Consider the following 53754-nt stretch of genomic DNA (forward strand, 5'->3'; position numbering starts at 1 on the left):
GCCCTGTAGCGCAGTTGGTTAGCGCGCCGCCCTGTCACGGCGGAGGTCGCGGGTTCAAGTCCCGTCAGGGTCGCTCTGGTTGTCGGAAGAAATTTCGGCGGTCATGGTGATGTGTCACCTAGGCTCTGTAGCTCAGTTGGTAGAGCGTTCGACTGAAAATCGAAAGGTCACCGGATCGACGCCGGTCGGAGCCACCACTGGGAAGCACCAGTTCTGCGGAACTGGTGCTTTTCTTCTTTAATCACACTTTTGGTAGTGGACTTCTGGAGTTCCGGGAGTCAGTCCCGGAATTGTTCGCGCATCCGAGCTTTCAACGGCCCGATTGGCGAACAAGCGCCAGACGTATGACCGCCTGAGCGTGTAATTGCCCCGCACATGGCTGCTCCCCGGCTGCCGATCCTGATGATGGGTCCGGCTGCCGGGGAGCAGTTCATATGCTCAGTGTGACTGGCTTCCTGCGTCTGTCAGAGGAAATATCCCGAGACGTCTGCGATCAGATGCGTGGTGCCCGTTGAGCTGTTGGTGAGGTTGACCTTGCCATCCGGTCCCAAGGGAACAGTGACGCTGTTCGGGACAATCTGCCCGGCGGCGTAGTTCACGTTGGAGGCATTCGGCAGTGACGATCCGGACGGGTAGGCCGTGACGAATCCGTTCCTGGTCGGATTGGCCACGGTCAGGTTGAAGATGGTGGCAGAGGCCGTTGCCGGAACCCCGCTGACCGTGCCGATCTGGACCGAGATGGTGCCGTTGGCGGCCACCGGGCTGCCGGACCTGGTGTCCAGGAAACGGGTGGGCGCAATCGGCTGGAACATGCCGGGAAGGGTTACCGGACCTGACATGTAGTAACCGGAAACGTCGGCGATCAGGTGCGCGGTACCGGTGGACTCGTTGTACAGCGACACCTTTCCGTCCGCTCCCACCGGAACCGTGACCCTGTTGGGGACAATCTGGCCCCTGTCGTAGTTAAGGTTGGATGCCGTGGGAATGGACGTCCCGGAGGCGTAAGCGGTGACAAATCCGTTGGAGGTGGAGTTGGCAACAGTGAGGTTGAAGGTCACTGCCGAAACGCCTGCCGGGATGCCGCTGTTGCCGCCCACCTGGAACGACACGCTGCCCTTTGGTGCCACGGGGGTTCCCGTGTTCCGGGTGTCCAGGAACCTCGCCGGTGCTACTGGGCGGAAAGCTCCACCTGCAACAGCTGTTCCTGCCGCGTAGTAGCCGGAAACGTCCGCAATCAGGTTGGCGGTGCCAGTCGACTCGCTGTAAAGCGTGACCTTGCCATCGGCGCCCACCGGAACCGTGACGCTGTTGGGGACTGTTTGCCCAGTGTCATAGTTCAGGTTGGAAGCATTGGGCCGTGTGGTGCCCGACGCGTAGGCCGTGACGAAGCCGTTGGACGTTGGATTCGTAACGGTCAGGTTGAAGGTTACGGCTGCAACGTTCGCGGGGATGCCGCTGTTACCACCAACCTGGAACGACACCGTTCCCTTTGGACCGACGGGGCCGCCGCTGGACCGGGTGTCGAGCAGGCGCACCGGCGCCATGGATTGGAAGGCCCCCGGGTCGGGGACATACTTGGTCAAGCTGTAGTCGTCGGTCACGAGTGTTCCGGCGCTGAACATCGTCAGCGACAGCGTCATGGCGGTGGCTCCTGCCGGGACCGGCGGCGAAGTCCACGTGGCTTGGGTAAACGTTGACGCTGGCCCGAAGTAGGGGCTCGATGTCCAATAATGCCAGCTACCTGTGCCGGTCCTGTAGTAGATCTCGAACTGGGTGTTGGCCGTCGACGTGTACCAGGCAGACATCGAGTACCGCTGCCCCGGTGTCACGGTGGGGGTGCACTGACCCGTATCCTGCGGGGGCAGGATCTTGGCGTTCCCGCTCTGGTAGGAGGACACCACCACCTGCTGGGCGGCGGTGCCCGTGTGGGCTGCCGTCACCGTGCTGTAGGTGTAGGTGTTCGTCCCAAATCCACCAGGAACCCAGCAGTATGGGGCATCCCCGGCAATGGGGCCCGCTGTTTCGAAGCCCGGGTTCCGGATGAGGTTGCCTGACGTCAGTGGCGCCGGCGGCTGCGGCCCCGCGGTGTTGTTCTTGACCGCGCCGCCGATCACCTGGTCCACCGTCTTGACGATGACCCGCCCGGCGCTTTGCTCAGCCGCCAGGAAATCGATAAGGGCCCGGAAGTTTGCGGTGGTCACGGAAAGAGGTTCTGTGTCCACGCCGATGTGGTGGAACGTGTACTGCATCCAGCCGCCGCCCGGCTGGGCCTTGAGGGTCAGGTCCTCCAGGTTCTGGAGGGTCCACGTGTTGTCGATCTGGTCCGGCGCCTTCGTAAGGAACGGGTCCGCAGGAGGCATGGTCTCGGCCAGCGGGAACGTTTCGGTTCCAGCGATGTGGCTGGCAATGTCGCCCAGGCCCCGGGCGCTGTTGTAGCCGCAGGTGTTGGCGATGCCTTCGATGGCCGGAGTCGACGAGGCGTACGGATAGGCGAAACTGGTAATGCGGAAGCCCAGGTCCCTCAGGCTGATCCGATCATTGCAGATCTGCCGGGTGACCTCAGCGGTATCGGCGAACGCAAGGTCGGCGTGGGTGACGCTGTGGCCGCCGATCTCGTTGCCGGCTGACTGCAGGGCAAGGGCCTGGGCCGTTGACATGTAGGCGGCATCAGCATTGAGGAAGCCGGAGGGAACATAGAACGTGCCCTTCAGGCCCTTGGCATTCATATACGCCGCGGCACCGAGCTGGTCCGCATGCGCGTCATCGAAGGTCAGGGTGACCACCACGGGGTCGGCCGCATGGGCGGCCGGGGCGAGGGCTACAGTGCTGACAAAAGTCGAAAGGACCAGCAAAGCTGTTCCCGCCGCGGTGGCAGCGGTCCGGCCGGTTTTGAATGTTTCCCGGAGCCGGCGCCCGGAAAACGTGGGCATACTCCAGCGGCCTTTGGCCGGTGGAGGGGCTTTTTGCAGAGCCTGGCCTTTCGGGGCGCGCTGCATTAATCGTTCCATGCGAATAACTCGATTCAGAACAGCGGCTTGCCGGCCCACCCCCTACCCGGAATGGCCCGATCGAAACCGGAACGGGCATTTGTTGTCTGCCATCCCAGCCTCTGGCTGGCCGACTGCTCCCAAAATATATTCGCTGGGTTAATGCGGCATGAGTGCCCGCTACCTGTCTTTGGCGCCGAACCACTCTATCCACCCTCGTGCTGCCCCCGCGGGCCGGGGCTGCCGTGTCCGCCGTGACAGGGGTACCGCACAAGGATTTGTCAGACATCTGAAACATTTGACTGTGAAAAATCGTTGTGGCACGCGCGCGCCTTGAATTGCGTAAGCGCTTGCATAAATGAGTCGAACTAGGTTTTCGAGCGCCGACACACGTTTTGTCATGTGCTCCAGGCCCTGCCTAGCGTTGACACCGGCCCGGACATCGCCCCGATGTCGCCAGGGCCCGCTTCGGGACTCCACCCAGGTCCCGCCCCCGTTACAAAGGCGTCCCTGACGACGCCTGCCGTGTCGCCGGGGGATCCGCCGGAGTGCGGGGAACCAGGGCATCCGCCCGTCTTCCACGAACAGTTTGAACTCCGCGAGAAGAGCAAAAATGCACAAGCACCCCCAATCACCCCGGAAGCTGCGGTGGCGGACCGCCGCCGCAGCCCTGGCGGCCTCTGTTGCTGCCTCGGCCTTCCTGGCCGTCCCCTCGGCGCAGGCCAACGAACCCGCTGACCCGCCGGCCGCCCAGCAGCTCCCGTCGCCTACGCCCGGCTTCCCCCTCCCCACCAAGCACACCCAGCAGGCTGTTGACCCGGCGTCGGACTTCACCTCGAAGTGGACCCGTGCGGACGCCAAGCAGATCATGGCGCAGAGCAACCCTTCCGTTGCGCCGGGCCAGAACTCCATGAGCCCGGACGTCACCATGCCGGAAATCCCTGAGGATTTCCCCGACATGAACGACGACGTCTGGGTCTGGGACACCTGGTCCCTGACGGATGAAAACGCCAACCAGATCAGCTACAAGGGCTACGACGTCATCTTCTCCCTGGTGGCCGACCGCCACGCAGGCTACGGCTTCGATCAGCGCCACTGGAACGCCCGCATCGGATACTTCTTCCGCAAGACCAACGCCGATCCGGCCAAGGACAAGTGGAACTACGGCGGACACCTGTTCCTGGACAACACGTCCATCGGCAACACCGAATGGTCCGGCTCCACGCGCCTCATGCAGGGCAACCAGGTCAACGTCTTCTACACCGCCACCACGTTCCACGATGTGGCAGAGCGCAACGCCGGAGGCGGCGGAATCGCTCCCGACGCGGCAATCGCCAAGGCACTGGGCAAGATCCATGCCGACAAGAACGGCGTGACGTTCGACGGCTTCCAGCACACCAAGCTGCTGGAGCCGGACGGCAAGCTGTACCAGAACAAGGCCCAGAACCCGGGCTTTGCCTTCCGCGACCCGTACACCTTTGCTGACCCGGCCCACCCGGGCAAGACCTACATGGTCTTTGAAGGCAACACCGCAGGTAACCGCGGCGACTACCAGTGCAAGGGCGAAGACCTGGGCTACCAGCCGGGTGATCCGCACGCTGAGAGCCTGACCGATGTCCAGAACACCGGCGCGCACTACCAGACCGCCAACGTGGGCCTGGCCGTCGCCGACAACAAGGACCTCACCAAGTGGTCCTTCCTGCCGCCGATCCTGTCCGCCAACTGCGTCAACGACCAGACTGAGCGCCCGCAGATCTTCATCCAGAATGAGAACGGCAAGAACAAGTACTACCTGTACACAATCAGCCACCAGTTCACCTACGCGGACGGCATGCGTGGTCCCGACGGTGTCTACGGCTTCGTTGGCGACGGCATCCGCTCCGACTACCAGCCGGTCAACAACAGCGGCCTGGCGCTCGGCTCACCCACTGACCTGAACCTTCCGGCCAACAACCCGAGCGGAACCATCTCGGGCCAGCAGAACGGCCGGCAGTTCCAGGCCTACTCGCACTACGTCCAGCCCAACGGCCTGGTGCAGTCGTTCATCGACAACGTCAACGGCGTCCGCGGCGGCTCCCTGTCCCCGACCGTCAAGATCAACTTCAAGAACGGCGTGACCCAGGTGGACCGCAGCTTCGGCCAGAACGGCCTTGGCCCGCTCGGCTACCTGCCCACCAACAAGCGCGTTGGCGGCGAAGGCCACTACAAGTAAAAGACCGCGGCACCTGCCGCTCCGCCGCCTGCTTCAGGCGGCACCGCTCAGGCGGGGATGTCCTTGGGGGCCTCCCCGCCTGGGCCTTTTAACTGCCCCGCTTGACTGTTTTCCGGTCTGGCACCGATATCCGGGGCGATTCCGGTGCAACCTGCTGCGGAGCGATTCCAGCACATCACCGCAGGCTGGGGATAGGGTTGGAAACAAAAGAAGGGGGAGTGCCTGATGGAATACCAGAACCCACAACCCACCCCGGGTGTCCACAGAGGGGCCGTGCCGGTTCCCGCCGCGGTGCCCGGGCCGGGCCGCACCGTCATTTCCGAGACCGCCGTGGCCAAGGTTGCCGGTATCGCCGCGAGGGCGGTACCCGGCGTGTACTCCCTTGGCTCGGGCCCGTCCCGGGCGCTGGGTGCCATCCGGGACGCCGTGGGCAGCACCGACCATGCCACGGGAGTCCGGGCGGAAGTCGGCGAAACGCAGGTGGCTGTCGACATCAGCCTGGTTGCCAGTTATGGCACGCCCCTGCATTCGTTGGCCAACCAGGTCCGCGCAGCGGTCTACCGGGCCGTGGAGGAACTCGTAGGGCTGCAGGTCATTGAGGTGAACGTGGAGGTCACCGACGTCTACGTGCCGCCGCCCGTCAAACCGGCAGTCTCCGGCTCTCCGGAAAGGGAGGCATTGCTGTGAACCTCACTGTGGCAGGCATCGCGATGGGTGCCTTTGTTGCTTTCATGTCCCTGCAGTTCGGCCTCTGGGGCTTCCTCGTCTCCTTGCTCTTCATGGCCATCGGAGCGCTCCTGGGCCGTGCCGCGGAAGGAAAGCTGGACCTGCGCGGCGTCCTTGACGCCATCACAGGCCGGCGTTCATCGTCATGAGCGCGCCGGCGCCGGCAGTGCCGGGGCAGGCGCTCAACGGCCATAACCGGATCAGCACGCAGGCGCTGACCAGCCTCGCTAAAGCCGCGGCGGCCCGCGAGTTCGGCGTTGACGCCCAGGACGTCCGTGCCGATTGGGCGGACGACGACGGGCTGCTGGCTTTGTCGCTTGTCACGCCTATCAGGGTCCCCCCGCTGCATGCGGCGATGGAGCAGGGGCGGATTGACTTGGTGGGCGGTTCCATCTGGCAGCGTACGGTGCAGGCCAAGGCCCGCATCCTGGCCACGGTGACCGAGCTCAGCGGAGCAAGCCTGAGCCGGGTGGACATCAGGATCAGCGGGGCAAGGATCAGCGAGGGAGGTCGGGTTCAGTGAGCAGCAGCGTGGAAACGCGGGGCAGCGACGCCCGCGGCGGCAGGGGCGGTCGCCACAATGGCCGGAGCCCGGACATGGCCAGGATCGTGCGCCGGGAAACACGTTCGACGCGTGCTGGCGTCGCCATCGTTGCCGCTGTGGTGGTCATGGCGCTGGCCGGGTACGGACTGCTGGAGGCTGCGGTGCACGCCATTGGCCAGCCGCCCTGGCTGATCGAACCTCAAGTCGCCGCAGAGCGGCTGACGACGCTTCCCGCCGGAATTTCACCCCTTCTGTTGGGTGCCATCGGCGCCGTGCTTGCCATGGTGGGACTGGTCTTCTTCCTCAACGGCGTGGCGCCGGGACGCCGCGCCCGGCACACTCTCGCCGGGGGCTGGCTCGAATCCGGCCGTCCCGCCGTCGTCATTGACGATGAAGTGATTGCTTCGTCGCTGGCCCGCCGGGCTCGGCTGGCCGCAAACGTCACGCCGGAGCAGGTAATGGTGGTGGTCTCGCAGCGCCAGGTCATGGTGAATGTCCGGCCCACGTCGGGGGTGCCCGTCGATGGAGACGCGGTCCTGGCCGCCGTCCGGGAGGAAGTGGAGCAGATGGCGCTCGATCCCTCACCTGAAGTCCGTATTAACGTGGCACCGTCCGGGGTGGTGGGAGCATGAACAGCACACCAACCGCCCTGAACCGGATCCTCCTGACGCTGCTCGGCCTGAAACTGTTGGTTGTTGGCCTCCTGCTGGTCCTGCTGGCCACCGTTCCCGCCGTCGCAGTGTGGTGGCATTCCTGGTCCGCGGCAGCCTGGAGCACCGCCAACGACGCCTTCAACGCCACCCGGTTCCCTGGCCGGACGGAAAGCTGGCTCTGGATGGTGGTGGCATTGGTCCTGCTGGTCCTGATCGGACTGATGGTTGCCTGGGTGGCCCAGCAGGGTAAGGGCCGGTCGAACCTCCTGGCATCCGAATATGATCCCGGGGAAGTCCCCGGCGATGTCCGGATCGGCGCGGGAGTGGCCGAACAGGCGCTCAAGCAGGCGCTCGCCGGCCGCCCGGATCTCGCCTCGTCCAGCGTGACCACCTACGACGTCAAGGGCACCCCGACGCTGAGGATCCGGCTGCTGCCCCGCCAGGGGGTGGCGCCGCATCTCCTGGCCGCCGAAGTCTCCGGGCTGGTTGATGCCCTGGACGCTGTGGTGGGCAGGAAGACTCCTGTCCTCATCCATATCGGCGCCGGGGCCCGGACCCGCTTCGGCAGGGCCGAGCGGGTCCGCTGACGCACTGTTCCCGGGTGGGCGTAGCTGGGCCTGGCAGGGCCTAGCCCTGCCGGCCCTGGGCATTCCCCGGATTGAGTGTGGTTGTCTTCTGCAGGTACATGGCGCAGTCCACGGGAATCTCCTGCATGCCTGCCCACTCGGCCCGCGGTTCCGGCCCGCTGGACACCGCCACGGCGTAGCCGCCAGGCACCGGGGCGCTGGCGAACCCCATGTTCGCAACCACCAGCACGTCCCCGTTGGTGAAGGCCAGCAGGCCGCTCTCCGGTGAATGGGCTTCTGCCCATTCGACGCTGCCCGTACCCAGTTTCTTCGCCGCCCGGAAAGCCAAGGCGGCGCGGTACAGCTCCAGCGTGGACCCTTCCACGGCGTCCTGCAGGTCCGCTGCGTGCGGGCCGAAGCTGTCCGGCTGCGGCAGCCAGGGTTCCGCGGCGTCCTCAGCAGGGTCCGAGAATCCGAAGCCCGGAGCCCCTGCGGTCCATGGCAACGGAACCCGGCAGCCGTCCCGGCCGATTTCCGCGCCGCTGGTGCGGAAGAACGTGGGATCCTGCCGTGCCCCGGCGGGAAGCATGGTGTGCTCCGGCAGGCCAAGTTCTTCGCCCTGGTACAGGTAGGCCGAGCCGGGAAGGGCCAGTGACACCAGGGTGGCGGCCCGCGCCCGCGCCAGTCCCAGGGAGGCGTCCGGCTGTTCGTCGTCCGGGCCAATGCCTTTAGGGAAGGATGTGGGATCGGACAGGCCAAAGCGGGTGGTGTGCCGGACGGTGTCGTGGTTGGAGAGCACCCAGGTGCACGGCGCGCCTACGGTGGCCGCAGCGGCCAGGGAGGTATCGATGGCTGCCGCCATCCGCTCCGCATCCCACCCGGCCAGCAGGAAGTCGAAGTTGAATGCCTGCTGCATCTCGTCCTGGCGGACGTAGCGGGCCAGCCGTTCCGCCGGTTCAACCCAGGCTTCGGCCACGAGCATGCGGTCGGGTCCGTACCCGGACAGCACCTTGTGCCAGTCGCGGTAGATCGCGTGGACACCTTCCTGGTCAAAGAAGGGCGACGGCGGATATACCGGCGATACTGCACGGTGCGGTTCTTCGGCGTCGGTATGGGCGCCGGGGGCATCGCCCGGGAGCAGAGGGTCCCGGTGCGGGGCAGTGCCCTCCACCATGGCAGCCACGCCGTCCCAGTCGGGCAAGCCGGCCTCCTTGACGAGACCGTGGGCGACGTCCACCCGGAAGCCATCCACACCCCGGTCCAGCCAGAACCGCAGGACGGAGCGCATCTCTTCCTGGACCTCGGCGTTGTCCCAGTTCAGGTCCGGCTGCTTGGTGTCGAAGAGATGGAGGTACCACTCGCCGTCCTGGCCGCCCGTGTCGGTGACCCGGGTCCAGGCCGGGCCGCCAAAGATCGACTTCCAGTTGTTGGGCGGCCTGTTGCCATCCCCGGACCCCGGCTCGGAGTCCTTGCCCGGCCGGAAGATGTACCTGTCCCTCTCGTTGGACCCCGGCGCCGCTGCCAGCGCTTCCCGGAACCACAGGTGCTCGTCCGAGGTGTGGTTGGGAACCAGGTCAACGATCACCTTCAGGCCCAGCCCGTGAGCATCCTGCAACATGCTGTCGAAGTCGGCCAGCGATCCGAACAGAGGGTCCACCTGGCGGTAGTCGGCCACGTCGTAGCCGCCGTCAGCCTGGGGTGACTTATAGAAAGGGGAGAGCCAGACAGCGTCCACTCCCAACCGCTCCAGGTACGGCAAGTGGGCGGTAACGCCGCGGAGATCGCCCATTCCGTCGCCGTTGGCGTCCGCGAAGGAGCGGGGATAGACCTGGTAGACCACAGCATCGGCCCACCATTCGCGGCTGCTGCTCCGGGGGCCTGGAACGGACGGGTTGGACATTTGGTTCCCCTTAGATAACTTTTTGATGTAAACGCTTGCATCAACGGCAGCAACCTTACTAGTGTGACAGGCACCACATCAACCTCACCAACAACCGCACTGTCGACTTACTTGTCTCTCAGCGAGGAGCTTCAAGCTAATGAAAACCCCTAGATTCCTTCTGCCGGTTGCCACGGCCGGCGTTCTGGCCCTTACCCTGTCCGCCTGTGCCGGCGGAGGAGGTGGCGGAACCTCGGGCGGCGGCAGCGACGCTGAAGCCAACCTCGACAGCCGGGGCCCCATCACGTACGTGCAGGGCAAGGACAACAGCAACGTTGTCCGTCCGCTGATCGAAAAGTGGAACGCCGCGCACCCGGACGAAAAGGTCACCTTCAAGGAGCAGACCGACAACGCCGACCAGCAGCACGATGACCTGGTGCAGAACTTCCAGGCAAAGAACGCGGACTACGACGTAGCCAGCGTGGACGTCGTCTGGACGGCTGAGTTCGCTGCCAAGGGCTGGCTGCAGCCGCTCAAGGACAAGATGGCCATCGACACCAAGGGCATGCTGGAGCCCACCATCGAGGCAGGTTCCTACAAGGGCACCCTCTACGCAGCTCCGGTCTCCTCCGATGGCGGCATCCTCTACTACCGCAAGGATTTGGTCCCCACACCGCCCAAGACCTGGGACGAGATGATGGGCATGTGTTCCATCGCCAAGCAGAACAACATGGGCTGCTACGCCGGTCAGTTCAAGCAGTATGAGGGCCTCACCGTCAACGCCTCGGAAGCCATCAACTCCGCCGGTGGATCCGTTCTCGACAAGGACGGCAAGCCGAACCTGAACACCCCTGAGGCCGAAGCAGGGCTGAACAACCTCGTAAAGGCGTTCAAGGACGGCAACATCCCGGCTGAAGCCATCACCTACCAGGAAGAGGAAAGCCGCCGGGCCTTCCAGGACGGCAAGCTCCTGTTCCTCCGCAACTGGCCGTACGTCTACAACCTGGCAACCACTGAAGGTTCCTCCAAGGTCAAGGACGTCCTCGGCATGGCAGCACTCCCCGGCAAGGACGGTCCCGGTGCTTCCTCCCTCGGTGGCCACAGCGCAGCCGTCAGCGTCTACTCCGACCACAAGGCCACGTCCCTGGACTTCGTGAAGTTCCTGGTTGAAGAAGAGCAGCAGAAGTTCTTCGCAACCCAGGGTTCGCTGGCCCCGGTGCTCGGTGACCTGTACCAGGACCAGGAACTGGTTGCCAAGCTGCCGTACCTGCCGGTGCTCAAGACCTCCATCGAGAATGCTGTGCCCCGGCCGGTAACGCCTTTCTACCCTGCAGTCACCAAGGCCATCCAGGACAACGCCTACGCGGCGCTGAAGGGTGAAAAGCCCGCCAAGGATGCGCTCTCCGACATGCAGAAGTCCATCGAGACCGCCGGCGCAGGATCGTAAAAAGCCATGGCTACCGAATTGGGCCCGACGCCGGTCAAGCAGCCGGCGTCGGGCGCCGCCCCGGTCCATCACGGACCAAAAGGGGTAGGCGAAGACAACAGGATTGCCAGCCAGGGCCGGTGGGCTTCCTGGCTGCTGGCTCCGACAATCGTCGCGCTGGCCATCGTGATCGTGTACCCGATCATCAGCGCTATCGTGATGTCCTTCCAAAAGGATGCCGGACTCGATCCCGTCACCGGTCTTTTCACGGACGGCGGCGCGGCCGGCATCCAGAACTACGTGAACTGGCTGGGGCAGCAGTGTGCTGCCCAAGGCGGTGGAACCGTGGCTTGTCCTCCGGGTACCCTCGGCGGGCAGTTCTGGTCCGCAACAGCCACCACCTTCTTCTTCACCGTGGTGACAGTCGGGTTTGAAACCGTCCTGGGCTTCTGGATGGCCATGATCATGGCTCGGACCTTCAAGGGTCGCAGCCTGGTCCGCGCTGCCGTCCTGGTGCCGTGGGCTATTCCCACCGCCGTCACCGCGCAGTTGTGGCTGTTCATGTTCGACTTCAACGGCATCATCAACAAGCTCTTCAATGTCTCCATCCTGTGGACCGGCAGTGAGTGGCCTGCCAAGTGGGCGGTCATCATCGCGGACACGTGGAAGACCACGCCCTTCATGGCCCTGCTGATTCTGGCCGGCCTGCAGATGATTCCGGCCGAGGTCTACGAGGCATCAAAGGTGGACGGGGCCAGTGCCTGGCAGCGCTTCCGACTGATCACGCTTCCGCTGGTCAAGCCCGCCCTGATGGTCGCCATTCTGTTCCGTACCCTTGACGCACTGAGGATGTTCGATCTGCCGTATATCCTCACCGGCGGTGCCAACAACACCACCACACTGTCCATCCTGGTGATCAATCAAATCAGGCAGGGATTCAACTCGGCGGCGGCGCTGTCAACCATCACATTCATCATCATTTTCCTGGTCGCCTTCATTTTCGTCAGGTTCCTTGGAGCGAACGTGGTGGAGCAGAGCGGCGCCAGCGGTAAGGGGAAGAAATGACCGCGGCAACTGCCCCAGCGTCTCTCCGGGCGCAGCAGGACAAGGGACGCAAGGCAGCCCAGAACAAGGAGAAATGGGCCAGCGCCAGGACGTACATCAGCGCCGCGGTCATCCTGATCTGGTGCCTGGCGCCCGCCTACTGGATGGTGGTGACGGCGTTCCGCGAGGTGGGCTTCACCTATGACACCACTCCGTGGCCAACCCACGTCACGCTGGACAACTTCCTTACTGCCTTCGACACATCGTTTGGCAACAAGTTCGGCCAGGCGCTGCTGAACAGCATCATCATCGGCGTCACTGTCACTGTGGTGTCGCTCGTCATCGGCGTTTTTGCCGCGTACGCGCTTGCCAGGCTCAACTTCCGGTTCAAGTACCTGGTGCTGGGCTTCATCCTGGGCGCTTCGATGTTCCCGGGTGTTGCCCTGATCACCCCGCTGTTCCAGCTCTTCACGAACATCGGCTGGATGGGTACCTACCAGGCGCTGATCATTCCGAACATCTCGTTCGTCCTGCCGCTGACCGTCTACACACTGACGTCCTTCTTCCGGGAAATGCCTTGGGAGTTGGAGGAGTCAGCCCGCGTGGACGGGTGCACGCAGGGACAGGCGTTCCGCAAGGTGATCATGCCGCTGGCGGCTCCGGCCATCTTCACCACGGCGATCCTGGCGTTCATCTCCTCATGGAATGAATTCCTGATTGCCAGCCAGCTGTCGAACGAACGGACCCAGCCGGTTACCGTTGCCATCGCCAGTTTCGCGGGTGCGCAGCCGAACCAGATTCCCTACACGGCCATCATGGCCGCAGGCACCATCGTCACCATTCCGCTGGTGATCCTGGTGCTGGTCTTCCAGCGCAAGATTGTTGCCGGCCTGACGGCAGGTGCAGTCAAGTGATGGGCGACGCTTCCCGCTCCCGGGCTCCGGGAGCGGGAAGCACCCGCCGCCGCGTCCGTTCGGGTGAGGACTTCGACATCATCATCGGGTTCCTCGGCTTCTGGGCCCTGGTCCTGCTGGTGGTCACTGTCTGGATGGAAGTGACGGCGCAACCCGCCCTGGGCTGGGCCTTGGGGTTGCTGGCAACCCTCCTGGCGCTCTACGGCATGATCCGCCTCCGCAGGAAACTTCCGGACCGGAGGTAGCCGTCACAGAACGGGTTACGTCCTGCGCGGTTAACACCGCATCCACGCAGAATGCGAAAATACGAATTCTTGGGGGTAACGCAGGGCGGACAGCCTTACGCTGCAAGGAGTAATTGAGGGGACACCGTGGCACGCACAACAGAGAGATCCCAGCGGGGCGGCCATAACGGAGTCAGTATCGAAGACGTTGCCGCCGCCGCCGGTGTATCAACCGCCACGGTGTCCCGGGCCGTACGGGGCCTGCCCAGGGTTTCGCCGGCCACCCGCGAGAAGATCCTGGAGGTCGCAGGAAACCTCGGTTACGTGGCATCCTCTTCAGCCTCGGGGCTGGCCACGGGGAGAACCAAAACCATAGGCGTGCTGGCCCCGTTCGTGAGCCGCTGGTTCTTCTCCAAGGCCATCGAGGGTGCCGACCGGGAACTCCATGCCCGGCAGTACAACCTCTCGCTGTTCAATCTGGGCGGCCACGGCAGCAACCGGGAACGGCTCTTCAGCAAGACCATGGTCTACAAGCAGATCGACGCCCTGCTGGTCCTTTGTATGGCACTGACCCCGGAAGAGCTGGACCACCTGCAAAAAATCGACATCCCCCTGGTGGTGGTGGGCGGCCATGTCGAGGAGTGCGCCTACATCGGCATCGATGATTACGCGGCCGCTTCCACAGCTGTCCGGCACCTGATCGACCTCGGCCATCGGGACATCGCCCTCCTCCATGGCGACGACGAAACGGACCTGAATTTCGATGTTCCACGGGTCCGCATCCTTGCCTTCAGGGACGTGATGACGGCCGCCGGCCTGAAGATCCGCCCGGAATGGGACGAATGGGGAGACTTCACGGTCCGCAGCGGGCAGGAAGCATTCCGGCGGCTGTGGTCCGGGTCCGAGGCCAAACCCACAGCAATCTTCTGTGCCTCGGACGAGATGGCCATGGGCGTCATCTTCGAGGCCGCCCGCCTCGGCGTCAACGTACCGGCGGACCTGTCAGTGGTGGGCATCGACAACCACGACTTCGCCGAGGCCATGGGCCTGACAACGGTGGGCCAGCGGCCGGACGAGCAAGCCGAGCTGGCCACCAAGATGCTTCTCGACGAACTGGACGGACAGGAAGGCGCGGTGCAGTCCGCCGTCGCGCCGCACGAACTGATGGTCCGGAGGACCACGGCGCCGCCCCAGCGTTGACCGGTCCCCAGCCGGAAATGCCAGGACGGGTAAAGGCGCCGGAACTCAGGAGGCGCGGGCCAACTGCCGGATGGGGATCCAGCGCGAGGCCAGCCGCCGGTAGGCCGCAGCCGCACCGGTCATATCGCCCTCAGCAAGGCATTCGATGCCGAGCCTGATGTCCGTGGGGGAGTCGTCCGGGTAGACCTTGTCCGCCACGGATCCGTAGTCCAGTTCAATCATCGATTCCACATGGAACTGCTCCAGCCATTCGGTCAGCTGGGCAAGATCGTCCAGCATGTCGAGGTCCGGGGCGGCCAGCGCAAGGTTGGCCACGGCGTAGCGGGCACGTTCCAGCGCATCGGTAATTGATGCCCACACGCGGACGGTGACGATCCGGCCGGCGGCCTCCACAACGTCCTTGTGGTCCGACTCCATGAACAGCGAAAACCAGCTGAAAGGGATGCCCCACGTGGACGCCCTGGTGTGCACCCGCGTGGAACCGTCCCGCGCCTTGACCAGGTCGATGCGTTCCTGGTGCCTGTCCCGCTGCTCTTCGGGGATCAGCAGTTCGGCGAGCGGTCCGTGGATCCCCTCCATCAGCGCATTGGCGGCCAGCCCGGCACGGAGCACCAGTTGGCTGGGGCAGTACAGGAGTTCCGGCTCGGCCTCCGCGCCGCCGTCGCCCTTAGGTGTCCCGCCGGGCTGGGCGGCCGGGGCGGCGGTGACCCGTACCAGGTCGGTGCGGCCGGTGGGGAACGGATCACCGCCGGGGCGGGTGATGCGTCCCAGCGAGGCGAGGAGTTCGGCGTTCTCGACGGCGGCACGTGAGGCAGTGCGCGCCCCGGCCGCCCGGATGGCTTTCCGCTGTTCCTGCGGGAACGCGTCCAGGGGTTCGTAAACGCGGAGGGTGGAGGAGAACGGCAGGCCTGCCTGGCCCCGGTAGAGGTTGCCCGTCACTGCGGTCTCCTTGGCTGGGTCCACGGCGATGACATCAGTCTGCCAGTTCCACCAGGACGGGGGCGTGGTCCGATGCGCCCTTGCCCTTGCGCTCTTCCCGGTCAATGGAGGCGCCGGTGACCCGGGCGGCCAAAGCCTTCGAGGCCAGGACGAAGTCGATGCGCATGCCTTCCTTCTTGGGGAAGCGCAGCTGGGTGTAGTCCCAGTAGGTATAGACGCCGGGGCCGGGGGTGTAGGGGCGCACCACATCGGTGAAGCCGGCCGACTCGAAGGCGTGGAACGCTTCCCGCTCCGGTGGGCTGACGTGGGTGTACCGGTTGTTGACGAAGAGGTCGATGTCCCAGACGTCGTCGTCGAAGGGGGCGATGTTCCAGTCACCCATCAGTGCCACCTGGGCCTCGGGATTATCCGTCACCAAGCCCTGTGCATGGGTCTTCAGGCTCTCGAGCCACTTGAGCTTGTAGGGCATGTGTTCGTCATCCAGGGAGCGGCCGTTGGGAATGTACAGGCTCCAGATCCGGACGCCACCGCAGGTGGCGGCCATGGCGCGGGCTTCCTGCACCGGGTCCTTGCCCGCCTTGCCGAAGGCCGGCTGGTCCAGGAACGTGCGCTCCACGTCCTCCAGCCCCACCCGGGAGGCGATGGCCACGCCGTTCCACTGGTTCACGCCGAAGTGGGCCACCTCGTAGCCCATGCGTTCGAAGAGCTCCCAGGGAAAGTTGTCGTCCTTGCACTTCGTTTCCTGGATGGCCAGGACGTCGCAGTCGCTGCGCTGGAGCCAGGCTTCAACACGGTCGGCGCGGGCACGGAGCGAGTTCACATTCCAGGTAGCTATCTTCACGCCTCCTAACTTACCGTGGCTGCCGCACCGCAGGTAAAGCCCCCGGTAAAGGCCGCGCCGCGGTCAGCCCGGCACAGCGGAGCACAGCGACGGGGCCGCCGCAGGCGCGATGGAATTTAGTAGGAAGTCCGAGTATATTCGCAACCAGAATGACCTGGGTCACTAAAAGCCGGAACACATGCGAAGGGGCATCCAGCCATGGTGCGCGAGCTTTCCCACTACATCGGCGGCCGCCACACGGGCGGAACCTCCGGACGGTTTGGTGACGTTTTTGACCCGTGCACCGGCGACGTGCAGGCACGCCTGCCGCTCGCAGGCCGGGACGAAGTGCAGTCCGCGGTGGCTGCCGCCGCGGAGGCGCAGCCCGAATGGGCGGCATTGAACCCCCAGCGGCGGGGCCGGATCCTGCTGAAGTTCGTGGACCTGGTGAACCGGAACATGGACGAACTGGCCAGGTTGCTGTCGTCCGAACACGGCAAGACCCTGGCCGACTCCATCGGTGACATCCAGCGCGGCCTGGAGGTGGTGGAGTTCGCCGCCGGAGCGCCGCACCTGCTCAAGGGGGAGTTCTCCAGCGACGCCGGCCAGGGCATCGACATCCACTCACTGCGGCAACCGCTGGGCGTCGTCGCCGGCATCACGCCCTTCAACTTTCCGGCGATGATCCCGCTCTGGAAGTCCGGCCCCGCCCTCGCCGCCGGCAACGCCTTTGTGCTTAAACCTTCGGAACGGGACCCCTCGGTGCCGCTGCGGCTCGCGGAACTGTTCAGCGAAGCAGGTGTCCCCGATGGTGTCTTCAGCGTGGTGAACGGGGACAAGGAAGCCGTGGACGCCGTCCTTGAGGATCCCCGCGTGAAAGCAGTCGGTTTCGTGGGCTCCACACCCATCGCCCAGTACATTTACGCCACGGCGGCGGCCCATGGAAAGCGGGCCCAGTGCTTCGGCGGGGCCAAGAACCACATGGTGGTGATGCCGGATGCCGACCTGGACCAGGCGGCGGATGCCCTCATCGGTTCAGGCTACGGCTCGGCAGGAGAGCGCTGCATGGCCATTTCCGTGGCCGTGCCGGTAGGGGAAGACACCGCCGACCGGCTGGTGGCCCGGCTGGAAGAACGCGTCCGGAAGCTTACGGTAGGCCACAGCCTCCAGAGCGACTCGGACTTCGGGCCAGTGGTGTCCGCAGCCGCGAGGGACCGCATCGAGGGACTCATCAGTTCGGGCGTGGACGACGGCGCCACCCTCCTCGCCGACGGACGCGGCCTCACGGTCAACGGCTACCCCGGCGGCTTCTGGGTGGGGCCGACGCTCTTCGACCACGTCACCCCGGACATGGCCATCTACCGCAACGAAATCTTCGGGCCGGTACTCAGCGTGGTCCGCGCCGCCACCTACGACGACGCACTCCGGCTCTGTACCGATAACCCGTTCGGCAACGGCGTGGCCATCTTCACCCGTGACGGCGGCTCCGCCCGGGACTTCGCCACCAGGGTGGATGTGGGCATGGTGGGGGTCAATGTTCCCATTCCGGTGCCCTTGGCCTATTTCACGTTCGGCGGCTGGAAGGCCTCCGGATTCGGGGACCTCAACCAGCACGGCGCGGACGCCTTCCGCTTCTATACCAAGACCAAAACGGTCACCACACGGTGGCCCTCGGGAATACGCCACGGAGCCAGCTTCGTGATGCCGGAAGGAAGCTGATGACGGAAACGGCCGCCGCCCCTGAAGCGGAAGTGCTCTTCACCCGGCGCGGCCGGCTGGCGGTGGCCACGCTCAACCGGCCCAAGGCGGTCAACGCACTCACCACCGGGATGGTGGAGGCACTGCTGCGGCAGCTCACCGAATGGGCGGAGGACGGCAGCGTCAGCACGGTCCTGGTGCAGGGCGCAGGCGGCCGGGGTTTGTGCGCCGGGGGAGACATCGTGGCGATCTACCGCGACATTCTCCGCGGCGGAGACGATACCGCGGACTTCTGGCAGGCCGAGTACCGGCTGAATCACCTGATCTCCCGGTACCCGAAGCCCTACGTCGCGCTGATGGACGGGCTGGTGCTGGGCGGCGGCGTGGGAATCTCGGCCCACGGCTCGGTCCGCGTGGTCACCGAGCGGACCAGGACCGGCATGCCGGAGACAACCATTGGATTTGCGCCCGACGTCGGCGGGACGCTTTTGCTGGCCGGCGCACCAGGGGAGGCGGGAACCCACGCAGCCCTCACCGGCGCCCACCTCGACGGTGCGGACGCACTGTTCCTCGGCCTGGCGGACCACTACGTTCCGTCCGGCAAGCTCGGCGAACTCACGGCAGCGCTGGAAAACGAAACCCCGGAAGACGCCGTCGGACGCTTTGCCGTGGACCCGCCGCCCTCCGGACTTGCCGGGCAGCGGCAGTGGATTGACAGCTGCTACGACTCTGCAGACGCGGAAGAGATCGTGGGGCGGCTGCGCGCCTGGACCGGAGACGGCAGCGCCGAAGCGTCCCATGCCGCCGACACCATCGAGGCGAAGTCCCCAACCTCCGTCAAGGTCACCCTGGCGTCGCTGCGGCGGGTGGCGGGGATGCCGCTGGACCGGGCGCTGGAGCAGGAGTACCGGGTGGGCCTGCGGTTCCTGGCGGCACCCGATTTCCGCGAAGGCATCCGGGCGCAGGTGGTGGACAAGGACCGCACCCCGCACTGGAAGCCGCCAACCCTGGCCGAGGTATCGATGGAGCACGTAGAACGCTTTTTCAGGCCGCTCGGCAGCAGGGAACTGGACCTCGGAACAGGTCCGGAGCCTGAACCGGAGCCGGCACAACAAGAGGAGGCGGACTATGCCTGACACCTACACCGTGGCGTTCCTGGGGCTCGGCCACATGGGCGGACCGATGGCGGTAAACCTGGTCAGGGCCGGGCACCGGGTGGCCGGGTACGACGTGGTGCCGGCGGCCCTGTACGCGGCCCGCTCCGCCGGCGTGCCCGTGGTTGGAAGTATTGCCGAGGCCGTGCCGGATGCGGACGTGGTGCTCACCATGTTTCCCAGCGGCCGGCATGTCCTGGACGCCTACCGCGGCACCGGGGGCCAGCCGGGACTGCTGGCACTGGCCGCACCCGGAACCATGTTCCTGGACTGTTCCACCATCAACGTCGACGAAGCCAGGGAAGCGGCGCAGCTGGCGCTGGGCGCAGGGCACCGGTCCGTGGATGCTCCCGTGTCCGGCGGGGTGGTGGGCGCGGAGGCCGGGACGCTCACCTTCATGGTGGGCGGTGAAGAGGAGGACTTCGACGCCGTCGGGCCGCTCCTCGACGTCATGGGCAAGCGCATCGTCCACTGCGGAGCCCACGGGGCCGGCCAGGCGGCGAAGGTCTGCAACAACCTGATCCTGGGCGTCTCGATGATCGCCGTCAGCGAGGCCTTTGTCCTTGGCGAGAAGCTGGGGCTGAGCCACCAGGCACTGTTCGACGTTGCCTCCGCCGCGTCCGGGCAATGCTGGGCCCTGACCACCAACTGCCCGGTGCCCGGCCCGGTTCCCACCAGTCCGGCCAACCGCGATTACCAGCCGGGATTCGCCGGCGCGCTGATGGCCAAGGACCTCAACCTTGCCCTCAACGCCCTGCACAGCACCGGGGTGGCCGGCCGGATGGGTCCGCTTGCCGCAGAAATCTACGATACGTTTGCCGCGGAAGGCGGTGCCGGCCAGGACTTTTCCGCGATCATCAACGACATCCGCGAAAAGTCCGGCACCGCGCCGCACAAGACCGCAACAGCGCACGACGACGGGAGTCCTGAATGACGGAATACGCCAACATCCTGGTGGAACAGCGCGGCAGGGTGGGGCTGGTGACGCTTAACCGGCCCCAGGCCCTGAATGCACTGAATAAAGCCACCATGGAGGAACTGGTGCACGCCGTCAGCACCATGGACGCTGACCCCGGAACCGGCGCCGTGGTGATCACCGGCTCCGGAAAGGCCTTCGCGGCCGGCGCCGACATTAAGGAAATGGCCTCCCAGGGCTACATGGACATGTACGCCGCGGACTGGTTCCGCGGCTGGGAGGACTTCACCCGGCTCCGTATCCCCACCATTGCTGCTGTGTCCGGGTTTGCCCTGGGCGGCGGCTGCGAACTGGCCATGATGTGCGATCTCCTCATCGCCGGGGACAACGCCAAGTTCGGCCAGCCCGAAATCAACCTCGGCGTCCTTCCCGGCATGGGTGGCTCGCAGCGGCTCACCCGCGCAGTGGGCAAGGCCAAGGCCATGGACCTGATCCTCACCGGACGGTTCATCGGGGCCGAGGAAGCCGAGCGGTCCGGCCTGGTGTCCCGCGTGGTACCCGCCGAGGACGTGGTGGCCGAGGCACTCAAGGCCGCAGAGGTCATTGCTGGCAAATCAAAGCCGGTGGCGATGGCTGCCAAGGAAGCCGTGAACGCCGCCTTCGAAACCGGGCTGGCCCAGGGTGTCGTGTTCGAGCGCCGGCTCTTCCACTCCCTGTTCGCCACCGAGGACCAGAAGGAAGGCATGGCGGCGTTCACGGAAAAGCGCGAACCGGAATTCAAGCACCGGTAACGGCCAGCGACTCCCGGTAGGCGGCGAGATCGCGGTCCATCTCCTCGGCCATCAGGGAGTTGTTGATCATCACGGCGGTCCACGACGCTGCGGCCGCGGACGCCAGGACCTGCGCCCTCATGTCCGTGACGTTGCCGGCGGCCCAGACGCCGGGCACTGACGTGGCGCCTTCGGCATCAGTTTCCAGGTAGTCCCCGATGCCCATTGGATGCGGAACCGGCGCCAGGCCAAGGCCGGCGAACGCGTCAAGGCGGGCGTGCACCCGCGTACCCACCACCACGGCGTCCACGGCCACCTCCGGGCCGCCCGCCAGCACCACGGCCTTGAGGGCATCACCGTGGACCCGTACGGTCTCGACGGCGCCGGGAACCACCTTGACGCCACGGGCGGCCAATTGCTCGAGTTCGTCGCCGGTGGGCTCCACCACGTCACTGAGGAACAGGGTGATGTCGCTGCTCCATTGCCGGAACAGCAGGGCTTGGTGTACAGACCACGGGCCGGTGCCCAGTACGCCGATGGCCTGGTCCCGGACCTCCCACCCATGGCAGAACGGACAGTGCAGCACGTCCCGGCCCCAGCGCTCGCGCAGGCCCGGGATGTCCGGCAGTTCGTCCACCAGGCCCGTGGCAATCAGTAGCCGGCGCCCGCGGAGCCGCCGGCCGTCGTCGAGCGTTAGCTCGAAGCCCTGCTCCACGCCGCCTGCGGCAGCCACTACCGTGCCGTTGATGATGTCCGCGCCATAGTGCCGCGCCTGGTCGCGGCCAGTGGCGAGGAGTTCTGCCGGACTGATTCCGTCGCGTGACAGGAAGCCGTGCACGCCGTGCGCCGGGGCATTCCGGGGCTCACCGCTGTCCACCACCGCCACCCGGCGCCGGGTCCGGCCCAGCATCAGCGCGGCGCTCAGGCCGGCGGCCCCGCCACCAACAACCAGCACATCGTAAGTCGAGTTTTGTTCAGTCATGCGTCCATCGTCTTTCCCGCCCCGACGTTCTGGCAAAGCATTTTGCCGGTATGGCAAAATGCTTCGATGGATGAAAACCTCGACGACGTCCTCGCCGCCGTTGGCCCGCGGCTGAAGGCCCTGCGCTTGCGCAGGGATGTCACGCTGACGGCGCTCGCAGCCGCCACGGGCATTTCCGTCAGCACGCTTTCCAGGCTCGAATCGGGCCAGCGGCGGCCCAACCTGGAACTCCTGCTTCCTCTCGCGCAGGCCCACCAGGTACCCCTCGACGAGCTGGTCGGCGCTCCGGCTACGGGGGACCCCCGCGTCCATCTGCGGCCCATCACCGCCTACGGCATGACCATCATTCCTCTCACCCGCAAGCCCGGTGGCATCCAGGCCTACAAGCACATCGTTCCAGCCGGGCCGGTGGAGGAACCCAACCCGCAGGTCCACGAGGGCTACGAATGGCTCTACGTGCTGAACGGCAAACTGCGGATGGTCCTGGGCGCCCGGGACCTTGTCCTGGGGGCGGGCGAAGCCGTGGAATTCGATACCCGCGTGCCGCACTGGTTCGGCCGGGCCGACGGCCAGGCCGTGGAGTTCCTCAGCCTGTTCGGCTCCCAGGGTGAGCGGATGCACATCCGGGCCCGCCCGGCGGCCGGAAAATCTCCGGGGACGTAACCGGGCCCGTCGCTGCCAGCGGACGTTCAGGTCCGTACGGTAGACAGGACCTGCAGGGATTTGGTCGCGGAACGCAGTTGAAATCGGGGGAACGGCCTATGTGGGCAACAGCGTCAGGGGAAACGGGTGCAGCGGAGGGCTTGGGCGGGCTGGTGGGTGCAGCGGCCCAGGCAATCGAAAACCTCGGTGAATGGGGCGTGGGTGCCTTCACCCTCGCCGAAACCGTGGTCCCGCCCATTCCCAGCGAAGTGATCCTGCCGCTGGCCGGATATCTCGCCAAACAGGGCTCCCTGAACCTGGGGCTCATCCTGGTCACCAGTACGCTGGGCGCCTACCTCGGAGCCCTCCTCCTGTACTGGCTCGGTGCCAAGCTGGGGCTGGAGCGGTCCATCCGAGGCCTGTCCAAGCTGCCGCTGGTGGACCGCGAGGACTTCGAAAAGGCTGCAGGCTGGTTCACCAGGCACGGCAAGTCCTCGATCTTTTTTGGCCGGCTCCTGCCCGGCGTCCGCAGCCTGATCTCGCTCCCGGCCGGTGCCGCGGCGATGCCGCTCCTCACCTTTTCCGTCTTCACCCTGGCCGGCAGCGCACTGTGGAACGGAGCCCTGATCGGTTTCGGGTACCTGCTGGGAACGCAGTACCACCTGATTGAGGGCTACTCGAAGTACCTGAACTACGCCGTCTACGCCGCACTCGCCATCGCGCTGGCGTGGCTGGTGGTCCGCCGAGTGAAGCGCGTGAAGGTAAACCGCTGACAGCAGTCAGGGACTGTCCTCGAAGTCACCCGAACCCCTGCGGAAGTCGCCCAGGATCCGGATCAGTGCGTCAACATCCTCCGGCGGAAACCCCGGCTCGGTGAAGACCTGGCTGTTGAGGGCCGCCGTCGAACGCTGAGCCACAGCGCGGCCTTCCGGGGTGAGACCCACCAGGGTGGTGCGGCCGTCGGTGGGGTGCGGTGAGCGGGCCACCAGGCCCGCGCGTTCCAGCCGGTCCACGGCATTGGTGACCGACGTCGGGTGGACCTGGAGCAGGGCGCTCGCCTTGTTCATCGGCAGGGCACCCTTCCGGGCGAAACTCAAGAGGGCCAGCAGTTCGTACCGGGCGAACGTCAGGCCAAACGGCTTGAGGGTGGATTCGATCCTGGCCAGGAGGATCTGCTGGGTCCGCATGATCGCCGTGATGGCGGCCATGGGTGCTGCGACATCGGACCAGCCGTGGTCCTCCCAGTTCCGCCGGGCTTCGGCAATCGGGTCCCGGGACAACGGTGTGCCCATAGCCAGCCCCTTTCCGGAAATCCTGTGAATATACTAGGACATCCAACCGTTTGGAAGGGAGGCGTCATGCCCGGACACTCCCATGACGGCCCGGCGGAGATTCCTTATCCGGACGCGGACCTCCTGCACATCGTGCGGCTCCTTCCGCCACCGGAACAGGCCAGGCACGCGGAGATCCGCAACTACCTGCAGTCCACCGTCAGGCCAGCCTCCATCGGTTACTGGAACCGGGAGGAGTTCCCGCGCGATGTAGTCGCCGGGATGGGCGCCCGCGGGCTGGGGGAGTTGCAGCTGGACGGCAGTTCCGCCCTGTTCAAAGGCCTCATGTACGTGGAACTGGCCAGGGCCGACGTCTCGCTTTCGGCCTTGGCCGGGATCCATAACGAACTCATCGTGGGCACCATCCACCACTTGGGATCCGATGAACAGAAGCGCCGGTGGCTCCCCGGACTGAGGGCCTTTACGCAGCTGGGAGCCTTCGCCCTCACGGAGCCCGGCCATGGCTCAGACATCTCCCGCGGGCTCGAAACAACTGCCCGGCGGGACGGCGGCGAGTGGGTCCTCAACGGCGCCAAACGCTGGATCGGCAGCGGGACCGTTGCGGACGTCGCCCTGGTCTGGGCCCGGGACACGGCTGACGGGCAGCTCAAATGCTTCCTCGTGGAAACGGACCGGTCCGGCTACTCCGCCGCCAGGATTGAACACAAGATCGGCCTGCGGATCATGCAGAATGCCGATATCAACCTGGCGGACGTACGCATACCGGCTGCCAACCTCCTGCCCGGGGCATCAAGCTTCGCCTCGGCCAACGCATTGCTCCGGGACTCCCGGGCGTGGGTGGGCTGGCAGGCCGCCGGGATCCAGTTCGCTGCCTTCGATGTGGCCCGCAGCTACACGCTGGACCGCCGCCAGTTCGGCAGGGAACTGGCGGGGTTCCAGCTGGTCCAGCAGCAGCTCGCGGACATCCTGGGGAACGCTGCCGCTTCACTGGCCCTGATGGTGCAGCTGGCCCGGCTCCAGGAAGACGGGCTGCTGGAGATGGCGCAGGCGGCCATGGCCAAGGCCACCACCACCAGGCTTGCCAGGGCCTCAGTGGCGATGGGGCGCTCGCTGCTGGGCGGCAACGGAATCACCAGCGACCACGAGATGGCCAAGCTGTTCGCGGATGCCGAGATCCTGTACACGTACGAGGGCAGTTACGAGATCAACTCGTTGCTGGTTGGAAGGGCCGTTACGGGAATCCAGGCGTTCACCTAGGCCGCCCGCGGAACTGCTAGAGGTTCAGGTCCGCGTAGGCCCACAGCGCATCCCGAACAAACGTGGCTCCGGCTTCGCCCCCGTAGTTGGCGGCGAACCGTGGATCTGCCACGTACATGTCCGCCAGGCCGGTGACGTAGCCTTTGATGTCCCCGCCGGCCTCAGCCGCTGGTGTTCCCGGGATGGAGCGGAGCCAGGCCACATGCCGGGCGGCCAGGTCCCGGGCTTCGTCGCCGCCTCGGTCCACCCCGGAGCCGGCTGCTTCAAGCCAGTCCCGGCCCAGTCCCTCCGAGCGGGACTTCCACTCCCGCTTTTCGGCCTCGTCCATGCCCCGCCACCACGAGTCGCCCTTCGCGTAGGCGTCCTTTCCCCACCGTTCTTCCACTTCGTCCTTGTACTGCGTGTGGTCGAAGCCATCAAACATTTTCTCTGCCACGAGCTCTCCTCCTTGTTGCACTGCCTCGATGGTTTGGCGGACGGACCGGACTTGCCGCGCAAGGCGTTCCTGTTCCTGGCCCAGCCACTCAAGGTGCCGGGTCAGCGCCCGGACTGGGTCCGTCTGGTGCTGGAAGACATCGGCAATGGCCGGCAGGCCCAGGCCCAGCTCCCGAAGGAGCAGGATCCGCTGCAGCTGCAGGAGGGCTCCGCCGTCGTAGTAGCGGTAGCCGTTGCTGCCCACCCTGGTGGGCTTCAGCAGCCCTATGTCGTCGTAGTGGCGGAGGGTTCGGCTGGTGGTTCCCGCCATCCTGGCCACGTCCTGGATGGGCCAGCCGCTGGCCCTGTCCTCCCCGGTTGCTTCCATGCTTCGAGCGTAGGGGTTGACGCAGCGTCAAGGTCAAGGGGCAAGGTGAAGCGAAACCGCCAAGGGTCTTACGGGAGGTCAGCGGGTGCGGCGGTGGCGCGCCTGGGCCACCAGGCGGGTGAACGAAAAAATGAAGACGGACTCAATCAGGACCATAAGTCCGGCCAGCAGCCATTGCTGGCGGGCTACGAAGAAGACGCAGCCGGTCAGGACCAGGATGGTGCCCAGGGCCAAGGCATAGACAGCAAAGCCGACAGCGACGCGGGCGCTGCGCACGCCGGTGCGGAAACCGAAGCCGTGGGGTTCACCGCCGGGCTGGCCGGGGACACGGTCCGGCATTCCGGGACCGAGCCTGTCGAACTCTTCCCAGGGGTCCCTGTCCGCTTCCTTGCCCGTCATGGGTCAATTATCCCAAAAGCACCGGATGTTGGGGGCGGGGCCCCGGCAGGCACAACTAAAACAGCGGCCCCGCCAACACAAGGTTGGCGAAGCCGCTGCCGGGGCTGGCCTGGGAAACCGGGCCGGCCGTAAGACTTAGAGCGGGCGGATGTTCTCTGCCTGCGGACCCTTGGGGCCCTGGGTCACGTCGAATTCGACCTTCTGGTTCTCGTCCAGTGAGCGGTAACCGCTGCTGGCGATAGCCGAGTAGTGTGCGAAAACGTCAGCGGACCCGTCATCGGGGGCAATGAAGCCAAAACCCTTTTCGGCGTTGAACCATTTAACTGTGCCTGTTGCCATGGCTGCATTCCTTCATGTGACTCTGATTCTCTCCCCGGATTTCAGCCCGGGGTGTGCGAAGAACGTCCCCCGCAATCCCAACGTACGGGGCGAAACGCCCTGTTGCAAGGGTAAACGCCACAAACCCGCGTCAGCGCATGCCCTCACGGCGGATGGCGGTGGCAATCGCGGCGGCCCGGGTTTCCACTCCCAGCTTCGAATAGATGTGGGCCAGGTGGGTTTTGACGGTGGCTTCCGAAATGAAAAGGCGCTGGCCGAGTTCGCGGTTGCTGAGCCCCTGGGTGAGCAGGCTCAGCAGCTCCGCCTCGCGTGGAGTGAGGATCTCCTCCGGGTTGCGGAGTTGCTGGAAGAGCCTCGAAGCCACCGGCGGGCTCATCACGCTCCTGCCCTGCACCGCGCCGCGGACAGCAGAGAAAATCTCGTCCGGCGCGGCGTCCTTCAGCAGGTAACCCATGGCGCCCGCGTCCACGGCACGCACGATGTCCGCGTCCGAATCGTAGGTGGTGAATACCAGGATGGCCTGGCTGCTGTTGAGCCCGCGGATGCGCCGGATGGCTTCGATGCCGTCCATGCCGTCTCCCATGGCAAGGTCCATGACCACGACGCCGGGCGAGAGCTGCCGCACCAGCTCCACGGCTTCCTCCCCGGACGAGGCGTCAGCCACCACGTCGATGTCCGGCTGGGTGCCCAGCAGGGCGCGCAGACCGCTCCGGACCACCAGATGGTCGTCCACCAGGAGCACGGTAATGGCACTCATGACTGGTTTCCTTCCGGTGAGGCCGCTGACAGGCCAGCGGGGAGCTGCGCCGCCACGATGGTGCCCTCGCCCGGGGCGCTTTCCACCGAGAACGTCCCGCCAAGCTGTTCCACGCGCTGCCGCATGGCCCGCAGGCCGTAGCCTCCGGCGTCCGACGGCGCTGCTGCCGCCGCCGGATCAAAGCCGGCGCCGTCGTCGTACACGTCCAGGGTGACGGCGTCCGGCAGGAACCCGAGGGTCACGGTGGCGGTGGTCGCGGAGGCATGGAGCCGCACGTTGGACGCTGCACTTTGGACCACGCGCAGCAAGGTGTGCCGCGTGTCTGGCGCCACCGGCCGGGGTTCGCCGGTGACCAGGAGCCGGGCGTCGGGAAGGTAGCGGCGGGCTGCCGTCAGCAGGGCCTCAGGCAGCGGCGAGCCTTCGAGGCCGGGGGAGGCAAGGTCATGCACCAGGCTTCGGGTTTCGGCCAGGTTGTCCCGCAGCAGGGAAGTGGCCTGCCGCAGGTCCGCGTGGGCGGCAGGTGCGGGCCAGGTGCGCCCGGCGGCCTCGAGCATCAGGAGGCTGCTGGCCAGCCCCTGGGTTACGGTGTCGTGGATTTCGCGGGAAACCCGTTCCCGCTCGGCAATGGTGCCCGCCCGCCTTTCGCTGGCGGCCAGCTGCCCCTGCGCGGTGGAGACCTCAGCGTGCAGCCGCCGCTGCTCCTCGGCATCATTGCGGATCCGGTCATGGATGAGGGTCAGCATCACCCCCACGGCCAGGGGGCCCAGCAGCATGGCCAGATCCGTGCCTCCGCTGAGCCTGAACAGCCCGGCCGACGTGGCAGCGGCGATGATCCCCGCGGCAACGTAGGCGGCAACACCGCTGATCGCGGCACGGCAGAGGAAGAAGAGGGCGAACGAGCACCAGGCAAAGCTGGGTGCAGCGATCACCAGCACCGCCCACACGGCCACCAGGGCGGACATCCACGCCAGTCCAGGCAGCCCGCGCCGGGCAAGCACCGCAACGCCCGCGTAGAGCAAGGAGGCTGCCGCGGCGAGACAAAGGACCAGCACGTTGTCCGCGGGCGGGTGGCGCATGACGTACCGGACGGTGGACGCCACCAGGAGGACGGCGAATCCCGCATGGACCGCGGTGTCGATGCTGCCCAGCCGGGGCAGCCCGGCAGGACTCGCGGACTGGTCAGGGCCTGGGGCTGTCATGGAATTTCCGGTCTGGTGGGGGATCGCTGCCCTTCCATGCTATTGCCGGCGGCCCGGCCGGGTCTCTCATCCATTTGGCTGATACGGCTGTCCTTTGGTCGCAGCAGGGACCATGCAAAGGCCCGATGGCAGGCGGGGCGCCGGCCGGAAGGATTGACGTGTTCGCAGCGATCGCCTGCCTAACCCAAGGAGCCACCATGAAGAAGTCCCGCACAGCCCTTGCCGCCGCCGCAGCCAGTGCCCTGGTCCTCACCGCCGGAGTCACGGCCGCGGCCAACGCAGGAACAACCCCTACGCCGGCGGCCGTTCCCGCCGTGGACGTCCAGCCTGCGCCGGAAACTGTCGTCCAGCAGAACCGCATCTCCGTGGGGGCCTCAGCCGCTGCCGTGAACGCAGCCCTGGCCAAGTGCCAGGCGGACAAGCTCCCGTTCGTCACCGTTGCCGTGGTGGACCGGTTCGGCACCGTGCAGGCACTCCTCCGCGGAGACAATGCAGCGGAGCACACCATCGAAGCCGCCACGCAGAAGGCCTACACCGCAGCCGCGTTCGGTACGCCCACCAGTGAGCTGGCCAAGCGGATCAACGGCAACGGTCCGTCCATTGCAGACCTCCCCGGCACCCTGTTCCTGGCAGGCGGCGTCCCGCTCAAGGTCAATGGTGTGTCGGTGGCCGGCGTCGGGGTTGGCGGGGCACCGGACGGCGCCCTGGACGAGGCCTGCGCCGCCGCCGGAGCTGCAGCCATCGCGGGCGCCCCCGCCGGAAAGTAGGCTGCCCGTATGAGGCGCACTGGCTTAGGTGCCCAGGGCTTGCTGGCCGCCGGTGCCCTGGCCCTCATCCTGACGGCGTGCCAAAGCCCTGCTCCGGCACCATCCGCTGGACCGGCGTCGGCCGCCCCTTCACCCAGCACGTCGGTCGCCACCAGCACGTCGGTCCCCAGCGGAACCGTCGACGCCGAAACGGGCCCTCCTGCTTCAGGGCGGGCGGCAACCCCGCCAGTGCTCTCCGCCGAAGCCCAGGCAGCACTGGACCAGAAACTCGTTGCTGCCGCCAAGGCCAACAACGCGGCGCTGGTACGCGAACTGGTGGGCCGGGGCGGCAACGTCAATGCCAAGGACTCCATCCAGGACTCTGCCTTCCTCTACGCCGGCGCTGAAGGCTTCAACGAGGTCCTGCAGCTGACCTTGGGGGCCGGTGCGGACGTTTCCAGCATCAACCGCTACGGCGGAACTGCCCTGATTCCAGCCAGCGAGCACGGGCATGTGGAAACGGTGAAGATCCTGGTGGCCGCCGGCGTCCCCGTCAACCACGTGAACAACCTGGGCTGGACGGCCATGCAGGAGGCCATCCTCCTGAACAATGGCGGTCCACGGCAGCAGGAAGTGGTCCGGCTGCTGCTGGAGGCCGGCGGGGACCCGGGGATCCGTGATCCGGAGGGCCGGACTGCGCTGCAGAACGCCGAACGGCTGGGCTTTGCGGAGATCGCCGCCCTGATCCGGAGCCACGGCTAACCTGCTTCGTACCGGGCCGCCGGGTTTCCCCACTTTTTGGCTCGGTGCGACGGCGGCGCGCCGCACTTTGGGTGCGACGCGCCGTTATAGGCAGCCAAAGGTGGGCAGACTCAGCGGCCGGCTAGACGGCCTCGAGGATGCTGACGTAGTTGGCGATGCCCACGCCACCCATGTTCTGGACGGCTGCCCGGCGCGGTGCCGTGAGCTGCATGTCGCCGGCGGTGCCGGTCAGCTGCATGGCCGCGAGCACGTGCTGCGAGACGCCGGTGGCACCCACGGGGTGGCCCTTGGACTTGAGGCCGCCGGAGACGTTGACCGGCAGCTTCCCGTCCTTGAACACCCACCCCTCCTCGAGCGCGCGGGCGCCCTGGCCGGGTTCGGTCAGTCCCATGGCCTCGTACATGAGAAGTTCGGCGATGGTGAAGCAGTCGTGGACTTCGGCGAGGTCCAGGTCTTCGATCCCCACACCGGCCATCGCCAGGGCGCGCTGCCACGAAACCCTGGTGGCTTCGAAAGCCGTGGGGTCCCGGCGTGCGGCCGGGAAGAAGTCGTTGGCCTGGCCGAACCCGGCGAGCCGCACGGCAGGGTTGGCGCCTGCCGTGGGGGAGGTGGAGAGCACGACGGCGGCAGCACCGTCTGAGACGGGGGAGCAGTCCGTGCGGCGCAGGGGATCGGCCACCATGGGGTTCTTGTCCGACACGGTCCGGCAGAATTCCTCGCCGAGGTCCTTCCGGAGCTGGGCGTAGGGGTTGTCCACGCCGTTGCGGTGGTTCTTGGCTGCGATGGTTCCCAGCACATCCCCAAGGTTCCCGGACGGGTCGTAGCGCTTGGCGTAGTGCTTGGCCACTTCGGCGAACAGCCCTGTGAAGCCGGTGGTTGAGGCCTTGCCGGCCATGTCGTAATCGGCACCGAGCAGGCCTGCTCCCACCACGTCTGCTCCTGCGTGGGTCATCTTTTCGGCGCCGATCACCAGGACGGTTTTGGCTGTGTTGGCCAGCAGCGACTTGGTGCCCTGCTGGAACGCCGCCGAACCCGAGGCGCACGCGTTTTCGACGCGCGTGGACGGGACATTGGCCAGGTCCGGGGAAACCTGCAATGCCAGCGACGACGGGAACGCCAGCGGCATCATGCCGGAGTTGAACTGGCCCACGTAGATCTCATCGATCTGTCCGGGCTCGACACCCGCGCCGGCGATGGCATCGGTGGCCACCTGCACGATCAGTGATTCCAGGGTGTCATCGGTGAGCTTTCCGAACCGGCTGTGGCCCCACCCGGTAATCAGGACATCCTTGCCAAACTGTTCCTTCAGGCTCATGCCGCCACTTCCTCGTTCTCAAGGCGGACTTCGAAGTCCGCGTCCGTCTTCTCCCTGATGTCCCCCACGGTGACCCCCGGCGCCAGCCGGGTCAGCGTGAGCTGCCGCCCGCCGTCGCCCGTTCCTTCGCCATCCTTCACCAGGTCGAAGACCGCAAGGTCGCTGATGATCCGGTCCACGCAGCTGAGGCCGGTCAGGGGGAGCGTGCATTCGCGGACGATCTTCGCCGTGCCGTCCTTGGCGTTGTGTTCGGTGAGGACCACAACCCGGGGCGTGCCGGCCACGAGGTCCATGGCCCCGCCCATGCCCTTGACCATCTTGCCGGGGATGGTCCAGTTGGCCAGGTCGCCGCCGCCGGAGACCTGCATTGCGCCCAGGATGGCCACCTTCACGTGGCCGCCGCGGATCATGCCAAACGATGTGGCGGAGTCGAAGATGCTGCCGCCGGGAAGCACCGTGACGGTCTGCTTGCCGGCGTTGATGAGGTCCGCGTCCTCTTCGCCTTCAAAGGGGAACGGCCCCATGCCGAGGAGTCCGTTCTCGCTCTGCAGGACCACCCGCACGCCGTCGGGGAGGTTGTTGGCCACCAGCGTGGGGATGCCGATGCCCAGGTTGACGTAGTCGCCGTCGTTCAGTTCCTCTGCCGCAATCGCAGCCATTTCATCCCTGGTCCAGGCCATGGGTTCCTCGATTCTGAGTGTCTTGTCGGTTGTTTGGGGTGCCGCCAGGGGACGGCTATTTGGGAATGACCGGCGGAACAAACTCGAAGGTCATTCCCAGCAGCCAGGCCAGCAGCAGGACCACCGGAAGGTGGAACAGGAACTGCTGGAAGGTGAAGCCCACCAGGTCCCGGGCGCGCAGCCCCAGGACGGCCAGGAGGGGCAGCATGAAGAAGGGGTTGATGAGGTTGGGCAGGGCCTCGGCCATGTTGTAGATCTGGACGGTCCAGCCCAGGTTCATATTGACGTCAGTGGCGGACTGCATCACGTACGGCGCTTCCACCAGCCACTTGCCACCGCCGGACGGGACGAACATGCCCAGAAAGGCCGTGTAGAGGGCGATGACCACCGCAAATGCGCCGTTGCTGCCGATGCTCGTGAAGAAGTGGGCCAGGTGCTCGGAGACGGTGAGCCCGTCAGCTCCGGCGGCCTTCGTGAGGATGGCTGCCATGGCTGCGTAGAGCGGGAACTGGACCAGGATGCCGGCGGTGGCGGGCACGGCCTTGGTGACCGCCTGCAGGAACTTCCGGGGAGTACCGTGCAGCACCAGGCCCAGCATCAGGAACACCAGCAGGTAGCCGTTCAGCGAGCTGACCACGGTGAGGATGGGCAGCGTGACGAGTTGGGAGACCAACCAGCCCAGGGTCAGGACACCGGCAATGATGGGCAGGATCCGGCTGTACTCAAGCCATTCACCCGGTCGCGACTTTTCGGCAGGAGCTTCGGGTTCGTCGTCCAGGTCCACGCCCATATCTTCGGCCGTCCGGATGGCCTTTCCCGTGGGAGCCGAGAAGTGCGCGATCACGGTGGTGAGGAGCATCAGGATCACCAGCGTCAGCAGCGACTGCCACGTGAAGATGGTGGTGCCGAAGTCCAGGACCCCGGTGATCTGCAGCAGCGCCGGCGGAATCGACGCCTTCGTTGCCTGCAGTTGCGCCGCCGACGAGGACAGCCCCAGGGCCCACACTGCACCGAGCCCCATGAAGGCGGCCGCACCGAGGGCGCGGTAGTCGACCGTGAGGTCCGAACGCCGGGCGATGGCCCGGGCCAGGAGGCCGCCGAAGATCAGGCTCAAGCCCCAGTTGATGAAGGAGACGGACATGGACATGACTGCCACGAAGCTCACCGCCGCCCGGGCGGATCCGGGAATGACGGCCAGGCGGTTGATTAGCCTGGCAACGGGCGGCGACGTGGCCACCACATAGCCCGTGAGCACCACCATGGCCATCTGCAGGGTGAACGCGGTGAGGTCCCAGAACCCGTTGCCGAAGGAATCCACCACGGCCTTGGGGGAAGCCCCGATGGCCAGGGCGGCAATGGCGACCAGGACCACGCCGGCGAGGGCGAAGATGTAGGCGTCCGGGAACCACTTCTGCGTCCACCCTGCGAGGCTTTCCGCCATCCGGGCCAAGCCCTTCTGGCGGACATCCTCGTCGTGAATCTGCGCGGTGTTCATTGTTGTGTGCTCTCCATTGAGTTGCTGGCGGTGGTTGCGGGTGTCGGCGCCGGTCAGGCGGACACAAGATCGGTGCGCGGCCGCACCGTCCGCTGCTCGATGTCCTTCACGCGATTGGTTGCCTGCACCAGGCGCTGGACGAAGACGCCCGGCGTGACCACATGGTTGGGATCCACTTCTCCGGGCTCCACGATCACTTCGGCTTCGGCGATGGTCAGCTTGCCGGCCGTGGCCACTACGGGATTGAAATTCCGGGCCGTGTAGCGGTAGACGAGGTTGCCGTCCGTATCGGCGGTGTGGGCGTGGACGAGCGCCACATCGGCAATGATGGCGCGCTCGCGGACGTACGTTTCGCCATCGAATACTTCCAGCGGCTTTCCTTCTGCTACCAACGTGCCTACGCCGGTCTTCGTGTAGAACGCCGGGATGCCGGCCCCTCCCGCCCGTAGCCGCTCCGCCAGGGTGCCCTGGGGCGTGAATTCAACCTCCAGCTTTCCGGCGAGGTACTGCTCGGCGAAGAGCTTGTTTTCCCCCACGTAGGAGGCGATCACTTTGCGGACCTGTCCCGCCTCGATGAGGATGCCCAGGCCCTTGCCGTCCACGCCCATGTTGTTGGAGACCACAGTGAGGTTCCGCACGCCGGAGTCACGGACGGCTTCGATCAGGTCTGCCGGAATGCCGCTGAGCCCGAAGCCGCCGACGGCGAGGGTGATGCCGTCCCGCAGGGCGCCTTCCAGGGCGGCTGCCGCGGAGTCCTGGATTTTGCTCATGGGTGTGTCTCCTCATCGAGATGGTGAGTCCACTTTGTGGACTCAGTTTCTGAGTATGGAGACTACGGTCCTCGTCTCAGGCCCGTCAAGGCTGCGAATCATCCTTTTCAGCCTGCGTTCTATACTGTGGACGTAGGGCCAGTAAGTATCCACAATATGGACGGTTGGGACAATGATGAGCAATTCTCCCGTGCAGGGCGCCCAAGTGGTCAGCCGCCTCGCAAGCCTGCTGCGGCTTGTTGGCCGCAGCGCAGGGGGCATGCCGCTGGCCGGCATTGTCCGCGAATCGGGACTCACCCGGCCTACCGTGCACAGGCTCCTGTCCTCCTTGGCCGCCGAGGGCCTGCTGGACCACGATCCCGCCAGCGGCAACTGGGTACTGGGCCCCGAGATGCTGCTGCTGGGGTCAGTGGCCTCTGCCCGGTTCCCCATGGAGGACATTGCCCGGCCCAGCCTGCGGCGGTTGGCCGAAGCCACTGGCGAGAGCGCCTTCTTCTCCATCCGCCGCGGCATGGAAACGGTCTGCCTGCTGCGTGAGGAAGGCAGTTTCCCGGTCCGTTCCTTCGTGCTGCATGAGGGCGTGCGGTTTCCCTTGGGGGTGGCGTCCGCGGGAACAGCCATCATGGCTTTCCTTCCCGAGGGGGAACGGGAGGGGATCCTGCAGGACTGGGAGGCCCACGCGGGAACCTTCGCGGCCGGGCACACCGCCGGCATAGTCCGGGAGAACCTTGAACGCACCAGGCTGGCAGGTTACTCCGTGAACCCCGGGCTCGTCCTTGAAGGCAGCTGGGGGATGGGCGCTGCAGTATTCGACAGGTCCGGCAAGCCTGCCTGGGCGCTGTCCCTGACCGGCATTGAGCCTCGCTTCAAGCCGGAACGGCAGGAAGAGCTGGGCGGCCTGCTCATGGCGGAGGCCCACCGGATCACCCAGCAGCTGGGCGGGGGAGAAGGTGCCACGGCCCGCTGAGTCTCCCCGGCTTTGGCTACGTACGACGACGGCGCGCCGCCTTTGTAGGGAGACGCGCCGTCGTGATCCCCGTAAGCAGGGAAGATCAGCGGTGGGGTGGCCGGCTGCAGCCCGGCGCGGGGCTCTAGCGGCCTTCGTCCTTCCACCACGTATCAAAGATGGTGACGGGGACTGTGCGCTTGTGGCGGGTGCGCAGGTACTTCTGCTCGATGGATTCGGCCACGGACTCGGGAACATCGCGGCCCTCGAGGTAGTCGTCAATCTGGTCGTAGCTGATGCCCAGCTCGTCCTCGTCCGTGCGGCCCGGCCGGTCGTCCAGCAGGTCCGCGGTGGGAACTTTCTCCCAGATGCGTGCCGGGGCACCGAGCTCGGCCAGCAGGGCCCGGTTCTGCCGCTTGTTCAAACCGAACAGGGGCAGGATGTCTGCGCCGCCGTCGCCGAACTTGGTGAAGAACCCGGTAACGGATTCCGCGCCGTGATCCGTGCCGATCACCAGGTAGTTGAATTCGCCGGCCAGCGCGTACTGGGCGATCATCCGGGTGCGGGCTTTGGTGTTGCCCTTGTGGAAGTCGGAGATCTCCGAGCCGGCGGTCTTTTCGAACTCGTCCTCGAAGCCGTCCACCGCCGCGGAGATGTTGAAGGTCCACTCGGTTTTGGCTTTGATGAAGTCCAGGGCGGCCTGGGCATCTTCCTCGTCGTGCTGCACGCCGTAAGGCAGGCGGACGGCTACGAAGTTGGCTTCCACGCCTTCCGCCTCGAGCTCCTCGACCGCCTGCTGGGCCAGTTTTCCGGCCAGCGAGGAATCGAGTCCTCCCGAGATTCCCAGGACAAAGCCCTTGGTGCCGGTGGCTTTGAGGTACTCCTTGAGAAATGTGACGCGTTTGCGCACCTCCCCCGCGGGATCGATCCGGGGCTGCACGCCCATTTCTTCAATGATGGTGGCCTGGAGTTCGCGCATGTGGTCCACACTAGCCAGCGCCGGCAACCCTGCTCAAGCAACCGCACCGGCCCGGCCACACTAAACTGGAACCCATGACTTCCCCCAGTGAGACTGCAGTGGACTCTGCAGCCGCCCGCGCCCGACTGCTCGAACTCATCAAGGAACTTGCCGTGGTCCGCGGCAAGGTCATCCTCTCCAGCGGCGCGGAGGCGGATTACTACATCGACCTTCGCCGCATCACCCTGCACCACGAGGCGTCCAAGCTGGTGGGCCAGGTCATGCTGAAGATGGCGGACGACGCCGGCATCGGCTTTGAGTGCGCAGGTGGCCTGACCATGGGAGCCGACCCCGTGGGCACCGCCGTCATGCACGCTGCGGTGGACGCCGGCCGCACCGTGGACGCTTTTGTGGTCCGCAAGGCCCAGAAGTCCTACGGCATGGGGCGCCAGGTGGAAGGCCCGTCAGTGGAGGGCCGGAACGTGCTGGTCCTCGAAGACACATCCACCACCGGCGGGTCCGCGCTGACCGCCGTCGAGGGCGTCCGCAAGGCCGGCGGCAACGTCGTGGCCGTGGCAGTGATCGTGGACCGCGATACCGGCGCCAAGGAAAAGATCGAAGCCGAAACCGGCGTGCCCTACCTCTTTGCGTTCGGCAAGGACGAACTGGGCCTCGACTAGGTCCCGACCGTCGGCCGGGCCAGCGAGTGCTGGGCCCGGGCCGGCAGCCCTGCCGTTGGCAGGGCGGGGGAGGGGCAGCGCCAAATTGATCTGGTCAGCGCACTTGGCCCGGACCGGCCGCTGACCTAAAATTCTCGATAGCCCCTTAAGTACCCCTTGGAGAACGTGCCCATGCCCACCGCCGACCAGCCTTTGAGCCCCACTGAGATGGTCCAGGACCTGATCCTGGACAGCTCGGATTTTGAAGAGTTCCTGAATGAGCTCGCACGTTTCTCGGCCCACCAGGTAGCCGGGGTGGGCGATGATGCCCTGTGTGGAATCACGCTGCTTCGTGACCGGAAGGCTGCCACGATCGGCTGGAGCAGCGACTCCGCCCGCGAAGTGGATGAAATCCAGTACTCGCTTTCCCAGGGTCCCTGCCTGACTGCGGCCCAGGAAGAACGTGAGATCCACGTCCCGGACCTGTTCGAGGAAGAGCGGTGGGGTCCGGAATATGCGTCCGCTGTGGCTTCGTACGGGCTGCGTTCGGTGTTGTCGCTCCCCTTCAACCTGCAGGGCGATGCGAAGGCGGCGCTCAACCTGTACTCGGATGTCCCGCACAAGTTCGACGAGCGGGCCACCGCGAAAGCCCGCGGCTACACGAGGGAGATTTCCCAGGCGCTGCGGCTGGCCGTGCGCTTCTCCCTGCACACGGACAGTGCGGCGAACCTCCGGGCAACCCTGGAATCGCGCACCACCATTGACATCGCCATCGGTATCGTGATGGCGCAAAACCGGTGCAGCCAGGAATCGGCTGTCAGGATCCTCACCGAGGCTTCCAGTAACAGCAACACCAAGTTGCGGGACATTGCCAAGTCACTTGTTGATTCAGTGGGTGGAACGGGTACGCGGACCCATTACCAGGAGCCCGCCGCCCGAAAGCCTGAACAGTCAGCCTAGGCAGGCCGCCCGGGTGGGAAGCCTGAGCAGGCGCTGAAGCAGGGTCTGGAATGCAGGTTGTGCCTGCACAACATCGGGGATACGCTGACCGTGGTTGAGCCGTCGGCCATAGAACCTCTTTTGGAGTACCTATGGACCGCTCTCTTAATGCGCTCGTTAACCTCGACGTCCCCGCTGACATAGTCAGGATCGACGTCCGCGGAAGCCTCACCCACGATTCCCGGCCGGACCTCGTCCACATCATCCGACGCGTCCGGCGCATGGGCATCCGTGCCCACATCCGCGTTGACCTCTCGCAGGCGGTACTGGTGGAATCCAGTGCGTTGGCGGGCCTTCGCAGTGACCTGAACACGATGGACGCCAACACCCTGCCGGGGATCTACGGCTCCGGTGTATCGCTCCACCTCACGGGTTCCCACGACAGACTGCCGGGAGCGCGGTTGGCCGGCGCCGAGCCTGCCCAGCATGTGCAGCCACTGCATATCGTCGACGACGACGCCAGCCACCCAAACCACGGCAGGCCGTTCGGCGAGGGGTACCAGGTTGCCCCTGATGCCGCGCTGGAGGAACTGTTCGGGCGGCAGCTGGTGGAATACTCCGAACAGGAACTCCTCGCCGCCAGCGATACCCTCTTTTCGCTGCTGGACCACCCGGGAGCCTTCCCCGGTTCCGACCTCCTGGGGCGCTACAACGACATCGGACGCGAGCTTGGCCGCCGCCAACAGGCCCCGGAGGCACCCTTCCCTGCTGCGGAGGGGCAAGCCGCAAGCTGACGGCCGGCCCGGCACCGGGCAGTCACTGAATGGTTATGCAAGGCTTCTTGCGGCCGACTCTTCAGTTGTGCCTACGGTAGAGGCGTGCCGTATGAGGGGAAGGTTGATCCGCAGGGCCGGGGCGGGACAACCGCAGCCCGGCTGCTGTCACAGGCTGCTGCCCTCAAGCGCTTTTCCCGGCGCAGCTTCTTTACCGCGACGGGTGCTTCCGGGGTACTTGCCGCGGACATGCTGCTGACCCGGGAGGTCCAGTCGCAGCGCCGGACGGACAGGATCCTGCCCGTTACGGACGACTTTGCCGACGCCTACTACCCGGACGCCAGCTGGTTCCTGTTCCCGGGATACAAGACCAGCTGGGAGGAGGCCCAGTGGATCCTCAACTCCCTCCGAGGTTCGCTGAACAAGCGGGCCCGGCTCGCCGCCGTCGGGTATTCCAACCAAGGCCTGGACATCGACGACATCGTGATCGCCGTCATCGAATACGTCCGTGAGCAGAAGATCGAGAAGCTGTTCTTCTACGGGCACAGTTTCGGCGGAATGGTAGCCACCCAGGTGGCGGCCCGGCTCCTGGAGATCCACGGCGTGCAGGTCCAGCTCGTGGTGCTGGATTCCAGCCCGTACAGCAAGCACGATGTCCTGGACCAGAGCTGGTTCGACGGCGTGGTGTTCCTTTACGAGCGCGGCTTCCGGTTCCCGTCCACCCTCCGCGGCGGTTACGAGCTGGGCGAACGGGTCATCCACAAGGACGAGCGCAGCTGGCGCCAGATCCTCGACCAGACCCTGGAACAGCTCTCGCCCATCGCACCGTCCAGCGTGCTGATCCAGACGGAGTCCGCCTACATTTACCACTTCGACGGAACCCGCTTCGCAGGGAAGATCGGGACCGCGAAGATGGCCTACCTGGGCAACCCCAAGGACAAAACCGTGCGTTACGAATCGGCGGTGGAAGCGTGGGCGGTGGCGTTCAAGGACAACATGGTCTCCACCGGACTCCAGACCACCGGGGCCGCGCCCGCGCACGCCAGCCCGCAGTGGAACCCGCACATCTACCGGCCGCTGCTGGACGGACTGCTGGACGAGCAATTCCCGCTGCCGGCGGGCGGCTCCCGGGTGACGGTGTTCTAGAGCTGGTTCTTCAGGTCCGCCACGGAGTTCAGGACCTGGTTGGGCCGGAAGGGGTAGGAAGCGATCTCGTCCCGCTGCGTGATCCCGGTCAGGACCAGGACCGTGTGCAGCCCGGCTTCCATGCCGGCGATGATGTCCGTGTCCATCCGGTCGCCAATCATGGCCGTGGTTTCGGAATGGGCGTCGATCTGGTTCATGGCCGAGCGGAACATCATCGGGTTGGGCTTGCCCACAATGTAGGGTTCCCGTCCGGTGGCCTTGGTGATCAGCGCCGCGATGGCACCCGTGGCCGGCATGGGGCCGTCCTTGGACGGGCCTGTGGCGTCCGGGTTGGTGGCAATGAAGCGGGCGCCGGCGAGGATGAGGCGGATGGCCGTTGTGATCGCCTCGAAGGAGTAGGTGCGCGTCTCGCCGAGCACAACGAAGTCCGGATCCTGGTCGGTGAGGATGAAGCCGGCCTCGTGCAGCGCCGTCGTCAGGCCTGCTTCGCCGATGGTGTAGGCGCGGTTGCCGGACCCCGAGCCATGCACCTGGTCCTTCAGGAACTGGGCCGTGGCCAGCGCCGATGTCCAGATGTTCTCTTCGGGGATCTCCAGGCCGGATGCACGCAGCCGGGCCGCGAGGTCGCGGGGCGTGAAGATCGAGTTGTTGGTCAGGACCAGGAAGCGCTTGGATGTGTCCACCCATCGCTGGATGAGCTCAGCGGCGCCCGGCACGGCCTGGTTTTCGTGGACCAGGACACCGTCCATGTCCGTAAGCCAGCACTCAATGTCCTGGCCGCTGCGGTACACCGCCGGTGCGCCCTCGACCTTGTCCGCTTTTGCCATGCCTGCCTCCGAGTGTCGACGCCTGTGATGAAGGGCCGTGATGATTGCCCAAAGGTCCAGTCTAGTGTTGAGGGGTGAACCAAACGCCCGGGATGGCAGACGCGCCCCACCACTCATCCGAAGAAGCCGAAGCAACGGAAGCCGGGGCACCCAGGGCGGAGGTCGGCGTCGGGCCCTGGGAAGGCGAACTGCCCGAAGGCGACCACTGGGATCCTGACCTGCTGGCGGACGGCGACCGTCGCAACGTGCTGGACAAATACCGCTACTGGAAGCACGAGGCGATCGTGGCGGAGCTGGATTCGCGGCGGCACAACTTCCACGTGGCCATCGAGAACTGGCAGCACGACCTCAACATCGGCACTGTGGTGCGCACGGCCAACGCCTTCCTCGCCAAAGAGGTGCACATCATCGGACGACGGCGGTGGAACCGGCGCGGAGCCATGGTCACCGACCGCTACCAGCACGTCCGCCACCACCCCACGGTGGAGGACTTCGTCCAGTGGGCGCAGGGGGAGGGGCTGGCGATCATCGGCATCGACATCTTCCCGGACTCCGTACCGCTGGAAACCTACGAGCTGCCCCGCGACTGCGTGCTGGTGTTCGGGCAGGAAGGCCCGGGCCTGACGCCGGAGGTCCACGAAGCTGCCGAAGCTACGCTCTCCATCGAACAGTTTGGTTCCACCCGTTCCATCAACGCGGCTTCCGCCGCAGCGATCGCCATGCACGCGTGGGTCCGCCGGCACGTCTTCAACCAGCACGTCTAGGGCGCCCGCACCGACGCAACCAGGGAGTGTTACCAACTGCCGACCAGAAACTCGGCGGTGTGGCGGATATCGCTAGGATGGTGCCTAGCCGTAAGCGGTCTACTTGAGGGTCTTCCAACCCACAGACGAAACTCAGCAGAGGAGTCAGCATGCCCATTGCAACCCCAGAGATCTACTCCGAGATGATCGACCGTGCGAAGGCGGGCGGATTCGCTTTCCCGGCAGTGAACGTCACGTCCTCGCAGACGCTGAACGCGGCCCTGCGCGGCTTCGCCGAGGCTGAGTCCGACGGCATCGTCCAGGTCTCCACCGGCGGTGCGGCCTACTGGTCCGGCGCCTCCACCAAGGACATGGTGGCCGGTTCCCTGGGCTTCGCGGCCTTCGCCCGTGAAGTGGCCAAGAACTACGGCGTCAACATCGCCCTGCACACGGACCACTGCCCCAAGGACAAGCTGGACGGCTTCGTCCTGCCGCTGCTCGCAGCCTCCGAGGCGGAGGTCAAGGCCGGCCGCAACCCGATCTTCAACTCCCACATGTGGGACGGCTCCGCCGAGACCCTGCAGGACAACCTGCGCATCGCCCGCGAGCTGCTGGCCCGCACGGCCGCTGCCAAGATGATCCTCGAAGTTGAAATCGGCACCGTGGGTGGCGAGGAAGACGGCGTCGAGAACGAGATCAACGAGAAGCTGTACACCACCGTCGAGGACGCCCTGGCCACCATTGAAGCCCTGGGCTCCGGCGAGAACGGCCGCTACATCACGGCCCTGACCTTCGGCAACGTCCACGGTGTTTACAAGCCCGGTGGCGTCAAGCTCCGCCCGGAGATCCTCAAGGACATCCAGGCACAGGTTGGCGCGAAGATCGGCAAGGACAGCCCGTTCGACCTCGTGTTCCACGGCGGCTCCGGCTCCTCGGACCAGGAGATCGCCGACGCCGTGTCCTACGGCACCATCAAGATGAACATCGATACGGACACCCAGTACGCCTACACGCGCCCGGTGGCCGACCACATGTTCCGCAACTACGACGGCGTCCTGAAGGTGGACGGCGAAGTGGGCAACAAGAAGACCTACGACCCGCGCGTCTGGGGCGCCTCCGCCGAAGCCGGGCTCGCCGCCCGCGTTGTGGAAGCCACCAAGCAGCTCGGTTCAGCCGGAAAGACCTTCTAAATGTCCGATGAGTTCCGCAGGAACCTGATGGGGCCGGAGCCCACGCTCCTGCCGGCAGAATCCGAGATCTACCAGCACCTGGCGCTCGGCCAGGAGGCCGTTGACCTCGTGGCGAAGAACCCCACGTCGTCACTGCTGTGGGCCATCCTTGCCGAGGAGGCCTGGGCGGAGGGACGCACTATCGATTCCTACGCCTACGCCCGCGTCGGCTACCACCGCGGGCTGGACTCGCTGCGCCGCAACGGCTGGCGCGGCGTGGGCCCCATCCCTTGGGAACACGAGCCCAACCGAGGGTTCCTGCGTGCGCTCTACTCGCTGGGGCGGGCGTCGTCGGCCATCGGCGAAGCCGACGAACCGGAGCGGATCGAGAAGTTCCTCAACGATTCCGACCCCGCGGCCAAGGCGGCCATCGAGGGCAAATAGGTTCCCACCGCTCCCTCGGCGGCGGAGGCCTTTCATAGGACGACGGCGGGCGGTCACCTTTTCTTTGGGAAAGGTGACCGCCCGCCGTCGTACTGCTTATGGGATCAGACCGCTTTCTGCAGCCCTGTGCGGGCCATGGCGTCCGCGTAGGCCACGCGCATGTCCTGGAGGTACTCCTCCTGGCGCGCAGGGGAGCCGGCGAATGCGCGGCCACTGAGGGAGCGCACCTTGTAGGTCTTCAGGCCGCGGCGCCACAGCAGCGGCACCTCGGTCTTCAGGAGCGCGTTGGCCAGCCGGTTGGCTTCGGTGCCGTGCGCCACGATGACTGAAGCGCGCGGGACGAGGGCAAGGAACTTGAGCAGCGGCTTGAGGCCGGCCTGGATCTGGTCCGGGGTGAACTTGCCGTTCGGTTCGCCCGGGACGTGCCAGGGGTGGACGTTCCACGGCATGACGTACTCGGGCCGCAGCCCCAGCTTCCACTGGATGCCAAGCATGCGGGTGGCAGCGTCCTGGTCGCCAGCGGTGATGAAGCCGGAACCGTCCGCCTCACCGATGTTGGAGAAAAGGCTGATGATGCGGCATTCGTCAACGTCGTGCATGGGATCGACGTAAGGCACCACCGTGCCCGGCTTGGTGTCCTGCAGGGAATCGCACAGCTCGTTGACGGCGGCGACGCTGGGCTCGTAGCGGCGGTTCATGAGCTGTTCGTGAAGGGATTCTGGTGCAAGGGCGGTCATATGGTGCTGGGTCTCCTGCGGGGATTGGCGGTGCTTCCGCCTGCGGAGGAGGGCGCGTGAAGGCGCAACTCGACATCGGCGGTGTGTTGGGGTGGACCGGTCAACCCGGCCTTACCCAGTTTAGCAAGCCCCGGGAAGCGAAACGCCGGTTGCGCGTATTCCGGTGACCGGATGCACAGCCGCTCCGGATGGGTCACTTCCACTCAAGACTACCCGCCAAAGAAGGGGGAGGTTTCATGACGTGGAGTGGCCGGCACTGGGCAGAGGAGTCACAGGCTTCCCAGGATTTGTCGAGTCCGTTGACAGGATTCAATCAGCTTGGTTGGCTGTTGTCACAGCACGCAATGGGAGACATGGCGGCTGGACGCACTCAATGCACTCGAAAGAGGTAACGCACGTGAAGAAATCCCTGGCTACTTTTAGGACCCTTGCCGTTTCAGGGGCCCTGGCACTGGCGGTTGTCGCCGCTCCCGCTCCAGCCATCGCGGTGGGGGAGGGCCCCAACTACGGCGGCAACGGCCAGATCACCACATCGAAGCTGGCCACCTATGACCAGATGGTTTCTTTCCTGAAGGACCAGGACGCCAAGCAGCCCGCCATGGAACTTGAGGTCATCGGGAAAACGGCGAAGGGCCGCGACATCCACCTGGTCAAGTACATCTCGGACCCGGCCAAGCCCACCATCCTGTACTTGACCCAGCAGCACGGCAACGAACAGCTCACCACAGAGGGTGCGCTGGAGTTCGTCAAGCACCTGGGCACCGGAAAATCGGCGGACATCCTCAAAGGCGTCAACATCCTGGTGGTTCCGATGCTGAACGCGGACGGCGCCATGGGTGACGTCAATTTCTCCCTGGAGAACTACATCGCCAGGGGCGACCGCAACATGACACGCTTCAATGCCGAGGGCGTGGACCTGAACCGGGACCACGTGGCCAAGATCCAGCCGGAAACCCAGGCCTTGCACAACAACGTGATGCGCAAATACCGGGTGGACTACATGATCGACCTGCACCACCAGGGCACCCGTGCAGAGCGCGACGGCAAACTCGTGTCCGGCTCCATCCTGTACCCCACCACTCCAAACGCCGATCCTGCCGTCGTCGAACGGTCCAAGCAGCTTGGCGCCGTGGTCTTCGACAACGTCGACTCCACCGGTTGGGGCCACCTTGGCAAGTACCAGGGCGGTAGTGCCGAGACCATCAGCCGCAACGGCATTTCAGTGGAATACGGCATCGCCACCCTGCTCTTTGAGATGCGCGGCATGTCGGACCACTACCTCGACGGCTACGCCCTGGGACAGCGCAGCAACGGTTACCTGATCAAGCAGACCGTCACCACGCTGACGTCCACCGCCGCCGCCATCGCGGACGGTTCAATTGCCGACGCCGATACTTCCTTCTGGGACACCCTCGCCGAGCAGACCTCCCGCCCGGCGGGGGAGGCTGACGACGAGTAACCGCCGCAGGACGGGACGTCCCGGTTCTTTACCGCGCGTAAAGAACCGGGACGACCCAGCGAGTGGACAAAGTGCACTATCGGCTAAACTTGGGTGGTAAGGGCCCCGGGGCCAACGCGTTCGCCAATCCGCCTGCGGAACGGCGGAAGCCGGTCCACTCGGGGCATTCTCATGAACGGCGCTGAACCAGGACCGCCACGCTGTGGCGCCCGGCCGGCCCGAACGAATGGGGGAGGATCCCATGCCAGCAATTGTGATCGTAGGAGCCCAGTGGGGCGACGAAGGAAAAGGCAAGGCCACCGACCTGCTGGGCGGCCGTGTTGACTACGTCGTCAAGCCCAACGGCGGCAACAACGCCGGGCACACCGTCGTCGTAGGCGGTGAAAAGTACGAACTCAAGCTGCTTCCGGCAGGCATTCTCAGCCCCAACGCAGTCCCCATCATTGGCAACGGCTGCGTGGTCAACCTTGAGGCCCTCTTCCAGGAAATCGAAGGCCTGCAGGCACGCGGTGCGGACACGTCCAAGCTGCGCGTCTCCGCCAACGCGCACCTCGTGGCTCCGTACCACCAGGTCCTGGACAAGGTCACTGAACGCTTCCTCGGCAAGCGCGCCATTGGCACCACCGGGCGCGGCATCGGGCCCGCCTACATGGACAAGGTGGCCCGCCTGGGCATCCGCGTCCAGGATGTCTTCGACGAGTCCATCCTTCGCCAGAAGGTGGAAGGCTCGCTGCACCAGAAGAACGAGGTCCTGGTCAAGATCTACAACCGCCGCAGCGTTGTGGTCGACGAGATTGTCGAATATTTCCTGTCCTTCGCCGAGCGGCTCCGCCCGCTGGTGATCGACAGCACCCTGGTCCTGAACACTGCCCTGGACGAGGGCAAGGTAGTGCTGATGGAAGGCGGCCAGGCAACGTTCCTCGACGTCGACCACGGTACCTACCCGTTCGTCACCTCCTCCAACCCCACTGCGGGCGGCGCATCTGTGGGCTCGGGCATCGGCCCCACGCGCATTTCCCGCTCCATCGGCATCATCAAGGCCTACACCACCCGCGTGGGTGCAGGCCCGTTCCCCACCGAACTGTTTGATGACATGGGCGTTTACCTGCAGAAGACCGGCGGCGAATTCGGCGTCAACACGGGGCGCCCCCGCCGCTGCGGCTGGTACGACGCCGTCCTGGCCCGCCACGCGTCCCGCGTCAACGGCTTCACGGACTACTTCGTCACCAAACTGGACGTCCTCACCGGCATCGAACAGATCCCGGTGTGCGTGGCTTACGACGTTGACGGCGTCCGGCACGACGAGATGCCGATGACGCAGACCGAGTTCCACCACGCCAAGCCCATCTTCGAGTACTTCGACGGCTGGACCGAGGACATCACCGCTGCCCGCACCCTGGCAGACCTTCCGGAGAACGCACGCAACTACGTCCTGGCGCTGGAGAAGCTGTCGGGGACGCGTTTCTCCGCCATTGGCGTGGGACCGGACCGGGACCAGACCATCGTGGTGAACGACCTCATCAACGACTGACGCTTCGTAGGGTACGACGGCGGCGGGCCACCTTTGCGGGTGGCCCGCCGCTTGTTCGTTTCCGGCCAGGCGCGGGCAGCTCAATTTACACAGGGTTTACCTGCACTGCCTTGTGGGCGTACAGCCGGGACAGCCAGACTTTTGGGACAGCATTCGAGGACTGCCTGGCAAGCACGTCCACCACTTTGCGGGACAGGCGCGGCCACGCGCCAGACGGACCATCGGCGGAGATGCCGTCCGGAAAACCGCTCACAACCGGAAGGAAGTGCGCCATGGCGGGCAAGTTCGAAGTTTTCCTTGATCCCCAGTCCAAGTTCAGGTTCAGGCTCGTGGGTGCGGACGGAGCGGTGATGGCCATCTCGCAGGCCTTCAACGACAAAGCGGCCGTCGCTGTGGGGATCGCCGCGGTCCGGGAGTGCGCCGGGACCGGTTTGGTGACGGACCTGAGCCCTGCCGGAATCCAACCACCGGCGGTGACCGTTGCCGCGGCAGCACCCGCCCCCGAACCCATCCTCGATGACCGGGCCGCGGCCAGGCTTCATGCTATCGCCACGGCCAAGGGCATGCGCCGCCACGCCGCCCCCACACACTGGGACTTGCACCGTAGCCGGGCTGAAATGGCCAACTGAGGGGTTGCGGACACTCAGCCCCGGGCAGCATCAGCCCGCGGGAGAAATTCTTTGGAAGAGGCGTAACCTTTCGACGCCCGCGGACGATTACCCTTATGTAGCGCCGGCCTGGAACTTGTCCCCCATCACGTTCCAGGCCGGCTCTTTCACTCTCCGGCAGCAGGGACAGCTGCGCACGGCCGGAACCGGCAGTGCACGTGGCGGTCCGGTGCGCGGTGGTTACCGCGGGGTAAAGTAGGCGGGCAAAGGCATTCCGGCGACGGGTCTTCCCTGCCCCGCCATCCCCGCAACGACCAAAGGCACCACGTCCGTGACCGATGCACTGACAGACGAGTCCCTCCGAGATCCAAATTCCGGATCCTCGGCCTTCGGCGTCGTCTACAGGACGTACGCGTCGCAGGTATTGGGCTATTTCAAAGCCCGTGGAGCCGAGGATCCGGAGGCCGCAATGCAAGAGGTCTTCCTTGCTGTGCTGCCACGTCTGAACTCAGTGACCGGCGGCAGCGCGGGCCTGCGCACGTTCATCTTCTCGGTGGCGCACGCCCGCATGGTCGATGACCACCGGCGGCTGGGCCGCACCCCGGCCAAGCTCCCCTTCGAACCTGAACTGGACGTGCGGGTGGACCCGTCCGCTGAAGAGGAAGCGCTGGAACGGATAGCGCCAGGAGAAATCGTGGGGTTGCTGGAATCACTGCACGAAGAACAGCGTGAGGTGTTGTCGCTGCGGCTGGTTGCCGGGCTCACCGTCGAACAAACAGCGGAGACCATCGGGAAGAGCGCAGGAGCGGTGAAGCAGTTGCAACGGCGCGGCATCCTCAAACTGCGCGAAGTTGCGGCAGTAAAGGAGTACCTGCGGCCATGACGACACCCGAAAGCAGGCTGCGCGAACTGGTCGATGAAGTCCTCACGGACGCAGGCCACCCGGACGACGCCGCACTTCGAAGCGCACTCGAATCCATCGGCTCCCTCGCGTCGATTCCCGTACCCGAGCCCTCGGGAGAACTTGCCCGGTTGCTGGCCGGCGGCGGGGACGAACTGGCCCGCAGGCGTCGCTCCGGCCGTCACCGTCCCACTGTGGTGGGACTTGCAGTGATTGCGGGAATGGGACTGGGTATTGGCGGCGTAGCCGCAACGGCCGGCGGTGCACCCGGCAGCAGTGCCGCGTCCGTACAGCATTTCCTGGGGGACTGGTCGCCGGATGTGGCGATCACCCACGACGCAGAGGCAGAATCGGCTGCCGGATACGATGCCGTGGCGGCCCCTGCAGACCAAACTCCGGAATCGGTTCCCTCAGCCATTTCCGCTTCTGGTTCCGCTGGAAGCCCCCAGGGCGCCGGCACTCCCCAGGGCAAAGCATTACGGCCAGACGGCGAGGGTGTGGCTAATCCCGCTGGGAAACCGGAATGCGGAAGCCCGGAACAAGCCACGGCAACTTCTGCGGGCATCTGCCCGCCCGCAGACGAACCATCAGGAAGGCCGGACGGGCCCCACAACCACATCGGCGGGGGATCGACGCGCGATACGGCTGCGCCCGGGAACGCGAACAAGAAGCAGGTGCCGGACGAAGGTGTTCCTGGCCGCGCCATTCGCAGCCAGGACCAAACCGATCCCGGAGCCCCAGGACGTGCATTGGAGAACAGTGAAGGGCAGGGGAAAGCGGGACCAAAACAGGCCGCTGGCAATGAACAGGGAAAGGCCGCACCGGAAAAGCCGGGCCGGACAAGCTCCGGGCAAGGGGCAGGTTCAGGAGATGGCCGCGTAACCGCTCCCGGCGGCAAATAGCTGTCCATCGGCCCGGTAATCCGTGGCCCGGGTTAGGCTGATGGCATGGGCCACACTAACGATCCGGCAGTTATTGAACGCCTCATGCGAACCACAGGTCGGTGGGCCATCGTCGGCTTGACCACCAACGAGTGGCGCTCGGCGTACGACGTGTCCTTGTTCATCCGGGACCAGCTGGGCATGGACATCATCCCCGTCAACCTTGCCGGCGATACCGTGCACGGCGAACCGGGGTACCGCACCCTGGCGGAGATCCCGGCAGAAAAGCAGCCCATCGACGTCGTGGATTGCTTTGTGAACTCGGAAAAGGTGGGCAAGGTCGTGGACGAGGCGATCGCCGTCGGCGCCAAGGCTGTTTGGCTTCAGCTGGGCGTCATCGATGAAGCCGCCGCGGAACGCGCCAAGGCCGCTGGCCTGGACGTTGTTATGAACTCCTGCCCGGCCCAGCAGGCCTGGAAGTTCAAAATTTGAGCCTTGCGGAAGCCTAGCCCCGCTTCAGGAGGTCCGGGTAGTGCCGCTCGGTGACGTCCGGGTGTGCCCGCATCCTGCCCTTGAGCATGTTGAGGCCAAAGGAGGCGAGCAGCGGGTTGCTGGGATCGTCCGTGATGCCGCGTGCGGCTGCCTTCAACTCCGGGGCCAGCGGAACGGGCTGGATGACCGAGTCCAGGCGGGGTGACCAGAAGAACGGCACGGAGTAGCGGTCCACGCCCGGGGGCGGCGCCTGCACTCGATGGATCGTGGCCGCAAGATACCCCTCGGTGGCTACTTCCAGCATTTCGCCGAGGTTCACCACCAACGCCCCGGGAAGGGGCTCCACCGGAAGCCATTCCGATGTCCCCGGCGGTTTTACTTCCAGGCCTCCAACATCGTCCTGCAGCAGAAGCGTCACGAACCCGTAGTCCGCATGGGACCCTACGCCCTGGTCACCGGCCTCTTTGACCACGCCGCCAACATAATGGACCAGTTTTCCCATCCATGCCGGTGCTTCCCGGAACGGTTCGTCGAAATAGTCCTCGGGCTGTTGCAGCGTCACGGCAATGGCGCGCAGCAGTTCCATCCCCACCCCGGACATCAGCTCCGCCCAGGCCATGGCTGCCGGCTTTAGCTCCGGGAATGCTTCGTCCGGCCACTGGTTGGGTCCCTGCAGCAGCCAGTACGGTTGGTCAGGTGGGTAGCTGTCCACGGGCGGGCGCTCGGGGGAGTAATCGATCTGCTCGCGCGCATCCGCCCGCCCCTGCGTCACCTCGGTTCCCATCCGGGTGTAGCCGCGGAAGTGCGGAGAAAGCCGGTTGTCCAGCTTCATCCGTTCTTCGAGGGGAAGGTTGAAGAACCGCCGGACGGCGCCGAGGAGTTGGTCCGCCTGCCCTGGCGAACCCCCGTAACCGGTGATTTGGAAGAATCCCACGTCATGGGTGGCATGCCGCAACTGCTCGATGAATTCCGGACTGAAGGTGCCGTAGGGCTGCCGTGCGGTACTCAAATCCAGAACAGGTATGGCTCCCTGACCGTGTGACATCCTCGCAGACTAGCACCGTAAGGACGCGCTTTATAGGCTTCAATCATGGACCCCGACCTGCTGCGCAAGATCTGCCTGTCATTCCCCGGAGCCTTCGAGGACTACCCGTTCGGACCGGAGACTTCCGTCTTCAAGGTCCGGGCCCACATAGCCGGCGGAACCCGGCATGAGGCGAAGCTGTTCGCCCTGTCCTCCATGGATCCCGGCGATTTCTACGTGAACCTCAAATGCGATCCGTCCCTGGCGGTTCAGCTGCGGGCCGCGCACCCGGCCATCGACGGAGCCTGGCACATGAACAAGACGCACTGGAACGGTGTCCGCCTGGACGGTTCCCTCCCGGACGACATGGTGCGGGACATGGTGGAGGACTCCTATGACCTGGTGGTTGCCGGCCTGAGCCGCAAGCAGCAGGAACAGCTTGGCTGGGCACGCCTGGGACGTTCGGGTGAGTGAGGCACGGGCGGCCCGCGATGGCCTGAACTATCCGGGTATTGGAAGTACAAGGCAGGGCATGACGCCGGCGGGGTACGCCAGCGTCCTGGAAGAGGTGCGCCTGGGGTCGGGGATGCCGCTGTTGCGTCGTGTCGCGGACGGCATCCTTGGGTGGGAACTGCAGCGTCGCGCAGGCCTCCGCGTCCGGGCGGAGTCACCACAGGCGAAACCGGGAGTGCGGGTGGTCAGCGGTTTCGGCGTCGGCCCGTTCCGGCTGAACGCGCCGTGCGAGGTGGTGTGGGTGCAGGAACCGTCCGCGGATGACGTGCCGCAGGCAGCAGGTTTTGGCTACGGGACGCTTCCGGGACATCCCGCCCGCGGCGAAGAATCCTTTGAGGCGGTCATCGACGCCTCGGGTGCGGTTTACCTCCGGATCCGTGCCTTCAGCAAGCCGGCCAACTGGTTCTACGCCACCGGCGGACTGGTGACGCGGGCGGCCCAGCGGTTCGTTACTTCCCGGTACATTGAAGGGGCACGCACACTCGCCGCGGAAGGAACGTCCCAGTGATTTTTATCGTCGTCAAGTTCAAGGTCAAGCCGGAATGGTCGGAGCGCTGGCCGGACCTGGTGGCAGATTTCACCAACGCAACCCGGCGGGAGCCCGGGAACCTCTGGTTCGACTGGTCGCGCAGCCTGGACGACCCCAACGAGTACGTCCTTGTTGAAGCGTTCAAAGACGACGCCGCGGGCGACCATGTGAACAGCGAACACTTCAAGAAGGCCATGGCGGACATGCCGCAGGCCCTTGTGGAAACACCGAAAATCGTCAGCCGCCAGTTCGACGGCGAAGGCTGGGACCGCATGGGCGAACTCACCATCGGCTAGGGAAGGAACACAGCCATGTGGGTCGGCTGGATCGAGTTCGACATCCTCCTGGGCGATGTCCAAAGCCTGAAGGAGAAACGGTCCGTTATCAGGCCGCTCCTCGCCGAACTCAAACGCCGCTTCGACGTCTCGGTGGCCGAGGTGGGGGACCATGAGCAGTACCGCCGCACCAGGGTAGGCGCCGGCCTGGTGGCAGCCGACCTTGCGCACCTCGTTGAGGTGCTTGACGCCGTCGAACGCTTCGTGGCGGCCCGCCCGGAAATCGAACTGCTCAGCGCCCGCCGCCGGGACCTGCACAGCGAGGACTGAACCTTAAATGCGGACGGACACCCAAAGCCCTTTCTATGGGCTTGAGTGTCCGTCCGCATTCTGTGGGGCCTAGCCGAAGTACTTCGGCAGCGTCCCTTCATGGGCTTCGCGGAGCGCGTCGAGGGACAGGCTCTCCACGCCGTTGATTTCCAGGGCGCCGCTGGCAGCGTCCACCACGCCGATACGGGTGTGAGCGAAGCCGCGGGCGGTGCACATGTCCGTGAAGCGCACTTCCTCCGAGCGGGGAACGCCCACGACGGCGCGTCCCTGGGATTCGGAGAACAGTGCCGTGAACAGGTCCACGCCATCGCGGTCCATGACGTCCTGCAGCGCAATCCGCGCACCGACGCCGTAGCGCAGCGAGGACTCCACCAGCACGGCGGCCAGGCCACCCTCGGAGAGGTCGTGTGCGGCGTCGATCATGCCGTCGCGGGAGGCGTTGATCAGGATCTCACCCAGTGCGCGCTCGGTCTCAAGGTCTACCTTCGGCGGCTGGCCGCCCAGGTGGCCTCGCATGTTGGCCCACTCAGAGCCGTCCAGCTCGGCAGCGGTGGTGCCCAGCAGGTAGATGGCCTGGCCATCCTCTCGCCAGCCCGACGGCGTGCGGCGGGCAACGTCGTCGAGCTTGCCCAGGACCGCCACCACGGGGGAGGGGTGGATGGGGGTGGTGCCCGTCTGGTTGTACAGCGAGACGTTGCCGCCGGTGACGGGGATGCCGAGCACCTGGCAGGCATCGGACAGGCCGCGGATGGCTTCGGCCAGCTGCCACATGACATCCGGGTCCTCGGGGGAGCCGAAGTTCAGGCAGTCGCTGACGGCCATGGGGATGGCTCCTGCGGTGGCAACGTTCCGGTACGCCTCGGCCAGGGCCAGCTGTGCACCATGGTAGGGATCGAGGTAGGTGTAGCGGCCGTTGGCGTCGGTGGCCAGGGCAACGCCCAGCCCGGTTTCCTCGTCAACGCGGACCACGCCGGCGTCGTCCGGGAACGCCATGGAGGTGTTGCCGCCCACGTACCGGTCGTACTGGTTGGTGATCCAGGACTTCGAGCACATGTTCGGCGATGCCACGAGTTCCGTCACAGCCTTTGCCAGCTCGGCGGGTGCGGCCGGGCGGCCGGCATCCTGCACGGAGCCGGTGAAGGTGTCTGCCTGGACCGAATCCTGCCACTCGGGGCGGGCAAACGGGCGGTCGTAGACCGGGCCGTCGTGCGCCACGGTGCGGGGATCGACGTCGACAATCACGTCGCCTTCCCAGGTGATGATCAGGCGGCCGGTGTCGGTGACCTCGCCCAGCCAGGAGTACTCCACGGCCCACTTGTCCATGACGGCTTCGAACGCTTCCACGTTCTCCGGCGTCACAACGGCCATCATGCGTTCCTGCGACTCGGACATCAGGATCTCGCCCGGGGTCAGCGTGGGGTCGCGCAGCAGGACGGAGGTCAGTTCAACCTGCATGCCGCCGTCGCCGTTCGAAGCGAGCTCGGACGTGGCGCAGGAGATACCTGCCGCGCCGAGGTCCTGGATGCCTTCCACCAGGGAGCCCTTGAACAGCTCAAGGCAGCACTCGATGAGCACCTTCTCGGCGAACGGGTCGCCCACCTGGACGGCGGGACGCTTGGACGGCTTGGTGTCATCAAAGGATTCGGACGCCAGCACGGAAGCGCCGCCGATTCCGTCGCCGCCGGTGCGCGCACCGAACAGGACCACCTTGTTGCCCTTGCCCGACGCGTTGGCCAGGCGGATGTCCTCGTGGCGCATGAC

Annotated in this window: 57 protein-coding genes, 2 tRNA genes and 1 pseudogene (2 of these 60 running past the window's edge); 40 read left to right on the forward strand and 20 right to left on the reverse strand. The window is 65.7% G+C overall.

The window, feature by feature from the left end; translation table 11 throughout:
• Together ACFV4R_RS07070 and ACFV4R_RS07075 are read left to right on the forward strand one after the other, a co-directional pair.
• Positions 1–73: transfer RNA gene (locus tag ACFV4R_RS07070), tRNA-Asp, on the forward strand; it begins 1 nt to the left of the window's first position.
• 48 nt (positions 74–121) lie between these two features.
• Positions 122–197: transfer RNA gene (locus tag ACFV4R_RS07075), tRNA-Phe, on the forward strand.
• Between the two features lie 267 nt (positions 198–464).
• Here the strand turns inward: ACFV4R_RS07075 and ACFV4R_RS07080 are convergent.
• Complete coding sequence (locus tag ACFV4R_RS07080; RefSeq protein WP_377201699.1) at positions 465–2930, reverse strand: polysaccharide deacetylase family protein; 2466 nt, start codon at positions 2928–2930, stop codon at positions 465–467.
• Between the two features lie 670 nt (positions 2931–3600).
• Here ACFV4R_RS07080 and ACFV4R_RS07085 point away from each other — a divergent pair.
• From ACFV4R_RS07085 to ACFV4R_RS07110, 6 genes are all read left to right on the forward strand, one after another.
• Complete coding sequence (locus tag ACFV4R_RS07085; protein WP_377201700.1) at positions 3601–5199, forward strand: glycoside hydrolase family 68 protein; 1599 nt, start codon at positions 3601–3603, stop codon at positions 5197–5199.
• Between the two features lie 225 nt (positions 5200–5424).
• Positions 5425–5886, forward strand: coding sequence for an Asp23/Gls24 family envelope stress response protein (locus tag ACFV4R_RS07090; RefSeq protein ID WP_091717909.1), 462 nt, complete (start codon positions 5425–5427; stop codon positions 5884–5886).
• Positions 5883–6074: a hypothetical protein gene (locus tag ACFV4R_RS07095; protein ID WP_056076947.1), complete on the forward strand. Its 192-nt coding sequence runs from the start codon at positions 5883–5885 to the stop codon at positions 6072–6074. The genes ACFV4R_RS07090 and ACFV4R_RS07095 overlap by 4 nt, the downstream gene beginning before the upstream one ends.
• Entirely contained in the window at positions 6071–6448 is a 378-nt protein-coding gene (locus tag ACFV4R_RS07100) for a hypothetical protein (RefSeq protein ID WP_377201701.1), read from the forward strand. The genes ACFV4R_RS07095 and ACFV4R_RS07100 overlap by 4 nt, the downstream gene beginning before the upstream one ends.
• Positions 6445–7101 (forward strand): hypothetical protein, encoded by a 657-nt coding sequence (locus ACFV4R_RS07105; RefSeq protein WP_377201702.1) that lies wholly within the window; start codon positions 6445–6447, stop codon positions 7099–7101. The genes ACFV4R_RS07100 and ACFV4R_RS07105 overlap by 4 nt, the downstream gene beginning before the upstream one ends.
• Complete coding sequence (locus ACFV4R_RS07110) at positions 7098–7709, forward strand: hypothetical protein (protein WP_377201703.1); 612 nt, start codon at positions 7098–7100, stop codon at positions 7707–7709. The genes ACFV4R_RS07105 and ACFV4R_RS07110 overlap by 4 nt, the downstream gene beginning before the upstream one ends.
• A gap of 40 nt (positions 7710–7749) precedes the next feature.
• On the opposite strand, the gene ACFV4R_RS07115 is transcribed toward ACFV4R_RS07110, so the two are convergent.
• Entirely contained in the window at positions 7750–9588 is a 1839-nt protein-coding gene (locus ACFV4R_RS07115) for a glycoside hydrolase family 13 protein (protein WP_377201704.1), read from the reverse strand.
• A gap of 139 nt (positions 9589–9727) precedes the next feature.
• Here ACFV4R_RS07115 and ACFV4R_RS07120 point away from each other — a divergent pair, with 139 nt between their 5' ends.
• From ACFV4R_RS07120 to ACFV4R_RS07140, 5 genes are all read left to right on the forward strand, one after another.
• Entirely contained in the window at positions 9728–11014 is a 1287-nt protein-coding gene (locus tag ACFV4R_RS07120; protein ID WP_377201705.1) for an ABC transporter substrate-binding protein, read from the forward strand.
• A gap of 6 nt (positions 11015–11020) precedes the next feature.
• Complete coding sequence (locus ACFV4R_RS07125; RefSeq protein ID WP_377201706.1) at positions 11021–12058, forward strand: carbohydrate ABC transporter permease; 1038 nt, start codon at positions 11021–11023, stop codon at positions 12056–12058.
• On the forward strand, positions 12055–12951 hold the full coding sequence (locus ACFV4R_RS07130) for a carbohydrate ABC transporter permease (protein WP_056076932.1): 897 nt from the start codon (positions 12055–12057) through the stop codon (positions 12949–12951). Before ACFV4R_RS07125 ends, ACFV4R_RS07130 begins: the two co-directional genes overlap by 4 nt.
• Entirely contained in the window at positions 12948–13196 is a 249-nt protein-coding gene (locus ACFV4R_RS07135) for a hypothetical protein (RefSeq protein WP_091717924.1), read from the forward strand. Before ACFV4R_RS07130 ends, ACFV4R_RS07135 begins: the two co-directional genes overlap by 4 nt.
• 126 nt (positions 13197–13322) lie before the next feature.
• Entirely contained in the window at positions 13323–14375 is a 1053-nt protein-coding gene (locus tag ACFV4R_RS07140; RefSeq protein WP_377201707.1) for a LacI family DNA-binding transcriptional regulator, read from the forward strand.
• Between the two features lie 45 nt (positions 14376–14420).
• Here the strand turns inward: ACFV4R_RS07140 and ACFV4R_RS07145 are convergent, their stop codons facing one another.
• Positions 14421–15314, reverse strand: a complete 894-nt coding sequence (locus ACFV4R_RS07145) for a hypothetical protein (protein ID WP_377201708.1) — start codon at positions 15312–15314, stop codon at positions 14421–14423.
• 34 nt (positions 15315–15348) lie between these two features.
• Positions 15349–16155, reverse strand: coding sequence for an exodeoxyribonuclease III (locus ACFV4R_RS07150; RefSeq protein ID WP_377201709.1), 807 nt, complete (start codon positions 16153–16155; stop codon positions 15349–15351).
• A 198-nt stretch (positions 16156–16353) separates the two neighbouring features.
• Here ACFV4R_RS07150 and ACFV4R_RS07155 point away from each other — a divergent pair, with 198 nt between their 5' ends.
• Genes ACFV4R_RS07155 through ACFV4R_RS07170 form a run of 4 tightly spaced genes read left to right on the forward strand, consistent with a single transcriptional unit; the run spans position 16354 to position 20693 of the window.
• Positions 16354–17853 carry a CoA-acylating methylmalonate-semialdehyde dehydrogenase gene (locus ACFV4R_RS07155; RefSeq protein ID WP_377201710.1) on the forward strand — a complete coding sequence of 500 codons (1500 nt, stop codon included), beginning with the start codon at positions 16354–16356 and terminating at the stop codon, positions 17851–17853.
• Positions 17853–18968: an enoyl-CoA hydratase/isomerase family protein gene (locus ACFV4R_RS07160; protein ID WP_377201711.1), complete on the forward strand. Its 1116-nt coding sequence runs from the start codon at positions 17853–17855 to the stop codon at positions 18966–18968. The genes ACFV4R_RS07155 and ACFV4R_RS07160 overlap by 1 nt, the downstream gene beginning before the upstream one ends.
• A complete protein-coding gene (gene mmsB, locus ACFV4R_RS07165) occupies positions 18961–19920 on the forward strand; it encodes a 3-hydroxyisobutyrate dehydrogenase (RefSeq protein ID WP_377201712.1) in 960 nt (319 codons plus the stop codon). Before ACFV4R_RS07160 ends, mmsB begins: the two co-directional genes overlap by 8 nt.
• Positions 19917–20693, forward strand: a complete 777-nt coding sequence (locus tag ACFV4R_RS07170; protein ID WP_377201713.1) for an enoyl-CoA hydratase — start codon at positions 19917–19919, stop codon at positions 20691–20693. The genes mmsB and ACFV4R_RS07170 overlap by 4 nt, the downstream gene beginning before the upstream one ends.
• On the opposite strand, the gene ACFV4R_RS07175 is transcribed toward ACFV4R_RS07170, so the two are convergent.
• The gene (locus tag ACFV4R_RS07175) at positions 20680–21654 is read right to left on the reverse strand and encodes an NAD(P)/FAD-dependent oxidoreductase (RefSeq protein WP_377201714.1); all 975 of its coding nucleotides are present in this window, start codon (positions 21652–21654) and stop codon (positions 20680–20682) included. The two genes, ACFV4R_RS07170 and ACFV4R_RS07175, sit on opposite strands and share 14 nt — an antisense overlap.
• A 66-nt stretch (positions 21655–21720) precedes the next feature.
• Here ACFV4R_RS07175 and ACFV4R_RS07180 point away from each other — a divergent pair, with 66 nt between their 5' ends.
• On the forward strand, positions 21721–22317 hold the full coding sequence (locus ACFV4R_RS07180) for a helix-turn-helix domain-containing protein (protein WP_091717942.1): 597 nt from the start codon (positions 21721–21723) through the stop codon (positions 22315–22317).
• Positions 22318–22415: 98 nt separating this feature from the next.
• The gene (locus ACFV4R_RS07185; RefSeq protein ID WP_377201715.1) at positions 22416–23069 is read left to right on the forward strand and encodes a DedA family protein; all 654 of its coding nucleotides are present in this window, start codon (positions 22416–22418) and stop codon (positions 23067–23069) included.
• A gap of 6 nt (positions 23070–23075) precedes the next feature.
• Here ACFV4R_RS07185 and ACFV4R_RS07190 read toward each other — a convergent pair whose 3' ends face one another.
• Positions 23076–23588 carry a MarR family winged helix-turn-helix transcriptional regulator gene (locus ACFV4R_RS07190; protein WP_377201716.1) on the reverse strand — a complete coding sequence of 171 codons (513 nt, stop codon included), beginning with the start codon at positions 23586–23588 and terminating at the stop codon, positions 23076–23078.
• 66 nt (positions 23589–23654) lie between these two features.
• Here ACFV4R_RS07190 and ACFV4R_RS07195 point away from each other — a divergent pair, with 66 nt between their 5' ends.
• Positions 23655–24845 carry an acyl-CoA dehydrogenase family protein gene (locus ACFV4R_RS07195; RefSeq protein WP_377201717.1) on the forward strand — a complete coding sequence of 397 codons (1191 nt, stop codon included), beginning with the start codon at positions 23655–23657 and terminating at the stop codon, positions 24843–24845.
• Positions 24846–24861: 16 nt separating this feature from the next.
• On the opposite strand, the gene ACFV4R_RS07200 is transcribed toward ACFV4R_RS07195, so the two are convergent.
• The 5 genes from ACFV4R_RS07200 to ACFV4R_RS07220 all read right to left on the reverse strand — a co-directional run bounded on the left by ACFV4R_RS07200 (position 24862) and on the right by ACFV4R_RS07220 (position 28341).
• Positions 24862–25647 carry a TipAS antibiotic-recognition domain-containing protein gene (locus ACFV4R_RS07200; protein WP_377201718.1) on the reverse strand — a complete coding sequence of 262 codons (786 nt, stop codon included), beginning with the start codon at positions 25645–25647 and terminating at the stop codon, positions 24862–24864.
• Positions 25648–25725: 78 nt separating this feature from the next.
• Positions 25726–26046, reverse strand: a complete 321-nt coding sequence (locus tag ACFV4R_RS07205) for a hypothetical protein (RefSeq protein ID WP_377201719.1) — start codon at positions 26044–26046, stop codon at positions 25726–25728.
• 135 nt (positions 26047–26181) lie between these two features.
• On the reverse strand, positions 26182–26385 hold the full coding sequence (locus ACFV4R_RS07210) for a cold-shock protein (protein ID WP_013599688.1): 204 nt from the start codon (positions 26383–26385) through the stop codon (positions 26182–26184).
• A gap of 130 nt (positions 26386–26515) precedes the next feature.
• Entirely contained in the window at positions 26516–27142 is a 627-nt protein-coding gene (locus ACFV4R_RS07215; RefSeq protein ID WP_377201720.1) for a response regulator, read from the reverse strand.
• Positions 27139–28341: a sensor histidine kinase gene (locus ACFV4R_RS07220; RefSeq protein WP_377201721.1), complete on the reverse strand. Its 1203-nt coding sequence runs from the start codon at positions 28339–28341 to the stop codon at positions 27139–27141. The genes ACFV4R_RS07215 and ACFV4R_RS07220 overlap by 4 nt, the downstream gene beginning before the upstream one ends.
• Positions 28342–28538: 197 nt before the next feature.
• Here ACFV4R_RS07220 and ACFV4R_RS07225 point away from each other — a divergent pair, with 197 nt between their 5' ends.
• Positions 28539–29108: a heme-binding protein gene (locus ACFV4R_RS07225; protein ID WP_377201722.1), complete on the forward strand. Its 570-nt coding sequence runs from the start codon at positions 28539–28541 to the stop codon at positions 29106–29108.
• 9 nt (positions 29109–29117) lie between these two features.
• Positions 29118–29849, forward strand: a complete 732-nt coding sequence (locus ACFV4R_RS07230; RefSeq protein ID WP_377201723.1) for an ankyrin repeat domain-containing protein — start codon at positions 29118–29120, stop codon at positions 29847–29849.
• Positions 29850–29970: 121 nt separating this feature from the next.
• On the opposite strand, the gene ACFV4R_RS07235 is transcribed toward ACFV4R_RS07230, so the two are convergent.
• The 4 genes from ACFV4R_RS07235 to ACFV4R_RS07250 are packed head-to-tail and all read right to left on the reverse strand — an operon-like array spanning position 29971 to position 34109.
• A complete protein-coding gene (locus ACFV4R_RS07235; RefSeq protein ID WP_377201724.1) occupies positions 29971–31164 on the reverse strand; it encodes an acetyl-CoA acetyltransferase in 1194 nt (397 codons plus the stop codon).
• Entirely contained in the window at positions 31161–31844 is a 684-nt protein-coding gene (locus tag ACFV4R_RS07240; protein ID WP_377201725.1) for a 3-oxoacid CoA-transferase subunit B, read from the reverse strand. Before ACFV4R_RS07240 ends, ACFV4R_RS07235 begins: the two co-directional genes overlap by 4 nt.
• Before the next feature lie 55 nt (positions 31845–31899).
• The gene (locus ACFV4R_RS07245) at positions 31900–33339 is read right to left on the reverse strand and encodes a short-chain fatty acid transporter (protein ID WP_377201726.1); all 1440 of its coding nucleotides are present in this window, start codon (positions 33337–33339) and stop codon (positions 31900–31902) included.
• A 53-nt stretch (positions 33340–33392) separates the two neighbouring features.
• Positions 33393–34109 carry a CoA transferase subunit A gene (locus ACFV4R_RS07250; RefSeq protein ID WP_377201727.1) on the reverse strand — a complete coding sequence of 239 codons (717 nt, stop codon included), beginning with the start codon at positions 34107–34109 and terminating at the stop codon, positions 33393–33395.
• Between the two features lie 175 nt (positions 34110–34284).
• On the opposite strand from ACFV4R_RS07250, the gene ACFV4R_RS07255 reads away from it, so the two are divergent.
• Positions 34285–35076: an IclR family transcriptional regulator gene (locus ACFV4R_RS07255; RefSeq protein ID WP_377201728.1), complete on the forward strand. Its 792-nt coding sequence runs from the start codon at positions 34285–34287 to the stop codon at positions 35074–35076.
• A gap of 124 nt (positions 35077–35200) precedes the next feature.
• On the opposite strand, the gene nadE is transcribed toward ACFV4R_RS07255, so the two are convergent.
• Positions 35201–36034: an ammonia-dependent NAD(+) synthetase gene (gene nadE / locus ACFV4R_RS07260; RefSeq protein WP_377201729.1), complete on the reverse strand. Its 834-nt coding sequence runs from the start codon at positions 36032–36034 to the stop codon at positions 35201–35203.
• Between the two features lie 74 nt (positions 36035–36108).
• Between nadE and pyrE the strand changes: the two genes are divergently transcribed.
• The 4 genes from pyrE (at position 36109) to ACFV4R_RS07280 (ending at position 39530) form a co-directional block, all read left to right on the forward strand.
• The gene (gene pyrE, locus ACFV4R_RS07265; protein WP_056076887.1) at positions 36109–36693 is read left to right on the forward strand and encodes an orotate phosphoribosyltransferase; all 585 of its coding nucleotides are present in this window, start codon (positions 36109–36111) and stop codon (positions 36691–36693) included.
• A 171-nt stretch (positions 36694–36864) separates the two neighbouring features.
• A complete protein-coding gene (locus tag ACFV4R_RS07270) occupies positions 36865–37632 on the forward strand; it encodes a GAF and ANTAR domain-containing protein (RefSeq protein WP_377201730.1) in 768 nt (255 codons plus the stop codon).
• A gap of 131 nt (positions 37633–37763) precedes the next feature.
• Positions 37764–38405 (forward strand): hypothetical protein, encoded by a 642-nt coding sequence (locus ACFV4R_RS07275; protein WP_377201731.1) that lies wholly within the window; start codon positions 37764–37766, stop codon positions 38403–38405.
• 84 nt (positions 38406–38489) lie between these two features.
• Complete coding sequence (locus ACFV4R_RS07280) at positions 38490–39530, forward strand: alpha/beta fold hydrolase (RefSeq protein ID WP_377201732.1); 1041 nt, start codon at positions 38490–38492, stop codon at positions 39528–39530.
• Here ACFV4R_RS07280 and ACFV4R_RS07285 read toward each other — a convergent pair.
• Positions 39527–40357: an HAD-IIA family hydrolase gene (locus ACFV4R_RS07285; RefSeq protein ID WP_377201733.1), complete on the reverse strand. Its 831-nt coding sequence runs from the start codon at positions 40355–40357 to the stop codon at positions 39527–39529. The two genes, ACFV4R_RS07280 and ACFV4R_RS07285, sit on opposite strands and share 4 nt — an antisense overlap.
• A gap of 92 nt (positions 40358–40449) precedes the next feature.
• On the opposite strand from ACFV4R_RS07285, the gene ACFV4R_RS07290 reads away from it, so the two are divergent.
• The 3 genes and pseudogenes from ACFV4R_RS07290 (at position 40450) to ACFV4R_RS07300 (ending at position 42713) form a co-directional block, all read left to right on the forward strand.
• Entirely contained in the window at positions 40450–41121 is a 672-nt protein-coding gene (locus tag ACFV4R_RS07290; protein WP_377201734.1) for a TrmH family RNA methyltransferase, read from the forward strand.
• Positions 41122–41267: 146 nt separating this feature from the next.
• Positions 41268–42290 (forward strand): annotated as a pseudogene (gene fbaA / locus ACFV4R_RS07295) (class II fructose-bisphosphate aldolase); the annotation flags it as partial.
• Positions 42291–42713, forward strand: a complete 423-nt coding sequence (locus ACFV4R_RS07300) for a DUF3151 domain-containing protein (RefSeq protein ID WP_091717983.1) — start codon at positions 42291–42293, stop codon at positions 42711–42713. It begins immediately after the preceding pseudogene.
• 104 nt (positions 42714–42817) lie between these two features.
• Here ACFV4R_RS07300 and ACFV4R_RS07305 read toward each other — a convergent pair whose 3' ends face one another.
• Positions 42818–43450, reverse strand: a complete 633-nt coding sequence (locus tag ACFV4R_RS07305) for a uracil-DNA glycosylase (RefSeq protein WP_377201735.1) — start codon at positions 43448–43450, stop codon at positions 42818–42820.
• Positions 43451–43823: 373 nt separating this feature from the next.
• Here ACFV4R_RS07305 and ACFV4R_RS07310 point away from each other — a divergent pair, with 373 nt between their 5' ends.
• The 6 genes from ACFV4R_RS07310 to ACFV4R_RS07335 all read left to right on the forward strand — a co-directional run bounded on the left by ACFV4R_RS07310 (position 43824) and on the right by ACFV4R_RS07335 (position 49322).
• Entirely contained in the window at positions 43824–44909 is a 1086-nt protein-coding gene (locus tag ACFV4R_RS07310) for a M14 family zinc carboxypeptidase (RefSeq protein WP_377201736.1), read from the forward strand.
• A gap of 241 nt (positions 44910–45150) precedes the next feature.
• The gene (locus ACFV4R_RS07315) at positions 45151–46440 is read left to right on the forward strand and encodes an adenylosuccinate synthase (protein ID WP_377201737.1); all 1290 of its coding nucleotides are present in this window, start codon (positions 45151–45153) and stop codon (positions 46438–46440) included.
• Positions 46441–46712: 272 nt separating this feature from the next.
• Positions 46713–47069, forward strand: a complete 357-nt coding sequence (locus ACFV4R_RS07320; protein ID WP_377201738.1) for a YegP family protein — start codon at positions 46713–46715, stop codon at positions 47067–47069.
• Between the two features lie 310 nt (positions 47070–47379).
• Entirely contained in the window at positions 47380–47931 is a 552-nt protein-coding gene (locus tag ACFV4R_RS07325; RefSeq protein ID WP_377201739.1) for an RNA polymerase sigma factor, read from the forward strand.
• The gene (locus ACFV4R_RS07330; protein WP_377201740.1) at positions 47928–48851 is read left to right on the forward strand and encodes a hypothetical protein; all 924 of its coding nucleotides are present in this window, start codon (positions 47928–47930) and stop codon (positions 48849–48851) included. Before ACFV4R_RS07325 ends, ACFV4R_RS07330 begins: the two co-directional genes overlap by 4 nt.
• A gap of 45 nt (positions 48852–48896) precedes the next feature.
• Positions 48897–49322, forward strand: coding sequence for a CoA-binding protein (locus tag ACFV4R_RS07335; protein WP_377201741.1), 426 nt, complete (start codon positions 48897–48899; stop codon positions 49320–49322).
• A 13-nt stretch (positions 49323–49335) separates the two neighbouring features.
• Here the strand turns inward: ACFV4R_RS07335 and ACFV4R_RS07340 are convergent, their stop codons facing one another.
• A complete protein-coding gene (locus tag ACFV4R_RS07340; protein ID WP_377201742.1) occupies positions 49336–50367 on the reverse strand; it encodes an isopenicillin N synthase family dioxygenase in 1032 nt (343 codons plus the stop codon).
• 45 nt (positions 50368–50412) lie between these two features.
• Between ACFV4R_RS07340 and ACFV4R_RS07345 the strand changes: the two genes are divergently transcribed.
• From ACFV4R_RS07345 to ACFV4R_RS07360, 4 genes are read left to right on the forward strand one after another with little or no spacing between them, the layout of a single operon-like run.
• The gene (locus tag ACFV4R_RS07345; protein ID WP_377201743.1) at positions 50413–50820 is read left to right on the forward strand and encodes an MmcQ/YjbR family DNA-binding protein; all 408 of its coding nucleotides are present in this window, start codon (positions 50413–50415) and stop codon (positions 50818–50820) included.
• Entirely contained in the window at positions 50813–51367 is a 555-nt protein-coding gene (locus ACFV4R_RS07350) for a DUF1990 family protein (protein ID WP_377201744.1), read from the forward strand. Before ACFV4R_RS07345 ends, ACFV4R_RS07350 begins: the two co-directional genes overlap by 8 nt.
• Positions 51364–51684 carry a putative quinol monooxygenase gene (locus ACFV4R_RS07355; protein ID WP_377201745.1) on the forward strand — a complete coding sequence of 107 codons (321 nt, stop codon included), beginning with the start codon at positions 51364–51366 and terminating at the stop codon, positions 51682–51684. Before ACFV4R_RS07350 ends, ACFV4R_RS07355 begins: the two co-directional genes overlap by 4 nt.
• Before the next feature lie 15 nt (positions 51685–51699).
• A complete protein-coding gene (locus tag ACFV4R_RS07360; protein WP_377201746.1) occupies positions 51700–51993 on the forward strand; it encodes a DUF503 domain-containing protein in 294 nt (97 codons plus the stop codon).
• A gap of 69 nt (positions 51994–52062) precedes the next feature.
• Here the strand turns inward: ACFV4R_RS07360 and purL are convergent, their stop codons facing one another.
• Positions 52063–53754, reverse strand: partial view of a phosphoribosylformylglycinamidine synthase subunit PurL gene (gene purL / locus ACFV4R_RS07365; RefSeq protein WP_377201747.1) — the 3' portion only. The gene runs 618 nt beyond the window's last position; only the last 1692 of its 2310 coding nucleotides appear in the window; its start codon lies off the right edge, out of view; the stop codon is at positions 52063–52065.

It is taken from the genome of Pseudarthrobacter sp. NPDC059871 (assembly GCF_042731175.1).
Taxonomy (GTDB): Bacteria; Actinomycetota; Actinomycetes; order Actinomycetales; family Micrococcaceae; genus Arthrobacter.

Excerpts from the sequence above, each read along its gene's own strand:
- ACFV4R_RS07330 (WP_377201740.1), top strand. The coding sequence starts at position 47,928 with ATGACGACACCCGAAAGCAGGCTGCGCGAACTGGTCGATGAAGTCCTC.
- ACFV4R_RS07080 (WP_377201699.1), bottom strand. The coding sequence starts at position 2,930 with ATGCCCACGTTTTCCGGGCGCCGGCTCCGGGAAACATTCAAAACCGGC.
- ACFV4R_RS07190 (WP_377201716.1), bottom strand. The coding sequence starts at position 23,588 with ATGGGCACACCGTTGTCCCGGGACCCGATTGCCGAAGCCCGGCGGAAC.
- ACFV4R_RS07285 (WP_377201733.1), bottom strand. The coding sequence starts at position 40,357 with ATGGCAAAAGCGGACAAGGTCGAGGGCGCACCGGCGGTGTACCGCAGC.
- ACFV4R_RS07090 (WP_091717909.1), top strand. The coding sequence starts at position 5,425 with ATGGAATACCAGAACCCACAACCCACCCCGGGTGTCCACAGAGGGGCC.
- ACFV4R_RS07110 (WP_377201703.1), top strand. The coding sequence starts at position 7,098 with ATGAACAGCACACCAACCGCCCTGAACCGGATCCTCCTGACGCTGCTC.
- ACFV4R_RS07335 (WP_377201741.1), top strand. The coding sequence starts at position 48,897 with ATGGGCCACACTAACGATCCGGCAGTTATTGAACGCCTCATGCGAACC.
- ACFV4R_RS07205 (WP_377201719.1), bottom strand. The coding sequence starts at position 26,046 with ATGACGGGCAAGGAAGCGGACAGGGACCCCTGGGAAGAGTTCGACAGG.
- ACFV4R_RS07240 (WP_377201725.1), bottom strand. The coding sequence starts at position 31,844 with ATGGCCTGGACCAGGGATGAAATGGCTGCGATTGCGGCAGAGGAACTG.
- ACFV4R_RS07155 (WP_377201710.1), top strand. The coding sequence starts at position 16,354 with ATGGTGCGCGAGCTTTCCCACTACATCGGCGGCCGCCACACGGGCGGA.
- ACFV4R_RS07235 (WP_377201724.1), bottom strand. The coding sequence starts at position 31,164 with ATGAGCCTGAAGGAACAGTTTGGCAAGGATGTCCTGATTACCGGGTGG.
- ACFV4R_RS07210 (WP_013599688.1), bottom strand. The coding sequence starts at position 26,385 with ATGGCAACAGGCACAGTTAAATGGTTCAACGCCGAAAAGGGTTTTGGC.
- ACFV4R_RS07220 (WP_377201721.1), bottom strand. The coding sequence starts at position 28,341 with ATGACAGCCCCAGGCCCTGACCAGTCCGCGAGTCCTGCCGGGCTGCCC.
- ACFV4R_RS07255 (WP_377201728.1), top strand. The coding sequence starts at position 34,285 with ATGAGCAATTCTCCCGTGCAGGGCGCCCAAGTGGTCAGCCGCCTCGCA.
- nadE (WP_377201729.1), bottom strand. The coding sequence starts at position 36,034 with ATGCGCGAACTCCAGGCCACCATCATTGAAGAAATGGGCGTGCAGCCC.
- ACFV4R_RS07305 (WP_377201735.1), bottom strand. The coding sequence starts at position 43,450 with ATGACCGCCCTTGCACCAGAATCCCTTCACGAACAGCTCATGAACCGC.
- ACFV4R_RS07120 (WP_377201705.1), top strand. The coding sequence starts at position 9,728 with ATGAAAACCCCTAGATTCCTTCTGCCGGTTGCCACGGCCGGCGTTCTG.
- ACFV4R_RS07225 (WP_377201722.1), top strand. The coding sequence starts at position 28,539 with ATGAAGAAGTCCCGCACAGCCCTTGCCGCCGCCGCAGCCAGTGCCCTG.
- ACFV4R_RS07275 (WP_377201731.1), top strand. The coding sequence starts at position 37,764 with ATGGACCGCTCTCTTAATGCGCTCGTTAACCTCGACGTCCCCGCTGAC.
- ACFV4R_RS07085 (WP_377201700.1), top strand. The coding sequence starts at position 3,601 with ATGCACAAGCACCCCCAATCACCCCGGAAGCTGCGGTGGCGGACCGCC.
- ACFV4R_RS07170 (WP_377201713.1), top strand. The coding sequence starts at position 19,917 with ATGACGGAATACGCCAACATCCTGGTGGAACAGCGCGGCAGGGTGGGG.
- ACFV4R_RS07360 (WP_377201746.1), top strand. The coding sequence starts at position 51,700 with ATGTGGGTCGGCTGGATCGAGTTCGACATCCTCCTGGGCGATGTCCAA.
- ACFV4R_RS07300 (WP_091717983.1), top strand. The coding sequence starts at position 42,291 with ATGTCCGATGAGTTCCGCAGGAACCTGATGGGGCCGGAGCCCACGCTC.
- ACFV4R_RS07270 (WP_377201730.1), top strand. The coding sequence starts at position 36,865 with ATGCCCACCGCCGACCAGCCTTTGAGCCCCACTGAGATGGTCCAGGAC.
- ACFV4R_RS07200 (WP_377201718.1), bottom strand. The coding sequence starts at position 25,647 with ATGGAAGCAACCGGGGAGGACAGGGCCAGCGGCTGGCCCATCCAGGAC.
- ACFV4R_RS07195 (WP_377201717.1), top strand. The coding sequence starts at position 23,655 with ATGCCCGGACACTCCCATGACGGCCCGGCGGAGATTCCTTATCCGGAC.
- ACFV4R_RS07310 (WP_377201736.1), top strand. The coding sequence starts at position 43,824 with ATGCACTCGAAAGAGGTAACGCACGTGAAGAAATCCCTGGCTACTTTT.
- ACFV4R_RS07115 (WP_377201704.1), bottom strand. The coding sequence starts at position 9,588 with ATGTCCAACCCGTCCGTTCCAGGCCCCCGGAGCAGCAGCCGCGAATGG.
- pyrE (WP_056076887.1), top strand. The coding sequence starts at position 36,109 with ATGACTTCCCCCAGTGAGACTGCAGTGGACTCTGCAGCCGCCCGCGCC.
- ACFV4R_RS07315 (WP_377201737.1), top strand. The coding sequence starts at position 45,151 with ATGCCAGCAATTGTGATCGTAGGAGCCCAGTGGGGCGACGAAGGAAAA.
- ACFV4R_RS07230 (WP_377201723.1), top strand. The coding sequence starts at position 29,118 with ATGAGGCGCACTGGCTTAGGTGCCCAGGGCTTGCTGGCCGCCGGTGCC.
- ACFV4R_RS07250 (WP_377201727.1), bottom strand. The coding sequence starts at position 34,109 with ATGAGCAAAATCCAGGACTCCGCGGCAGCCGCCCTGGAAGGCGCCCTG.
- mmsB (WP_377201712.1), top strand. The coding sequence starts at position 18,961 with ATGCCTGACACCTACACCGTGGCGTTCCTGGGGCTCGGCCACATGGGC.
- ACFV4R_RS07125 (WP_377201706.1), top strand. The coding sequence starts at position 11,021 with ATGGCTACCGAATTGGGCCCGACGCCGGTCAAGCAGCCGGCGTCGGGC.
- ACFV4R_RS07340 (WP_377201742.1), bottom strand. The coding sequence starts at position 50,367 with ATGTCACACGGTCAGGGAGCCATACCTGTTCTGGATTTGAGTACCGCA.
- ACFV4R_RS07175 (WP_377201714.1), bottom strand. The coding sequence starts at position 21,654 with ATGACTGAACAAAACTCGACTTACGATGTGCTGGTTGTTGGTGGCGGG.
- ACFV4R_RS07345 (WP_377201743.1), top strand. The coding sequence starts at position 50,413 with ATGGACCCCGACCTGCTGCGCAAGATCTGCCTGTCATTCCCCGGAGCC.
- ACFV4R_RS07180 (WP_091717942.1), top strand. The coding sequence starts at position 21,721 with ATGGATGAAAACCTCGACGACGTCCTCGCCGCCGTTGGCCCGCGGCTG.
- ACFV4R_RS07290 (WP_377201734.1), top strand. The coding sequence starts at position 40,450 with ATGGCAGACGCGCCCCACCACTCATCCGAAGAAGCCGAAGCAACGGAA.
- ACFV4R_RS07185 (WP_377201715.1), top strand. The coding sequence starts at position 22,416 with ATGTGGGCAACAGCGTCAGGGGAAACGGGTGCAGCGGAGGGCTTGGGC.
- ACFV4R_RS07160 (WP_377201711.1), top strand. The coding sequence starts at position 17,853 with ATGACGGAAACGGCCGCCGCCCCTGAAGCGGAAGTGCTCTTCACCCGG.
- ACFV4R_RS07245 (WP_377201726.1), bottom strand. The coding sequence starts at position 33,339 with ATGAACACCGCGCAGATTCACGACGAGGATGTCCGCCAGAAGGGCTTG.
- ACFV4R_RS07100 (WP_377201701.1), top strand. The coding sequence starts at position 6,071 with ATGAGCGCGCCGGCGCCGGCAGTGCCGGGGCAGGCGCTCAACGGCCAT.
- ACFV4R_RS07320 (WP_377201738.1), top strand. The coding sequence starts at position 46,713 with ATGGCGGGCAAGTTCGAAGTTTTCCTTGATCCCCAGTCCAAGTTCAGG.
- ACFV4R_RS07130 (WP_056076932.1), top strand. The coding sequence starts at position 12,055 with ATGACCGCGGCAACTGCCCCAGCGTCTCTCCGGGCGCAGCAGGACAAG.
- ACFV4R_RS07215 (WP_377201720.1), bottom strand. The coding sequence starts at position 27,142 with ATGAGTGCCATTACCGTGCTCCTGGTGGACGACCATCTGGTGGTCCGG.